The 57,671-nt window shown below is 62.7% G+C and carries 45 protein-coding genes and 2 pseudogenes (1 of these 47 running past the window's edge); 25 read left to right on the top strand and 22 right to left on the bottom strand.

The window, feature by feature from the left end; all coding sequences use genetic code 11:
* The 4 genes from JWQ24_RS20820 to JWQ24_RS20805 form a co-directional block, all read left to right on the top strand.
* A protein-coding gene (locus JWQ24_RS20820; RefSeq protein WP_299812147.1) for a TonB-dependent siderophore receptor crosses the window boundary here: on the top strand, positions 1–1,863 show its 3' portion. It extends 297 nt beyond the left edge of the window; only the last 1,863 of its 2,160 coding nucleotides appear in the window; its start codon lies off the left edge, out of view; it ends in the stop codon at positions 1,861–1,863.
* Between the two features lie 117 nt (positions 1,864–1,980).
* A complete protein-coding gene (locus JWQ24_RS20815) occupies positions 1,981–2,310 on the top strand; it encodes a hypothetical protein (RefSeq protein ID WP_299812145.1) in 330 nt (109 codons plus the stop codon).
* Between the two features lies 1 nt (position 2,311).
* Positions 2,312–3,871, top strand: coding sequence for a PepSY-associated TM helix domain-containing protein (locus tag JWQ24_RS20810; RefSeq protein WP_299812143.1), 1,560 nt, complete (start codon positions 2,312–2,314; stop codon positions 3,869–3,871).
* Position 3,872: 1 nt separating this feature from the next.
* Positions 3,873–4,190, top strand: coding sequence for a DUF3325 family protein (locus JWQ24_RS20805; protein WP_299812141.1), 318 nt, complete (start codon positions 3,873–3,875; stop codon positions 4,188–4,190).
* Positions 4,191–4,215: 25 nt separating this feature from the next.
* On the opposite strand, the gene JWQ24_RS20800 is transcribed toward JWQ24_RS20805, so the two are convergent.
* Entirely contained in the window at positions 4,216–6,537 is a 2,322-nt protein-coding gene (locus JWQ24_RS20800) for an ATP-binding protein (RefSeq protein ID WP_299812139.1), read from the bottom strand.
* 367 nt (positions 6,538–6,904) lie between these two features.
* On the opposite strand from JWQ24_RS20800, the gene JWQ24_RS20795 reads away from it, so the two are divergent.
* The 4 genes from JWQ24_RS20795 to JWQ24_RS20780 all read left to right on the top strand — a co-directional run bounded on the left by JWQ24_RS20795 (position 6,905) and on the right by JWQ24_RS20780 (position 9,040).
* Complete coding sequence (locus JWQ24_RS20795) at positions 6,905–7,108, top strand: hypothetical protein (RefSeq protein ID WP_299812137.1); 204 nt, start codon at positions 6,905–6,907, stop codon at positions 7,106–7,108.
* Between the two features lie 144 nt (positions 7,109–7,252).
* Positions 7,253–7,477 carry a hypothetical protein gene (locus JWQ24_RS20790; RefSeq protein ID WP_299812135.1) on the top strand — a complete coding sequence of 75 codons (225 nt, stop codon included), beginning with the start codon at positions 7,253–7,255 and terminating at the stop codon, positions 7,475–7,477.
* A complete protein-coding gene (locus JWQ24_RS20785) occupies positions 7,462–7,728 on the top strand; it encodes a hypothetical protein (RefSeq protein WP_299812133.1) in 267 nt (88 codons plus the stop codon). Before JWQ24_RS20790 ends, JWQ24_RS20785 begins: the two co-directional genes overlap by 16 nt.
* 58 nt (positions 7,729–7,786) lie before the next feature.
* A complete protein-coding gene (locus JWQ24_RS20780; RefSeq protein WP_299812131.1) occupies positions 7,787–9,040 on the top strand; it encodes an arsenic transporter in 1,254 nt (417 codons plus the stop codon).
* Positions 9,041–9,058: 18 nt separating this feature from the next.
* Here JWQ24_RS20780 and JWQ24_RS20775 read toward each other — a convergent pair whose 3' ends face one another.
* The 12 genes and pseudogenes from JWQ24_RS20775 to JWQ24_RS20720 all read right to left on the bottom strand — a co-directional run bounded on the left by JWQ24_RS20775 (position 9,059) and on the right by JWQ24_RS20720 (position 23,064).
* Positions 9,059–10,033 (bottom strand): zinc-binding dehydrogenase, encoded by a 975-nt coding sequence (locus JWQ24_RS20775; protein ID WP_299812129.1) that lies wholly within the window; start codon positions 10,031–10,033, stop codon positions 9,059–9,061.
* Positions 10,034–10,073: 40 nt separating this feature from the next.
* The gene (locus tag JWQ24_RS20770) at positions 10,074–11,069 is read right to left on the bottom strand and encodes a nitronate monooxygenase family protein (RefSeq protein ID WP_299812127.1); all 996 of its coding nucleotides are present in this window, start codon (positions 11,067–11,069) and stop codon (positions 10,074–10,076) included.
* A 274-nt stretch (positions 11,070–11,343) separates the two neighbouring features.
* Positions 11,344–11,775 carry a CBS domain-containing protein gene (locus tag JWQ24_RS20765; RefSeq protein WP_299812125.1) on the bottom strand — a complete coding sequence of 144 codons (432 nt, stop codon included), beginning with the start codon at positions 11,773–11,775 and terminating at the stop codon, positions 11,344–11,346.
* Between the two features lie 259 nt (positions 11,776–12,034).
* Positions 12,035–13,345 (bottom strand): oxalate/formate MFS antiporter, encoded by a 1,311-nt coding sequence (gene oxlT, locus JWQ24_RS20760; protein WP_299812123.1) that lies wholly within the window; start codon positions 13,343–13,345, stop codon positions 12,035–12,037.
* A 294-nt stretch (positions 13,346–13,639) separates the two neighbouring features.
* Positions 13,640–14,929, bottom strand: a pseudogene (oxlT, locus tag JWQ24_RS20755) (oxalate/formate MFS antiporter).
* 191 nt (positions 14,930–15,120) lie between these two features.
* A complete protein-coding gene (locus JWQ24_RS20750; protein ID WP_299812120.1) occupies positions 15,121–16,632 on the bottom strand; it encodes a tripartite tricarboxylate transporter permease in 1,512 nt (503 codons plus the stop codon).
* Positions 16,633–16,667: 35 nt separating this feature from the next.
* A complete protein-coding gene (locus JWQ24_RS20745; protein WP_299812118.1) occupies positions 16,668–17,165 on the bottom strand; it encodes a tripartite tricarboxylate transporter TctB family protein in 498 nt (165 codons plus the stop codon).
* A gap of 130 nt (positions 17,166–17,295) precedes the next feature.
* Positions 17,296–18,306: a tripartite tricarboxylate transporter substrate binding protein gene (locus JWQ24_RS20740; protein WP_299812116.1), complete on the bottom strand. Its 1,011-nt coding sequence runs from the start codon at positions 18,304–18,306 to the stop codon at positions 17,296–17,298.
* 472 nt (positions 18,307–18,778) lie between these two features.
* A complete protein-coding gene (locus tag JWQ24_RS20735) occupies positions 18,779–18,916 on the bottom strand; it encodes a hypothetical protein (RefSeq protein WP_299812113.1) in 138 nt (45 codons plus the stop codon).
* A gap of 212 nt (positions 18,917–19,128) precedes the next feature.
* Positions 19,129–20,406: a formyl-CoA transferase gene (gene frc / locus JWQ24_RS20730; protein WP_299812111.1), complete on the bottom strand. Its 1,278-nt coding sequence runs from the start codon at positions 20,404–20,406 to the stop codon at positions 19,129–19,131.
* A gap of 80 nt (positions 20,407–20,486) precedes the next feature.
* Positions 20,487–22,229 carry an oxalyl-CoA decarboxylase gene (gene oxc, locus JWQ24_RS20725; protein WP_299812109.1) on the bottom strand — a complete coding sequence of 581 codons (1,743 nt, stop codon included), beginning with the start codon at positions 22,227–22,229 and terminating at the stop codon, positions 20,487–20,489.
* A gap of 79 nt (positions 22,230–22,308) precedes the next feature.
* Positions 22,309–23,064 carry a GntR family transcriptional regulator gene (locus JWQ24_RS20720; RefSeq protein ID WP_299812107.1) on the bottom strand — a complete coding sequence of 252 codons (756 nt, stop codon included), beginning with the start codon at positions 23,062–23,064 and terminating at the stop codon, positions 22,309–22,311.
* Between the two features lie 195 nt (positions 23,065–23,259).
* Here JWQ24_RS20720 and JWQ24_RS20715 point away from each other — a divergent pair, with 195 nt between their 5' ends.
* Positions 23,260–25,422 carry an acetate--CoA ligase family protein gene (locus tag JWQ24_RS20715; RefSeq protein ID WP_299812105.1) on the top strand — a complete coding sequence of 721 codons (2,163 nt, stop codon included), beginning with the start codon at positions 23,260–23,262 and terminating at the stop codon, positions 25,420–25,422.
* A gap of 205 nt (positions 25,423–25,627) precedes the next feature.
* Here JWQ24_RS20715 and pncB read toward each other — a convergent pair whose 3' ends face one another.
* On the bottom strand, positions 25,628–26,926 hold the full coding sequence (gene pncB, locus JWQ24_RS20710; RefSeq protein WP_299812103.1) for a nicotinate phosphoribosyltransferase: 1,299 nt from the start codon (positions 26,924–26,926) through the stop codon (positions 25,628–25,630).
* 289 nt (positions 26,927–27,215) lie between these two features.
* Here pncB and JWQ24_RS20705 point away from each other — a divergent pair, with 289 nt between their 5' ends.
* Entirely contained in the window at positions 27,216–28,067 is an 852-nt protein-coding gene (locus tag JWQ24_RS20705; protein ID WP_299812101.1) for a cyclase family protein, read from the top strand.
* 179 nt (positions 28,068–28,246) lie between these two features.
* Here JWQ24_RS20705 and JWQ24_RS20700 read toward each other — a convergent pair whose 3' ends face one another.
* The 3 genes from JWQ24_RS20700 to JWQ24_RS20690 are packed head-to-tail and all read right to left on the bottom strand — an operon-like array spanning position 28,247 to position 30,793.
* Positions 28,247–29,029: an ATP-binding cassette domain-containing protein gene (locus tag JWQ24_RS20700; RefSeq protein WP_299812099.1), complete on the bottom strand. Its 783-nt coding sequence runs from the start codon at positions 29,027–29,029 to the stop codon at positions 28,247–28,249.
* Complete coding sequence (locus JWQ24_RS20695; protein ID WP_299812097.1) at positions 29,026–29,826, bottom strand: ABC transporter permease subunit; 801 nt, start codon at positions 29,824–29,826, stop codon at positions 29,026–29,028. Before JWQ24_RS20695 ends, JWQ24_RS20700 begins: the two co-directional genes overlap by 4 nt.
* Entirely contained in the window at positions 29,816–30,793 is a 978-nt protein-coding gene (locus JWQ24_RS20690) for an ABC transporter substrate-binding protein (RefSeq protein ID WP_299812095.1), read from the bottom strand. The genes JWQ24_RS20695 and JWQ24_RS20690 overlap by 11 nt, the downstream gene beginning before the upstream one ends.
* Before the next feature lie 164 nt (positions 30,794–30,957).
* On the opposite strand from JWQ24_RS20690, the gene JWQ24_RS20685 reads away from it, so the two are divergent.
* The 8 genes from JWQ24_RS20685 to JWQ24_RS20650 all read left to right on the top strand — a co-directional run bounded on the left by JWQ24_RS20685 (position 30,958) and on the right by JWQ24_RS20650 (position 38,915).
* On the top strand, positions 30,958–31,848 hold the full coding sequence (locus JWQ24_RS20685; RefSeq protein WP_299812093.1) for an alpha/beta hydrolase: 891 nt from the start codon (positions 30,958–30,960) through the stop codon (positions 31,846–31,848).
* 3 nt (positions 31,849–31,851) lie between these two features.
* Entirely contained in the window at positions 31,852–32,640 is a 789-nt protein-coding gene (locus JWQ24_RS20680; protein ID WP_299812090.1) for an enoyl-CoA hydratase-related protein, read from the top strand.
* A gap of 45 nt (positions 32,641–32,685) precedes the next feature.
* On the top strand, positions 32,686–33,495 hold the full coding sequence (locus JWQ24_RS20675) for an SDR family NAD(P)-dependent oxidoreductase (protein WP_299812088.1): 810 nt from the start codon (positions 32,686–32,688) through the stop codon (positions 33,493–33,495).
* 234 nt (positions 33,496–33,729) lie between these two features.
* Entirely contained in the window at positions 33,730–34,938 is a 1,209-nt protein-coding gene (locus JWQ24_RS20670) for an ABC transporter substrate-binding protein (RefSeq protein ID WP_299812259.1), read from the top strand.
* 70 nt (positions 34,939–35,008) lie between these two features.
* Positions 35,009–36,895: an ABC transporter permease gene (locus JWQ24_RS20665; RefSeq protein WP_299812086.1), complete on the top strand. Its 1,887-nt coding sequence runs from the start codon at positions 35,009–35,011 to the stop codon at positions 36,893–36,895.
* Entirely contained in the window at positions 36,892–37,662 is a 771-nt protein-coding gene (locus JWQ24_RS20660; RefSeq protein WP_299812084.1) for an ABC transporter ATP-binding protein, read from the top strand. Before JWQ24_RS20665 ends, JWQ24_RS20660 begins: the two co-directional genes overlap by 4 nt.
* Positions 37,659–38,387, top strand: a complete 729-nt coding sequence (locus tag JWQ24_RS20655) for an ABC transporter ATP-binding protein (RefSeq protein ID WP_299812082.1) — start codon at positions 37,659–37,661, stop codon at positions 38,385–38,387. The genes JWQ24_RS20660 and JWQ24_RS20655 overlap by 4 nt, the downstream gene beginning before the upstream one ends.
* Before the next feature lie 69 nt (positions 38,388–38,456).
* Entirely contained in the window at positions 38,457–38,915 is a 459-nt protein-coding gene (locus JWQ24_RS20650; RefSeq protein WP_299812080.1) for a MarR family transcriptional regulator, read from the top strand.
* A gap of 165 nt (positions 38,916–39,080) precedes the next feature.
* Here the strand turns inward: JWQ24_RS20650 and JWQ24_RS20645 are convergent, their stop codons facing one another.
* From JWQ24_RS20645 to JWQ24_RS20625, 5 genes are all read right to left on the bottom strand, one after another.
* Positions 39,081–41,393 carry a xanthine dehydrogenase family protein molybdopterin-binding subunit gene (locus JWQ24_RS20645; protein ID WP_299812078.1) on the bottom strand — a complete coding sequence of 771 codons (2,313 nt, stop codon included), beginning with the start codon at positions 41,391–41,393 and terminating at the stop codon, positions 39,081–39,083.
* The gene (locus JWQ24_RS20640) at positions 41,390–41,869 is read right to left on the bottom strand and encodes a (2Fe-2S)-binding protein (protein WP_299812075.1); all 480 of its coding nucleotides are present in this window, start codon (positions 41,867–41,869) and stop codon (positions 41,390–41,392) included. The genes JWQ24_RS20645 and JWQ24_RS20640 overlap by 4 nt, the downstream gene beginning before the upstream one ends.
* Complete coding sequence (locus JWQ24_RS20635; RefSeq protein ID WP_299812073.1) at positions 41,866–44,199, bottom strand: xanthine dehydrogenase family protein molybdopterin-binding subunit; 2,334 nt, start codon at positions 44,197–44,199, stop codon at positions 41,866–41,868. The genes JWQ24_RS20640 and JWQ24_RS20635 overlap by 4 nt, the downstream gene beginning before the upstream one ends.
* Positions 44,196–45,053 (bottom strand): FAD binding domain-containing protein, encoded by an 858-nt coding sequence (locus JWQ24_RS20630; RefSeq protein WP_299812071.1) that lies wholly within the window; start codon positions 45,051–45,053, stop codon positions 44,196–44,198. The genes JWQ24_RS20635 and JWQ24_RS20630 overlap by 4 nt, the downstream gene beginning before the upstream one ends.
* A gap of 257 nt (positions 45,054–45,310) precedes the next feature.
* On the bottom strand, positions 45,311–46,483 hold the full coding sequence (locus JWQ24_RS20625; protein ID WP_299812069.1) for an FAD-dependent oxidoreductase: 1,173 nt from the start codon (positions 46,481–46,483) through the stop codon (positions 45,311–45,313).
* A 684-nt stretch (positions 46,484–47,167) separates the two neighbouring features.
* Here JWQ24_RS20625 and JWQ24_RS20620 point away from each other — a divergent pair.
* The 7 genes and pseudogenes from JWQ24_RS20620 to JWQ24_RS28605 form a co-directional block, all read left to right on the top strand.
* Complete coding sequence (locus tag JWQ24_RS20620; RefSeq protein WP_299812067.1) at positions 47,168–47,914, top strand: class I SAM-dependent methyltransferase; 747 nt, start codon at positions 47,168–47,170, stop codon at positions 47,912–47,914.
* Positions 47,915–48,406: 492 nt separating this feature from the next.
* A complete protein-coding gene (locus tag JWQ24_RS20615; RefSeq protein WP_299812065.1) occupies positions 48,407–49,936 on the top strand; it encodes a calcium-binding protein in 1,530 nt (509 codons plus the stop codon).
* A 221-nt stretch (positions 49,937–50,157) separates the two neighbouring features.
* Entirely contained in the window at positions 50,158–51,963 is a 1,806-nt protein-coding gene (locus tag JWQ24_RS20610) for a type I secretion system permease/ATPase (protein WP_299812063.1), read from the top strand.
* A 173-nt stretch (positions 51,964–52,136) separates the two neighbouring features.
* Positions 52,137–53,459: an HlyD family type I secretion periplasmic adaptor subunit gene (locus JWQ24_RS20605; RefSeq protein WP_299812258.1), complete on the top strand. Its 1,323-nt coding sequence runs from the start codon at positions 52,137–52,139 to the stop codon at positions 53,457–53,459.
* A 284-nt stretch (positions 53,460–53,743) separates the two neighbouring features.
* A complete protein-coding gene (locus tag JWQ24_RS20600; RefSeq protein WP_299812062.1) occupies positions 53,744–56,458 on the top strand; it encodes an AMP-binding protein in 2,715 nt (904 codons plus the stop codon).
* Positions 56,455–57,459 (top strand): NAD(+) synthase, encoded by a 1,005-nt coding sequence (gene nadE / locus JWQ24_RS20595; RefSeq protein WP_299812060.1) that lies wholly within the window; start codon positions 56,455–56,457, stop codon positions 57,457–57,459. Before JWQ24_RS20600 ends, nadE begins: the two co-directional genes overlap by 4 nt.
* Positions 57,460–57,464: 5 nt before the next feature.
* Positions 57,465–57,671, top strand: a pseudogene (locus tag JWQ24_RS28605) (asparagine synthetase B); the annotation flags it as partial.

Genomic DNA, 57,671 nt, shown 5'->3' with positions numbered 1-57,671 from the left:
GTATTCGCCAACGATCCCTCGGTGCGCGTTACCGTGCCGCGTGCCTATGGCTTCGACTCCGTCAACATTCGCGGCTTCGGCGTGTCCAGCCAGGCCTATGGACTGAACGGCCTCTACGGAATCGCGTCCGCATATTCGATGTCGTCGCTGGCCGCCATCGAGCGCGTCGAAGTGCTGAAGGGACCGGGCGCGCTGCTGAACGGCATGCCGCCCGCCGGCGGCGGCGTGGGCGGCAGCGTCAATCTGTTGACCAAGCGCGCCGGCGATGTGCCGCTGGCGCAGATTACCAACACCTATGCATCGCAGTCGCAGTTCGGCACGCATGTCGATGTCGGGCAGCGGTTCGGTGAATTCAAGGAGTTCGGCGTCCGCTTCAATGGCACCTACAAGAACGGCGCCACGGAACTCGCTAACCAGAACCAGGAAGTCGGCAGCGCAACTGTCGGGCTGGACTATCGCGGCGAGCGCGTGCGGCTGTCGGCCGATTTCGGCTATGAGCGCAACAAGACGAGCGCGATGACACGCTTCGTCGATCTTGGAACCGCGCTGACGGCGATCCCGGTGCCGCCGGATGGCCGCGCGAGCTATATGCCAAGCTGGGGCTTCTGGGACTCCGAGGCGCGTTTCGGGCTCGTGCAGGGCGAGGTGGACATCAGCGAGAACCTGACCGCCTATGCGCAAGCGGGCATCGTCACGGGGGAGACGAAGTATCTCTATTCCGATATCCGGATGACCAATCTGAACGGCGATTTCTCCGGCGTCGCGCGGCGAAATAACCAGGCGCGTGACCAGACGGCCGCCCAGGCCGGCTTCCGCGCCTCGGTGGATACCGGACCCGTTGCGCACGCCATCAACTTCAATGCCGCGCGGTCAGATGGCGAAGTCGCGATCCTCAACACCACGGGCACTCCCTACACGTCGAACCTCTACAATCCGCGGCCGAGCCCGATTCCCACGGTAGAGGTCGGTACGCCCGGTAAGATCTCCGACTCACATCTCACGAGCTATGGCGTCTCGGATACGATGTCGATCCTGAACAATCGCATCCAGTTCACCGTCGGTGTCCGCCATCAGGTGGTCGAATCGGGGTCGTTCAATTCGGTGACCGGCGCCAAGACCGGCGGTTATGAAACCTCGGCGACGACGCCTGCCTATGCGCTGGTGATCAAGCCGCTGAACAACGTCTCGGTCTATGCCAACTACATCGAGGGTCTGGAAGCGGGATCAATCGTCGGTGAAAGCTTCGCCAATGCCGGCCAGGTATTGCCGCCCTACAGGACGCAGCAGCAGGAGGTGGGCGTCAAGATCGACTGGGGGCGGATCACCACCACGGTCAGCGCCTTCGATATCACGCGTCCGCTGCAACTGGTGGATCGCACGACCAATATCGTGACCCAGTCGGGAGCTAGCCGAAACCGCGGCGTCGAGATCAATGTCTTCGGCGAGGTCACCGAAAGCCTGCGGTTGCTCGGCGGCGTTATGTTCCTCGATGCCCGGCAGGAGAAGACCGATAACGCGACCTATGGTGGTTTCCGCACCTTCAACGTGCCGGATACGCAATTCAACCTCGGTGGTGAATGGGACGTGCCGTTCCTGCGCGGGCTGACGCTGACCGGCCGCGCCATTCACACCAGCGAGTTCTTTGCGGATCAGGCCAACCGGATCACCGGCGCGAGCTGGACCCGCTACGACGCCGGTGCGCGCTACACTTTCGCGTCGCCGTGGAACAACAAGCCGGTGGTGCTGCGGTTCTCGGTCGAAAATCTGCTCGACACCAACTACTGGCAGGCCGCGACCAACGAGAAGTACCTGATCCTCGGCGCGCCACGCACCTATCTGGTATCGACGACGTTCAACTTCTAGGCGCGACGGAGCGGTGCTCATGAATATCTCTCCCGGACGCAATGCGTCACGTCGCCTTCGGTGTGCTGCATTGCTGGGTCGGAACGCAAGCCGATCCCGATGCGGCAGGACCGAGCAATGACAGAGCCGATCGTCGCGCGCAGTGGCACCCGATCCATCACGGCCAACCGGAAGGGGCAGGGGTGGAGCGTCGGCTTGCGGTTGCTGTTGGTGATCGGCGGCGGCTATGTGGCGTCGTCGGCGCTGGTGGCCGGTCTCGCCAGGGCGCTGCCGTCGCTCGGGCTTGCCCGCATTGACGGCGTGGTCCTGGCGTCGATGCTGGGCTTTGTCATCTATCTCGCGGTGCTGATCCTCGGCTTTGCACGACAACGCCTGCTGCGCGTCGCAGTCGATCTGCTGGTGATTGCGGGGCTCGGCCTGATGCTCGCGGCATTGACGGGGGCCTGAGATGGAGCAGGGCTTTCGCGCATCGATGGGCTGGCTGCACACCTGGGCGGGTGTGGTGGTCGGCGCCATGCTGTTTGCGATCTTCTGGATGGGCACGCTGGCGGTGTTCGATCGCGAGATCGATCGCTGGATGGCGCCGATGACGCGGATTGCATTGCCCGACAGTCCGCGCGCGTTCGATGAGCTTCGCGCCACCTATGACACCGCGGTGGCGGTGCGGTCGCCGACCTGGACGGTGTTGCAGGCGACGGAGCGTCAGCCCTACGTCCGCGTCGCCTATCGCGACAAGACCGGCGTCGTGAACCGCTCCTTCGATCCGGCGACCGGTGCGGTGCTGCCGGAGCCCGGCACCTGGGCTGGCAGCCGCTTTCTGTATCCGTATCACTATGGGCTGCACCTGAAGATCTGGAACATCGGTCAATGGATCGTGGGCTTTGCCGGCATGGCCATGCTGCTGCTGTGCGTGTCCGGCGTGGTCATTCACCGCAAGATCTTCGTCGACTTCTTCACTTTGCGCCCGCAGCAGAAATCGCAGCGCGTGGTGCTCGACCTGCATACGGTGTCGGGCGTGCTCGGCCTGCCGTTCAACATCGCGATCACGCTGTCCGGCCTGATCATTTTCTTCGCCGTGTATTTTCCGAGCGGATGGCAGGCCGTCTATGCCGACAAGCAGGCGTTCAATGCCGATGGCGGCAGCAGCTATGCGCGCCCCAAGGCCAACAAACCGGGTAGCCTCGGGTCGCTGGATGCGATGGCCGGCGAGGCCCGCCGGCTGTGGGACGGCGTCGAGCCGCGGGCCATCCTGGTCAGGCATCCCGGCGATGCGGCTGGTTTCGTGACGATGTTTCAATCCATCGAAGAGCGGATCGTCAGGCATTCGGCGTCGATCACCTTCGATGCCGCTACGGGGGCGGTGTTGCATCGGAGCGAAGCACTTCGCCCGGTGGCGGTGGCGCAACGCTTCCTGACCGGCGTACACCGGATCCAGTTCAGGCACTGGACGCTGCGCTTTATGTATTTCGCGCTTGGCCTGCTCGGATGCGCGCTGATCATGACCGGGGTCCTTTTCTGGCTCGAGATGCGGCGCAAGCGGCATGCGGCGGAAGGGCTGCGCGGCGTCCGGCTGGTGCAAGGGCTGGCGATCGGCGCGACCGCGGGCATCGTCATGGCCACCGCGGGCTTCATGGTGATCAACCGGCTGCTGCCGCTCGACGTTACGTTGGCGGGTTACGAACGGCATGAGCTGGAGATCTGGACGTTTCATCTGGTATGGATCGCCGCATTCGCCCATGCGTGGATGCGTTCCCGCACGGCCTGGGTCGAGCAATGTCAGGCGATCGCAGCGCTGGCGCTGGCGGCGATGGTGCTGAACGGACTGACGACAGGGGATCACCCGCTGCGCAGTCTGGCACATGCGCATCTGTGGCCCGTGGCCGGAGTCGACGTGGCGCTGCTGCTTCTGGCCGCCGGTGCGTTGGCTTCGAGCCGCCGGCTGGCTGCGTCGAGGCGACGTTCGGCAGCGGCCGTCGCGGCCCTGAAGGGCGCAGGCAGCCATGCGTGAGATGGTGCTGTTAGCGATGATCTTCGCGGCCGAATATCTCGGCTTCGGTTGCCTGGCGCTGGGACAGTCGCGTCACTGGCAGGCCGTCACCGGCACGCATGCATGCCCGCCGGCGACGCGGGCGCTGCTCAGGACCGGCGGCGGGCTGCTGCTGGCGGCTGGCCTCATGCTGGCGGTGGCGCGGGACGGGCTCGACTACGGCGCGCTGGTGTGGGTGACCAGCGTGACCGTTGCGGCCGTCGCCGTGGTCGCCACGCTGAGCTGGCCACCCCGGTGGCTGGGATCGATGACCCGCATGGCCGTCAGGAAGGGCGGGTAGAGCAGGGTGTCGCCTTCGGGTAGTTCTACGCCGCTTCGAAAGCCTTCGCCGGCTTCCGCGCGCCCTGGCGCGGGAGGGAGACGCAGACGACGGTGCCGGTGCCGAGCTTGGAGCGCAGCTTCATCGAGCCGCCGTGCAGGGTGGTCAGCGACTTGGCGATCGCCAGCCCAAGGCCGGAGCCGTGATAGCTCTTGGTGAGCTGGCTTTCGACCTGCTCGAACGGCCGGCCGAGCCGCTGCAGCGACTGCGGCGCGATGCCGATGCCGCTGTCGGCGATCATCAGCACCACGGAATCCCGGAGCACGCGGCTGCGCACGGTGATGCGGCCGCCGTCGGGCGTGAACTTCACGGCATTCGACAGCAGGTTGACGAGGATCTGCTTGATGGCGCGGCGATCGGCGACCACCGGCGTGTGGGCCTCGATGTCGGCCGACAGCGTCAGGCTCTTGTCTTCGGCGCGGCCCGACACCACGCGCAGCGATTCCGCCAGCGTATTCGCGAGATCGAGCGGCTTGAGATCCAGCTTCATGCGGCCGGCCTCGATCTTCGACATGTCGAGAATGTCGTTGATGACTTCCAGCAGGTAATGCCCGCTGGTGAGAATGTCCGTGCAGTATTCCTGGTACTTGTCGGAGCCCAGCGTGCCGAACATGCCGCTGCCCATGATCTCCGAGAAGCCGATGATGGCGTTGAGCGGCGTGCGCAGCTCGTGGCTCATATTGGCCAGGAATTTCGATTTGGTCTGGTTGGCTTCCTCGGCGCGGTTCTTCTCGTCGGAATATTTCTGCGCGAGGTCGGCCAGTTCAAGCGCCTGTTGCTCCAGCGCCGCCTGCGAATGTTTGAGATCGATGACGGTGGCGCGCAGCCGCAGGTCGTTGTCGATCAGCTTCTGTTCGTGCTCCTTGATGCGGGTGATGTCGGTGCCAACCGAGACGTAGCCGCCGTCCTTGGTGCGGCGCTCCGAGATGTGCAGCCAGTTGCCGTTCTCGATCTGCGCCTCGAAGGTGCGGGCCCCGGGCGCGTGTTCACTGGATTCGGCGAGCCGCGTGCGCACTTCCGGCATGGAGCCCACTTCGAGCACGGTCTCGTACGACGTGCCGGGCGCCACGGCGCTCTCCGGCAGCTTGTGCAGGCGCTGGAAGTGCGAGTTGCACAGCACCAGCCGGTCGGCGGCATCCCACAGCACGAAGGCCTCGGGAATGGTCTCGATGGCGTCGCGCAGCCGCACATCGGCTTCCACGGTGCGTTCGGCGAGGCTCTTTTGCTCGGTGATGTCGACCGCGATGCCGATTAGATGCTGGCCGCCGTCGCCCTGACCCTGGCTGAGTTCGCAGCGCAGTTGCAGCCAGATCCAGTGGCCCTGGCAGTGCTGCATCCGGAAGGTCTGGTCGATATGGCCGATCTGCGAGGAGATCAGCCGGTCGGCGATGGCGAACAGGTTGATGTCGTCGGATTTCACCAGCGCGTTGACCTCGCCGAAGGTCAGGAGATCGCTGCGGCTGTCGAGCCCCAGCATGGTGAACATCGACTGCGACCAGAAGATGCGGCCGCGTGACAGGTCCCAGTCCCACAACCCGCAACGGCCGCGGTTGAGGGCAGTGTCGATGCGGCCGCGCACGGCATCGTTGATGGCGTCGCCTTCGCGCGCGCGGGTCGACTGCCAGTGGAAGGCGAAGCCAAGGATCAACACCACGAAGCCGGTCGTCGCCGACAGCGTGATCGACAGCGCTGACTCGGAGCGCCAGATCGCCTCGTTGTTTTCCTGAATGATGACCACGCTGCCCGGCAGCGTCTTGACGATGCGCTGTGTCGCCATGGCGTGGCCGCCGCCGGGCAGCGTGATATCGATGACGTCGGCGCGTGGGTTGGCATTGAGCGTCTGCGTGGCGCTGAGCACGTTGAGAACGTGATAGGTGTCGCCGATCGGCGCGTCGATCGGGACGCGGGCGAGAATGCTCTGGTCGGCGCCGAGCACGATGACGTGGCGGTTGGCCACGATGCCCCAAGATGGAATGAGGCTCGGCAGCAGCGCCTGCAGCCGTTCGATCGCCGCAGGACGATCCAGCCGGATGCTGCCGCTGCGTTCGAGACGCTCGGTGAGCAGATCAGCAAGCGCCGCGAGATCGCGCTTCATCGCGCTCTGCTTCTGCCGGCTCTGGTCAACGACCTGCACGAAGGCGCCGAAGAAGATGGTGATAAGAAAGGCGATGATCAGGGTAGGGACGGCGCGGCGCAGTGCGGGCTCCGCGATCAGCAACCGGTGATAAGCCGGTTTCGCGATCGATTGCGCCAATCCCTTGATTGAATCGGATTGAACGCACGCGTTCGTCGCGTGTGAACGCGCCATGCCTTAGCCCCCTCGGAGTGTCCGTATGCACATGCTCGAAAAGACTGCCCCGCCGCCTCGAATCATAAAATGATATGAATCCACTTTGCCCGGGGTGTCGAGAGTCAACGAAACGTTAACGTGAAATAAATTCTATCCCAAGGAAAGTTAGCTGTTGCGGTGCGTGCGATGAGTCCGAAACAGGAACGTTTTGAGTCGATGCGCACGATCGAACGGCGCTCTTGCTGCTGTCATTGCGAGGCGCCCTCGCGACGAAGCAATCCAGCTCTTTCGCGCGAGAGACTTTCCGGATTGCTTCGCTCAGCGAAATTCGCCTTCGGCGATTTTCGCTGGCTCGCAATGACGGCCGCAGGCGTTAGCGCAAAACATGCGCCTACAGTGTCACCACGATCTTGCCGAGGTGCTGGCGCCGGGCAACACGTTCGAGGTCCGTGCCAAAATCTTCGGTGCTGGCGTGACCCGCGTGCGGTTGATCGCAGACGGGAGCGACGTCGAAATGGTTGTCGCGGCGCCCGATGTATGGAGCGGTGCACTGTACCGCGTCGCCAATGGACTGCAGAGCCGTGGTTGAAGCGCAAACCGCAGAGGGGTGAACGGCACCTGCCTGGTTCTCAGCCTGGTCCGAACAAGAACGGTCGCAAATGGTGAACGCAACAGGTGGCAAGCCGATCGGACGGCCGCGCGGTATCGTCGCGCTCGCGATGCGGCGAGCTTCGTGGCCATGACCATCGTTGTGGCGCAGGCGGTGATGATTCTCGCGTCAATTGCCGCGATGCGGATGTCCGAGAAGGAGGGGCTTTGGCTGGTGTTGCTGATTTCCTTTCTGGCATTGCGCGCTGCGCGGGCTGGTGGCGGCCTACGTCATCACGGGGTGGGGCGTATTTCCCGTTCAAGCCCTCGACGGCATCGATGCCGGCCTGCAAAGTGGCGCGAATCCTGAACGGTACCGGCAGGGTCAATGTCGGGCAGGGGGCGGTGATGACGGTACAGGGCATCGGTGGCTCGCTCAGCCCGGCCATTGGCGGCTGGATTGCACAGAAGCTTGGCTATCCCGCCGCCTCTATGATCCTGGGGAGTTTTGCGCTTGGATCGATCCTGATCTGGCTTTCGTTTGCGCAGTTGCTGAAGCCGGCCCTGTCTGCAAGTTCGTCCCAGCCCGAAGCGCCAGCCGTTCCGGTGACCGCGGCCTGATCGCGCAGGCGCGTCGTTTTTCAACCTTGTTGTTTCTCGAATTAGAGCGGTGTTGCAGGTGGATCATAACGTTCTGATTTGGGGCATCGTCGGGCTTGCCACGGCGGGGGTCATTGTCCGGCCGTTCGCGCTGCCCGAAGCGATCTGGGCCGTCGCCGGCGCGGCGCTGATCGTGCTGCTGCAACTGCTGTCGCCGCACGATGCGCTATCGGGAATCGCCAAGGGCACCGATGTCTATCTGTTCCTGATAGGCATGATGCTGTTGTCAGAGGTCGCGCGTCTCGAAGGGTTGTTCGACTGGCTCGCAGCGCTCGCCGCCAACCGTGCCAAGGGATCGCCGACGCGATTGTTCCTGCTGATCTATCTGGTCGGGACCGTGGTGACGATCTTTCTGTCCAATGATGCGACCGCCGTGGTGTTGACGCCCGCCGTTGCTGCGGCTGTAAAGGCCGTCAAGGCTGAGAAGCCGTTGCCGTACCTTTTGATCTGCGCGTTCATCGCCAACGCGGCCTCGTTCGTGCTTCCGATCTCGAACCCGGCGAACCTGGTGATCTACGGCGCCCACATGCCGCCGCTGCTGCAGTGGCTGCCGCGCTACTTGCTGCCGTCGATCCTGTCCATCCTCGTCACCTATCTGGTGCTGCGCTGGACGCAGCGCGATGCGCTGCGGCAGACGATCGAAAGTGAAATGACGGTGCCGAAGCTTTCGCTCGGCGGCAAGGTGGCGGGCCTTGGGATCGTCGCCACGGCGGTCGTTCTGCTGGCGGCCTCGGCGAAGGACCTGCAGCTCGGACTGCCGACCGCGATCGCCGGCGCGGCGACCGCGACGATCGTCCTGATCGTCGGACGCCGGTCGCCGTGGCATGCCGTGAAGGATATTTCCTGGGGCGTGCTGCCGCTGGTGGCCGGGCTGTTCGTTCTGGTCGAAGCGCTCGACAAGTCCGGGCTGATCGCCAGTATCGCAGCGCTGCTGCGAAGTTCGGCGCAGGGCTCGATTGCCGGCGCGGCCTGGGGTGCCGGCGTGGCGATCGCGGTGGGGTCGAACCTGGTGAACAACCTTCCCGCCGGCCTGATCGCCGGAAGCGCGGTTCAGAGCGCCGACATTCCCGACCAGATCACGCGGGCCATTCTGATCGGCGTCGATCTCGGTCCGAACCTGTCGGTGACCGGATCGCTGGCGACGATCCTGTGGCTCAACGCGCTGCGGCGCGAAGGCCTGTCGGTGAGCGCGGGAGCGTTCCTGAAGATCGGCGTGCTGGTGATGCCGCCAGCGCTGCTGGCGGCGATCGGCGCATCGTTGCTGTTCGGCTGAGTCCGGTCGCTTGTCCGGCTACAGCGTCACCACGATCTTGCCGAGGTGCTGGTTGGCGTCCATGTGGGCGAAGGCGGCGCCGATCTCGGCGAAGGGATAGATCTTGTCGATCGGCAATTGGAGCTTGCCGGATTCCACCGCGGGCCAGATGTCGGCGCGCACCGCGCTGAAGATGTCGCGGATTTCCTGCACCGAGCGGGTGCGGAAGGTGACGCCGATATACTGGATGCGGCGAGCGGCGTGCAAATCGAAATTGAAATCGCCATGCGTGCCGCCGAGCCGACCGACATTGACGATGCGGCCCATCACCTTGGTCGCCTTCAGGTTCTGGTTGGCGACCGGGCCGGAGATCTGGTCGATGATCAGGTCAACGCCTTCGCCATTGGTCGCCTTCAATACCTGATCGACCCAGCCGGGATCCCTTGAATCCACCGCGAGGTCGGCGCCGAATTCATGCAGCCGGTCGCGGCGCGCGGGGTCGGTCGACGAGCCGATCACCAGCTTCGCGCCCTTGAGCTTGGCGATCTGCATCGCCATCAGGCCGACACCTGAGCTGGCGCCCTGGATCAGCACCGACTGGCCGGCCTGCAACCCGCCATTGGTCACCAGCGCATTGTGCATGGTGCTGAGCGCGACGGGCAGAGTGGTCGCCTGCTCAAAGCTCATGTTGGCGTTGGACGGGATGTGAAACAGCCGGCCGTGATCGGCCAGCGTGTACTCGGCAAACGCCGCGCCGCCCGAGCCCATCACGCGGTCGCCGACCGCAACGCCCCGGGCGTCCGGTCCGAGTTCTGCGACCTCGCCCGCCCATTCCATGCCGAGCACGGTGCCGACGCCGCCGGCGCTGCCGTGGACATGGCCTTTGGTCATGCCGAGGTCGGCGCGGTTGAGGCCGTTCGCGCGCACGCGGATCAAAACCTGGGTACCGGTGGGGGAGGGCTTTGCGATATCGGCGATCACTGCGCCATCGGCGCCGTAGACATAGGCTTTCATCAGTCTCGGTCTTTCATCGTCATTCTGGTTTCGGCTGGGATTATTCGGCGGCCTGCCGCTGGCCGCCCGACAGCATGGCTTCCAGCCGCGCGCGGATGATGCTCTCGGCATCGCGCATGATGCGCGATACCAGTTCGCCGCAGGTGGGGATGTCATGGATCAGGCCCTGCACCTGGCCGGCCGACCAGATGCCGTCCTCGGCGTCGCCGGTGGCGTAGACGAGCTTGCCGCGGGCGCCGGCGACTAGTTCGCGGACCTGCTCGAAGGTCGCGCCTTCCTTCTCCAGCGCCACCACCTGCTGGCTCACCGCGTTCTTCGCTACGCGCGAGGTGTTGCGCATGGTGCGGAAGATCAGTTCAGTCTCGCGCTCGTCATTGGCGACGATGCGCTCCTTCACGTTCTGATGGATCGGGCTCTCCTTGGTGCACATGAAGCGTGTGCCCATGTTGATGCCTTCGGCGCCGAGTGCCAGCGCCGCCACCAGGCCGCGGCCGTCGCCGAAGCCGCCCGAGGCAATCATCGGGATTCTGATCTTATCGGCGGCGGCCGGAATCAGGATCAGGCCCGGCGTGTCGTCCTCGCCGGGATGGCCGGCGCATTCGAAGCCGTCGATCGAGATCGCATCGACCCCCATCCGCTCCGCCGACAGCGCATGGCGCACGCTGGTGCATTTGTGGATGACGATGACGTTGTGCTTCTTGAATTCGGTGACGTGTTCCTGCGGCTTGTTGCCGGCAGTCTCGACGATCCTGATGCCGCTCTCGATGATGGCGGCGCGGTATTCCGCATAAGGCGGCGGCTTGATCGAGGGCAGGATGGTCAGGTTGACGCCGAACGGCTTGTCGGTGAGGTCGCGGCAGCGCGCGATCTCCTTGGTCAGGTCTTCGGGCGTGGGCTGTGTCAGGGCGGTGATCATGCCGAGCGCCCCGGCATTGGCGACGGCTGCGACCAGCTCGGCGCGTCCGACCCACTGCATCCCGCCTTGCACGATCGGGTGTTCGACGCCGACGAGTTCGGTAAAGCGCGTCTTGATCATGGTGTCTCCCGGACATTTCCCCGGCGCACGGACGGCGCCCGATTATTGTTTTATCTTGGGAGGGAGGATGCCGCCCCGATCGGGGAATGTCCATCGGGCGCGCGCCGGCACGCCATGCGCAAATGGCGGTTGCGCGGGGGATGTCATTCCGGGATGCGCGTCGGTCGGCGAGGCCGGCGGACGTGCAGACGGGGAACCTCGAGATGTTCATCTACTATTTCGGGATTCCGGGGCGCGCGAGCCATGCTCGCGCGCCCCGGAAGGACAATTTGGATCAGGCGACCGCGGACTCTTTCGCCTCGATATCGTCATGCTCGAGCGCGGTGCTGATGTCCCGGATGCTGACGACGCCGATCAGGGTGTACTCGTCGATCACCGGCACGTGCCGGATGTGGTTCTTGTTCATGAGATGGCGAACGTGTTCGAGCGTGTCGCTGGAGTGGCAGGAGATCAGCTGCTGCACCGAGATCAGGTTGGATACTTTGAGGGCGAGGCCGGCCGCGCCATGTTCGGCGACCGCACGCACCACGTCGCGCTCCGAGAACATGCCGACCGCGGTATTGCCTTCTGTCCGGCAGACATCCTTGACGACGAGGGCACTGATATTGCCGGCACGCAGTAACTGGGCGGCGATCGCGACCGTTTCATTCATGCGGACCGTGGCGATGCGGGTGCTCTTGTTGCGCAGAACGTCTCCGACTTTCATGGCAGCCTCCCTGGCGTCAGTGGTGTAAAGTCCCTGGGTTCAGGACTGTTATTGTCCTAATACTGGTATACGTTATGCCAACTGTCAACGTCGTCGTTGGCACTAAATCGGCAATTAAGTGTCAGTATTTCTGACTTTATCGCGCAACGGCGGTTACTGCCTTGGTGCGAATATCGCCTTCACGGCGTCTCTGGCATGCCAGATCAGGGCAAGAAAAAGGGGCGCATTGCAATGCGCCCCTTGGCCGAAAAACGGATCGTTACGCCGTCTTTGCACTTGCCGCGGCGGTATCTGCCGACTGAGCCTCGTTGCCGAAAATGAAGCTGCGTCGCATCGGCTTGATCACGAACAGCGCCAGCAACGCCGCGGTGGCATTCAACACGACGGCGATCACGAACACCGCCTGCCAGCCGTAGTGTGCGGCTATGAGGCTCGCCACCGGCACGAGCAACGCTGCCGTGCCCTTGGCGGTGTACAGCATGCCGTTGTTGGTGGCCGCATACTTGGCGCCGAAGGTGTCGCCTGATGTCGCCGGGAACAGACTGTAGATTTCGCCGAATACGCCGAAATAAACCGCGGTCGCCAGCACGAAGACGACGGGATTGTTGCCGTAGGCAGACAGTATCAGCAGCATCACGGCTGCGGTTCCGAAGGCGATGAACATGGTGTATTCGCGACCGATCGTGTCGGACACCCAGCCGAAGATCGGTCGGCCGAAGCCGTCGAAAATCCGGTCGAGCGAGATCGCGAAGGTGAGTGCGGCCATCTGGAAGCCGAGCAGGCTGACCGGGACATTGTCGATCTTGAAGTCCTTGGCGATCGGCGCGATCTGAGCCGCAGTCATCAGACCGCCTGCGGCGACCATCACGAACACCAGATACATCACCCAGAAGATCGGAGTACGCAGCACTTGCGGCGGGGTGAAGTCGATCCTGGTCTGCGGAAGGTGGAGTTGCTTCTTCTTCGCCGGCATCGCATGCAGCGGCTTGCGCATGAAGAATGCGAGGATGAAGACGATGACCCCCTGGCCGATGCCGAAGGTGAAGAAGGCGTGCTGGTAGCCGCTGGCGGCGATCATGTTGGCGATCGGCACGACGGTGATCGCAGCGCCCGCGCCAAAGCCGGCGGCGGTGGCGCCGGCGGCGAGACCGCGCCGGTCCGGAAACCACTTGAGCGCATTGCCGTCACAGGTGCCGTAGACGGAACCGGCGCCGATGCCGCCGATGATCGCGCCAGCGTAGAGCATGGCCAGCGAGTCGGCATAGGAGTTCAGGATCCATGCCAGGGTGATCATCACGCCGCCAAACATGATGACGGCGCGCGGACCATACTTGTCAACGAACCAGGCCTCGACCGGCACCAGCCAGGTTTCGACGACGACGAACAGGGTGAAGGCCAGCTGGATCGCGGCACGGCCCCAATGATACTTGGCGTCGATCGGATCGACGAACAGCGTCCAGCCGTATTGCAGGTTGGCGATCATCGCCATGCAGACGATGCCCATGACAAGCTGGATCCAGCGGAAGTTGCCTGAAATGGTGGGTGTAGTCGCGTCGGTTTGTGAAATCATAAGACCTCCCGTTGCGCGCTTCTTTTCGCGGCGTATTGCCGCAAGGTTGTGACTTATTGTCGCAAGCGTCGCCGGCGGAGACTGGTATATTATATTCCACTACGCAAGCCCGTCTTGGACTTAGTTATGATGCGGCGCAGCATGGCGCGCGCGACCGTAGTGCCGGGGCGCAGCGCGCTTACCCCGATCCCTCCCGGATGTTGCCTGTCAGGAGCGCACCTTTCGGCGACGTATCCGCAAAAAGAAACGCCCGACCTTTCGGCCGGGCGTTCATGGAGGTGCGTGAGTTGCAGTCTAGGCGGCCAGCGCCTTGCTGACCACCGATTTGCGCCACGGCTTGAGCACGAACAGCGCCAGCAGCGAGGCCAGGATGTTGGCGCCGGCGGCGATCAGGAACACGTTGTCCCATGTCCCCGACGACTGCTGCATGTAGTTCGCGACCGGCACCAGCAGCGCTGCCGTGCCCTTCGCGGTGTAGAGCAGGCCGGCATTGGTGGTGGCGAACTTCGAGCCGAACGTGTCGGTGCAGGTCGAGGGGAACAGTGAGTAGATCTCGCCCCATGCAAAGAACACGAAGCCGGAGAGCAGCACGAACCACAGCGGATCGTGGCCCCACATGTACAGCAAATAGATGCCGACGCCTTCCATGCCGAAGGCGATGAACATGGTGTTCTCACGGCCGATCTGGTCGGAGATCCAGCCGAAGAACGGCCGGGTCAGACCGTTGAGGACGCGGTCGATGGTGGCGGCGAAAGTCACGGCCGTCATCGTCATGGCCATCAAGGTGACCGGCACGTTGTCGATCTTCCAGTCGGCGGCGATCGGCTTCAGATTCGCCGTCACCATCAGGCCGCCGGCACCGACGATCACGAACATGAAGTACATCAGCCAGAAGATCGGATGGCGGATCACTTCGGTCGGGGCGTAGTTGCGGCGGGTCTGGATCACATTGGCGTTCACAGTGACGGCCGGCACCTGGCCGGGCTTGGGCGAAAACAGGAAGAAGGCGAGGATCACGATGATCAGGCCCTGGCCGAGACCGAAGTACAGGAAGGTAGTCTGGAAGCCCGAGCCTGCGATCATCGCCTGGATCGGCGCCACGGTCAGCGCGGAGCCGGCGCCGAAGCCGGCGGCGGTGATGCCGGCCGCTAGGCCGCGCTTGTCGGGAAACCACTTCAGCGCGTTGCCGACGCAGGTGCCGTAGACGCCGCCGGCGCCGATGCCCGCCACGATCATGCCGAGGTAAAAGCCGTTTAGCGTCTCAGCCTGCGCGTTGATCGCCCAGCCGATGCCGCACAGGATTCCGCCGACCAGCACGACCAGCTTCGGGCCGTATTTATCGACAAACCAGCCTTCGATCGGCACCAGCCAGGTCTCGAACAGCACGAACAGCGTGAACGCTCATTGGATCGAGGCGCGGTCCCAGCCGAATTTTTTCTGAATATCGGGGACGAAGAACGTCCAGCCATATTGGTAGTTGGCAATCATCACCATCGCGCCGACGCCGATGGCCAATTGGGTCCAGCGATACGCGTCACTTACCCGCGCGGCCGCCGGAGTCGCTCCGTGAACTGCATCCGTCATAGTTTTCTCCCGAGGCGCCATTCTGTTTTTTGCAGCGCTACTTCGGGTAGTTTGGTATATGATATGCCAGTAGACAAGCGAAATTTTGCCAGTTTGTCGCAGTAATGTTGCGCTCGCTGTACTGCAGCATTGCGCAAAAGAAAAGCCGGCGGATCAACCGCCGGCTTTGTACCTGGAGGAGTGTAGCAGTGCTACCCGGCGGCCTGAGGCGTCGTCGTCCGCAGCCGCGAAATACCGTTCTGGATCACCGACCAGAACAGAGCGATCAGGCCGAGGATCATGATCGAGCTGACCAGCGTGTTGGAGAAGAATATGCCGAGCGAGCCCTGCGATCCCAGCAGCGATTGCCGGAACGCTTCCTCCGCCTTGTCGCCCAGCACGATCGCCAGCACCAGGGGCGCGAGGGGATAGTTGCACTTCTTCAGCGCGTAGCCGATCAGGCCGAATACCAGCATCATCACCACGTCGAAGGTCGAGTTGTGGACCGAGTAGGCGCCGATCGCGCACAGCACCAGGATCAGCGGCGCGATGATGCTGAACGGCACCCGCAGGATCGCGGCGAACAGCGGCACGCAGGTCAGCACCACGATCAGGCCGACGAGGTTGCCGAGATACATCGAGGCGATCAGGCCCCAGACGAACTCCTTCTGCTCGACGAACAGCATAGGGCCGGGCTGCAGACCCCAGATCAGCAACCCGCCGAGCAGCACCGCTGCGGTCGGCGAGCCCGGCACGCCGAGCGACAGCATCGGCAGCAAGGCCGCGGTGCCGGCGGCGTGTGCGGCGGTCTCCGGCGCGATCACGCCCTCGATCTCGCCCTTGCCGAAATTGTGGCCTTGTTTCGAGACACGCTTGGCGATGCCGTAGCTCATGAACGAGGCGGGCGTGGCGCCGGCCGGCGTGATGCCCATCCAGCAGCCGATCACGCAGGAGCGCAGCGACGTCATCCAGTAGCGCGGCAGCGACTTCCAGGTCTTGAGCACGATGCGCAGGTCGATCTTGGCCTTGCCGCCGGGGAAGCTGAGACCTTCCTCCATCGTCAGGAAGATTTCGCCGAGGCCGAACAGGCCGATGACGGCGATCAGGAAGTCGAAGCCGTTGAGCAGTTCGTGCGAGCCGAAGGTCAGACGCAACTGGCCGGTGATGGAGTCGAGGCCGACGGCGGCCAGCGCGAAGCCGATCATCATCGCCGCAATGGTCTTGAACGGTGGCTCCTTGCTTAGCCCGACGAAACTGCAGAAGGCGAGGAAGTAGACCGCGAATTTCTCCGCAGGCCCGAATTGTAGCGCGAAGCTCGCCACCAGCGGCGCCACCAGCGTGATCATGATCACGGCGAACAGCGCGCCGACGAAGGAGGAGGTGAAGGCAGCGGTGAGTGCTTCGGCGGCCTTGCCCTGCTGGGCCATCGGATAACCGTCGAAGGTCGTCGCCACCGACCAGGGTTCGCCCGGTATGTTGAACAGGATCGAGGTGATCGCACCTCCGAACAACGCGCCCCAGTAGATACAGGACAGCATGATGATCGCCGAGGTCGGCGGCATGCTGAAGGTCAGCGGCAGCAGGATGGCCACGCCGTTGGCGCCGCCGAGCCCCGGCAACACGCCGATCACCACGCCGAGCACAATGCCCAGGATCATCACGGCGATATTGAACGGTTGCAGGGCGACGGCGAAGCCCTGGAACAGATTGGCGATTTCTTCCATATCGAATTTCCCCCGAAAACTTATGCAGACGCTTGTTACAGACCGAGCCAGTCCTCGATCGGTCCCTTGGGCAACGGCACCAGGAACCAGCGTTCAAAGATGAAATAGGTGACGATCGGCATGCCGAGCGCGATGCCGGCGATCAGCGGCCATTCGTACTTGCCGAGCCAGCGCATGAACCAGCCGATGAAGATCATCGAGGCCAAATACAGGCCGATGAACGGCATCGACGCGACATAGATGGCGGTCGGGATCACGACGCTGAAGACCTGACGCAATTGACCCCATTCGGCGAACAGGCTGCTGTCCTCGTCGCGCCTCGTGTTCCAGAGATTGATGGCGCTGGACACGATGATGAAGAGCCCGACATAGAACGGGAAGAAGCCGGCGCGCGGGCCTTCCGCGCCCCAGTTGATGCCGGCCTTGACGCTGCCGTACACGACGATGGCGCCGAACAGGCCGATCACCAGAGTGACGCCGGATTCGACGGCCTTGTGAGTCGGGCCTGCATTGCGTGAATGTTGCGCTGTCATGGAAACTCCAGGTCTTGAATCTGAGGCTTGAATCGAAAGTCTTGAAATCGTGTGGCTGCCCGGGCCTGGCCATTGCCAGGCGCCGGGGATGTTCGCGGAACGATCAGTACGTCTCGATCAGTGGTGCTGATCAGTTACCTTGTGCGAGGAAGCCGGCTTCCTTCATCAGCGTCTCGTGACGCTTCTCTTCCTTCTCGACCCAGCCGGAATAGTCGCCGCCGGTCATGAAGGTGGTGTTGAAGGCGCCGTTCTTCATCAGGTCCTGCCACTCCGGCGTGGCACGGATCTTCTTGAACAGTTCGACGTAATATTCGACCTGGTCCTTGGTCGCCTTGGGCGACATGAAGATGCCGCGCAGCATGACATATTCGATGTCGAGCCCCTGCGACTTGCAGGTCGGAATGTCCTTCCACGCCTTGCCGTCGGCGACCTGCTCGTCATAGTTCATCGGCTTGCTGTCGAACACGCAAAGCGGACGCACCTTGCCGCCGCGCCACTGTGCGACGGCCTCGATCGGATTGTTCACGGTGGCATCGACGTGGTTGCCGACCAGCTGCACCGCGACTTCGCCGCCGCCCTTGTACGGGATATAGGTGAGCTTGCTGCCGATGGCCTTTTCGAAGGCGACGGTGATGATCTGGTCTTCCTGCTTCGAGCCGGTGCCGCCCATCTTGATCGAGCCGGCCGGTGCGGCCTTCACGGCTGCGATGAATTCCTTGGTGTCCTTGTACGGCTTGTCGGCATTGACCCAGAGCACGAACTCGTCGAGCGCCAGCATCGCGACGGGCGTGAGGTCTTTCCAGTTGAACGGAATGCCGGTGGCGAGCGGCGTCGTGAACAGGTTCGACAGCGTGATGATGATCTTGTGCGGATTGTTGTTGGCGGTCTTGAGGTCGAGGAAGCCTTCGCCGCCGGCGCCGCCCGACTTGTTGATCACGACGAGTGGCTGCTTCATCAGATTGTGCTTGGTGACGATGCCCTGAATGGTGCGCGCCATCTGGTCTGCGCCGCCGCCTGTGCCGGCCGGGATGACGAATTCCACCGGGCGTACCGGCTCCCAGGCCGCAACGGCCGGGCCGGCAATCGTCGCCAGGCATGACGCGACGGCGCCAATCGCGAGACAAGAGGCAGAACGTTTCATGTTTCTCTCCCATTCGTTTTGATCGCGTCGATCGTGCGTCGACTTTCAATCGTGGTGTACTAGCGAAGGAATTCCTTTGGTAAGCGAGGCGGCGAGCGCAGAGGCGCGTCGTCGCAGTCCAGCTTGGAGTGGAGTATTCTGCCGAACAAGTTAGCTGTTCGGCCAATCGGCGAAAATGTGAGGTCGGGTGCTTGCATCATGGCAATTGCGGCAGCAGCCCTGTGCGGGTCTGTCGGCCATCATCCTCCCAGGTATGCTTTCATTTAAACGCGAAGCATTACCTAGCGCTCACTTTGGTATGCGATATGCCAAGCCGCAAGCGGTTAGAGTAGTTAAACGCGGGACGGGCTGAAATGCCGCAGGCGGAAACAATCCCTATGCGCGCAAAAAAAATGGCCCCGGAAAAATCCGGGGCCAGTCTGGGAGGAAACAGTCTGATGACGCGGTCACGCGTCGTCAGATAATCCGTTGATCAAAGACCGAAATAGGGCAGGTCGGCATTGCGTACCGAGATCCGGGCGCTGCTCATCAGCAGGCGGTCGATCTGCGCCATCAGGCGGCTGAACAGAGTGGTGGAAGGCGTGAGGCCGAGCGAAGCAGTGTTGGACATGATCGATCCCTCAGTTTGGCGCCGGGGCGCCGTGTTCGTCTGAGGGCTAATCTACGTATACCAGATGCCACCAACAATGCGTTTGTTTGCATGGCAGCATGAAATTTTTTGCAGTGCAAAATCAATCGATTTGATTTTCTTATCAAAGTTCCACGCAAAAGGCCGCCGGGGATACCGGCGGCCTGTGATGTCAAAGCCAATATGGCGTTCGCTTACTCCGCGGCCACCTTACGCGGCGGATCGAGAGCGCCGGAGTCGTGGATTTCGGCAACTTGGTGGTCGCTGAAGCCGAGCACCTGGCGCAGGATCTCGTCGGTGTGCTCGCCGAGCAGCGGCGAGCGGGTCACTTCGGTCGGGCTATCGGACATCTTGATCGGGTTGCCGACCGAGAGGTACTTGCCGCGCTCGGGATGGTCGACCTCGACCACGGTGCCGGTCGCGCGCAGCGACTGGTCCTCGGCGAGTTCCTTCATCGACAGGATCGGGCCGCACGGGATGTCATCTTCATTCAGGATGTCCATCGCCTCGAACTTGGTCTTGGTCATCGTCCACTGTTCGATGCGCGCGAAGATCTCGTTGAGCTTGGGCAGCCGCACCGCGGGCTTCGAGTAGGCCGGGTCGGTCTTCCAGGTGGGTTCGCCGATCACGTCGCAGATCTTCTCCCACACCGGCGCCTGGGTGATGAAGTAGATGTAGGCGTTGGGGTCGGTCTCCCAGCCCTTGCACTTCAGGATGCGGCCGGGCTGGCCACCGCCGGAATCGTTGCCGGCGCGCGGCACGGCGTCGCCGAACGGAATGCCTTCGCCGAACTGGCTGTATTCCTTGAGCGGGCCATGCGCGAGGCGCTGCTGGTCGCGCAGTTTTACGCGCGAGAGATTCAGCACGCCGTCCTGCATGGCGGCGGTGACCTTCTGGCCGCGGCCGGTGACGGTGCGCTGATAGAGCGCGGTGACGATGCCGAGCGCCAGATGCAGGCCGGTGCCGCTGTCGCCGATCTGCGCGCCGGTGACCAGCGGCAGGCCGTCGCGGAAGCCGGTGGTCGAGGCTGCACCACCGGTGCACTGCGCGACGTTCTCGTAGACCTTGCAGTCCTCATAGGGACCGGGGCCAAAGCCCTTGATCGAAGCGACGATCAGTTTCGGGTTGATCTCCTGGATCTTCTCGAACGAGAAGCCCATACGGTCGAGCACGCCGGGGCCGAAGTTCTCGACCAGCACGTCGCAGGACTTCATCAGCGCGATCAGCACTTCCTTGCCCTTGGGGTTCTTGGTGTCGAGCGTGATCGAGCGCTTGTTGTGGTTCAGCATGGTGAAATACAGGCTGTCGACGTTGGGGATATCCTGCAACTGGCCGCGGGTGATGTCACCGACGCCCGGTCGCTCGACCTTGATCACGTCGGCGCCAAACCACGCCAGCAGCTGCGTGCAGGTAGGTCCGGACTGGACGTGGGTGAAATCGAGAATGCGAACGCCCTTCAGCGCCTGTGTCATGGTCTTGCTCCGTAGTCTATGGTTGCCGCGCGGGCAGAAAGAACAGGGACGGGGCCTTGCGACCCCGTCGTTGAAACAGATTATTTCTTCTTTTTCAGCACGCTCTGCGGATTGAGGTTGCCGATGCGGCCGCTCTCGCTGCCGGCGGCCGGGTCGATCACCGCATTGATCAGCGTCGGCTTGCCCGAATCCATGGCGTTGTTGACGGCGCGCTTGAGTTCGTCCGGCGAAGTCACGTTGACGCCGACGCCGCCGAAGGCCTCCATCATCTTGTCGTAGCGCGCGCCCTTGACGAACACGGTCGGGGCCACGTCCTCGCCGCCGGTCGGATTGACGTCGGTGCCGCGGTAGATGCCGTCATTGTTGAAGACGACGATGCAGACCGGCAGATTGTAGCGGCAGATGGTTTCGACCTCCATGCCGGAGAAGCCGAACGCGCTGTCGCCTTCCACCGCGAGCACCGGTTTGCCGGTCTCGATGGCGGCGGCGATGCAGTAGCCCATGCCGATGCCCATGATGCCCCAGGTGCCGACATCGATGCGCTTGCGCGGCTTGTACATGTCGATAATGCCGCGGGCGAGATCGAGCGTGTTGGCGCCTTCATTCACCAGCATGGCATCGGGACGTTCTGCGATGATGGTGCGCAGCACGCCGAGCGCGCCGTGGTAATCCATCGGCGAGTTGTTGTTCATCAGGCGCGGCGCCATTTTCGAAATGTTGTCGTCGCGCTTCTTGGTGATGGCGCCGGTCCAGTCGGTGGACGGCTTCGTCCAGCCCTTGCCGATGCCATCGAGGAGGGCCGCGACGCAGGAGCCGATATCGCCGACCACGGGCGCGACGATCTCGACGTTGGAGTCCATTTCCTTCGGCTCGATGTCGATCTGGATGAACTTCTTGGGCGTATCGCCCCAGCTCTTGCCCTTGCCGTGCGACAGCAGCCAGTTCAGGCGGGCGCCGATCAGCATCACCACGTCGGCGTCCTTCAGCACCGTCGAGCGCGCCGCACCCGCGCATTGCGGATGGGTGTCGGGCAGCAGGCCCTTGGCCATGCTCATCGGCAGGAACGGAATGCCGGAGGTCTCGACCAGCGCCTTGATGGCGTCGTCGGCCTGCGCGTAGGCCGCGCCCTTGCCGAGAATGATCAATGGGCGCTTGGCGCCCTTCAGCACGTCGAGCGCGCGCTTGATCGAATCCGGTCCGGGGATCTGCGCCGGCGCGGCGTCGATCACCTTGACCAGCGACTTCTGGCCGAGGCCGGCGTCCATCACCTGGCCGAACAGTTTGGCGGGCAGATCGAGGTAGACGCCGCCCGGACGGCCGGACACTGCGGCGCGGATCGCGCGGGCCACCGCAATGCCGATGTCGGCGGCGTGCAGCACGCGGAACGCGGCCTTGCACAGCGGCTTGGCGATCGCGAGCTGGTCCATCTCCTCATAGTCGCCCTGCTGCAGATCGACGATCTCGCGCTCCGACGAACCGGAGATCAGGATCATCGGGAAGCAGTTGGTGGTGGCATGCGCCAGCGCGGTGAGGCCGTTGAGGAAGCCGGGTGCCGACACCGTCAGGCAGACGCCGGGCTTCTTGGTGAGGTAGCCGGCGATCGAGGCGGCATAGCCGGCGGCCTGTTCATGGCGGAACGAGAGCACGCGGATACCCTCGGCCTGCGCCATGCGGCCGAAGTCGGTGATCGGGATGCCCGGCACGCCGTAGATCGTGTTGAGGCCGTTCAGCTTGAGCGCGTCGATGATCAGATGAAAGCCATCCGTCAGGTCCTGCTCAACTTCCGGGGCGGCGACTGCAATGCTCTGAACCGTAGCGGACATTCCGCGTTCTCCCTGTACTTTTTTTGATGCGACGTGTTGTTGTCAGCGTGTGCGTGGATACGAAATCGGTGGGCTTCTTTCAGGAAGCCTTGATGTCGGAAGGCTTGGTGAACAGCTCCTGGCCGTGGGCCTCGACATAGGCCGCCAGCCCCAGCGTGTGATCGCGCGCGCGCTTTTCCGCCAGTTCGGTGTTGCGCTCCTCGAGCGCCTCGATGATCGCCAGATGCTCGGGCAGGGAGGTCGCGGTGCGGTCGGTGCGACCGATCGTGAGCTGCCGGTACCCGCGCACATGCAGAAGAATGTCGTTGGTCATGTCGACCAGCACCGGCGATTCGCTGAGCGAGATCAGCGCCTGGTGGAAAGCGATGTTGGCTTTGGAATATTCCTCGACGTGATCCTGCGGTAGCCGGTCCTTGCCGAAATCCTTGAAGAAGTCGCGCAGCGCCGAGATGTCCTTCTTGCGCGCGGTCGTCGTGATCAGCCGCGCGGCCATGCTTTCCAGCGCCGCCCATGCGCGGATCATGTCGACGATCTCGACCTTGGTCCGTCTGACTACCACGATGCCCCGGCGCGGCATCGTCTTGACGAAACCATCCTGTTCCAGCATCGCGATCGCTTCGCGGATCGGCGTGCGGCTGACGCCGAGGCGTTCCGACAAAGCGCGCTCGTCGAGCATCACCGGATCGGCGGTGGTGTAGATATCCATTTTGAGAATGGCTTCTTTCAAGGCATCGTAGGCCTTGTTCTTGAAACTCGTCTCGGGCGCGATCCGGACGATCGCGATATCTGCCTCAGCCATTGTTGTCCGCGCCTTGGTTGGTTTTCGAGCGGGCATGAATCATCTCCATCGGGAGACGTTCCTATAACAGAATAAATAGTGCCAGATTTTTGGCATACCAAATACCACGGTGTCAAGCTTCCGGCGATTTCGGCAATTGTGCAGTGCGCACCGCCTTGACAAGCCTGTTTCTGGCATACCAAATGCCATCAATCACGTCTCGACTGAAACAGACGTCAAGGAGAGGAAGCCATGTCCCCAACGAATCTCGCCAAGCAGGTTGCCGCGCCGTCCGCGAAAGAAACCGTTCGCAAAGTTCTCGACGCCGTCAAAGCCGACGGCCGCACCAGCTTGACCGCGCCGGAAGGCAAGCTGGTCTGCGACGCCTACGGCATTCCGGTGCCCGGTGAAGGCGTGGCGAAATCCGCTGCCGAAGCCGCCAAGATGGCCGAAGGCATGGGCTTTCCGGTGGTGATGAAGATCGTCTCGCCGGATATCCTGCACAAGACCGAAGCCGGCGGCGTCATTGTCGGCGTCAAGTCCGCTGACGAAGCGCTGAAGGCCTACGACACCATTCTGGCCAACGCCAAGAACTATAAGGCCGATGCCAAGATCGAGGGCATCCAGGTCCAGCAGATGCTGATGGGCGGCACCGAGGTGATCATCGGTTCGATCACCGACGGTTCGTTCGGCAAGCTGGTGGCCTTCGGCCTCGGCGGCGTGCTGGTCGAAGTGCTGAAGGATGTGACCTTCCGTCTCGCCCCCGCCACCAATGACGACGCGCTGTCGATGCTCGACGGCATTCAGGCAGCCGAAATGCTGCATGGCGTGCGCGGCGGCGACCCGGCCAACCGCGAGGCGCTGGCCGATATCATCGTCAAGGTTTCCGAACTGGTCAGCGACTTCCCGGAAATGGTCGAGCTCGATCTCAACCCGGTATTCGCGACCAAGAAGGATGCGATCGCCGCCGACGTGCGCATCGTCGTCGACTTCGACTACAAGCCGCGCCCGGCGCCGCGCTCCAACGCCGAAATCGTCACCGCGATGAACCGCATCATGATGCCGCAGGCGGTCGCCGTGATCGGCGCCTCCGCCGAGGACGGCAAGATCGGCAATTCGGTGATGAAGAACCTGATCAACGGCGGCTACAAGGGCGAGATCTATCCGATCCACCCCAAGGCCACCGAGATCATGGGCCGCAAGGCCTACAAGAGCGTCAAGGACGTTCCGGGCGTGATTGACACCGCGGTGTTCGCGATTCCCGCCAAGTTCGTTGCCGGTGCACTGATCGAATGCGGCGAGAAGAAAATTCCCGGCGCCGTGCTGATCCCGTCGGGATTTGCCGAAGCCAACGAGCCGGCGCTGCAGGAAGAGATCGTCGAGATCGGCAAGAAGTACGACGTCCGCCTGATGGGGCCGAACATCTATGGCTTCTATTACACGCCGGCCAATCTCTGCGCGACGTTCTGCACCGCCTATGACGTGAAAGGTTCGGCGGCTCTGTCGTCGCAGTCCGGCGGCATCGGCATGGCGATCATCGGCTTCTCGCGCTCGGCCAAGATGGGCGTCTCGGCCATCGTCGGCCTCGGCAACAAGTCGGACATCGACGAGGACGATCTGCTCGCCTTCTTCGAGCAGGACCCTAACACCAACATCATCGCGCAGCATTGCGAGGATCTGAAGGACGGCCGCGCCTTCGCCGTAGCCGCCAAGCGCGTCTCCAAGATCAAGCCGGTGGTCGTGCTCAAGGCCGGCCGCACCTCGGCCGGCGCCAAGGCGGCGTCGTCGCACACCGGCGCGCTCGCCGGCAACGACAAGATCTATGAGGACGTGCTGAAGCAGTCCGGCGTGATCCGCGCCCGTTCGCTGCGCCAGTTGCTGGAGTTTGCCCGCGGCATTCCAGTGCTGCCGACGCCGAAGGGCGAGAACGTGCTGATCATCACCGGCGCCGGTGGTTCGGGCGTTCTGCTGTCGGATGCGGTGGTCGACAACGGCATGTCGCTGATGACCATGCCGCCGGATCTCGATGCGGCCTTCCGCAAGTTCATCCCGCCGTTCGGCGCGGCCGGCAACCCCGTCGACATCACCGGCGGCGAGCCGCCGATCACCTATGTCAACACCGTGAAGCTCGGCCTCACCGACGACCGCGTGCATTCGCTGATCCTCGGCTACTGGCACACCATCGTCACCCCGCCGATGGTGTTCGCGCGCAACATGGTCGAGATCAAGAACGAGATGAAGGCCAAGGGCATCGAGAAGCCGATGGTGGCCTCGCTCGCCGGCGACGTCGAGGTCGAGGAGGCCGCCGAATATCTCTACCAGAACGGCATCCCGTCTTATGCCTATTCGACCGAGCTTCCGGTGGAAGTGCTCGGCGCCAAGTACAAGTGGGCACGCGGCGCGGGCCTGCTGTAAGCAGCCTTACACCCCACACGAGAGCGCCGCCCAGGAAATCGGGCGGCGTTTTTTGTTCAGAGCTGACCCATCAAGTTGTCATTCCGGGGCGCGACCGGCATAGCCGCGAGCGAACCCGGAATCCGGATGTGTTCAAAATATCTCGGGATTCCGGGATGTGCTCCAATCGGCTTCGCCGCTTGAAGCACATCCCGGAACGACGGCTTTACACAATCACCGGAAGCTCCGCCGCGCCTTCGCGGCCGAAGATGCGCAGATAGCGTTCGATCTCCGCCGGGCTGCCGGTGGTCTTGGCCGGGTTGTCCGACAGTTTCACGGCGGCGCGACCGTTGGCGGAGGTGACCTTGCAGACCAGACTGATCGGATCGAGTGTGTCCAGCCCGCGCGGATGGGCGCCGCGGAAATCGTTGGTGGCCATCGTGCCCCAGCCGAAACTCTCGCGAATCCGGCCGCGGAATTTCTGGTGCAGGTCGATCATCAAATCGACTTCCAGCCCGTCCGAGAACATCGCGCGCTTCTTGCGCGGGTCCTCGCCGCGCGCCGCATACCAGGCAATGATCTCCTCGCCGGCGGCGACCGGTTCCTTTGAGTCCATGCGCATGCCGGTCCAGCCCGCGGCCCACTCCGGCGCATCGCGCAGGAACTGCGTCATGCCGAACGTGTCGGGCAGGATGATCAGCAATTCGCCGTCATAGACTTCCTGCCATTTCGCCAGCACGTCATATTGCGCGCGCTTCAACTCCTCGTCGGTATTGGCCAGGCACGCCGCCACCATCGGCAGTTCGTGCGAGTTGGTGCCGATCGCCTCGAAGGAATGCTTGAAGGCGAGCAGGGCGTTCGACGTGCCGACAAAGGTGCGGCCGAGTTCGTTGGCCATCACGTCGGTGACCCATTCCTGCCACAGGAAGCTGTGCCGCCGCCGCGTGCCGAACTCGGCCAGCCGCAGCTCGGGATGCGCCTGCAGCCGCTGCACCTTGCCCCAGATTTTGGTCTTGGCCTGGGCGTAGAGGATGTCGAGCTCGAACTTGCCGAGCGTGGACATCGCGCAGCGCGTGCGGAGCTCGCTGACGATGGCCAGCGCGTAGATCTCCCACATCGTGACGTCGGCCCACGGGCCCTCGAAGGTCAGCACATACTGGCCGTCGATGGTTTCGAGGTGATAGCCGGGCAACCGGAAGCTGCGCAGATACTCGATATATTCCGGGCGAAAAATATCGCGGCGGCCGTAGAAGCGGTTACCCGCCAGCCAGATCAACTCGTTCTCGCGAAATCGCAGCGTGCGTGCATGGTCGAGTTGCGCGCGCAGCACGGCTTCCGGAATGATCTGGGCGAGGCGCACCGTCTTGGTGCGGTTGATCAGGCCGAAGGTGACGGGAACCTTGGCGTACAGCATCCAGATGAACTGGTGCATCAGGAACTTGTAGAAGTCCGTATCCAGTAACGACCGGATGATCGGGTCGAGTCGGTAATTGTGGTTGTGGACCCGGGTGGCGAAATCCATCATGGCGACGCCAATCCTAGATAGCTGCCGGCAATCGGCAAAGTCGAAGCGGCGTTTTGGCACCGGTGGCGCCGCATCGGCAGATCCACAAAATGGAGGTATCCGCCGGGTTTGTCGATGTCAACGCAGTGGCTGCAATGCGCTGCTGCCACCCGTGATTGCGATCGCCTTCATCGCACGGAAAACTCGGCAACTGGCCCTGATCCTGCATCTGGCAGTGAGTTGACATTTGTATGTGTACCTACAATTCTCATGCGCAAGAGAGCGCCCGTAACCGATCAAGGAACAGCCCATGAAAGTCGTCGATCTCTCCCACGTCATGAATATTCATACGCCCGGCTGGGTCGGTTACGCCGGCAACAAGATGTATTATGCGCAGAACCTGCAGACGCAGATGATCGTCGCGCAGCGGATCGAAACCGCCTTGCACGCCGGCACGCATTTTGACGGCGCGATGCATGCCACCGACGGCCGCAAGGGCGACATGGCGTCGTTGCCGCTGGATTACCTGTTCAACAAGGGCGTGGTGGTCGATATTTCGGATCAGGTCGATGACTGGTCGGTGATCACGCCGGAAATGATCGAGAAGTCAGGCGCCGACATCCGCGAGGGCGACATTCTCATTCTGCACACCGGCTGGCACAAGCACTATGAGGGCCAGCCGCAGCAGGATCTGGTGAAGTACTTCTGCTACCATCCCGGTCCGAACCTCGATACCTTGCACTGGATGCTGGAGAAGAAGATCAAGTGGTTCGGCATGGACACCGGCTCGTGCGACCATTCGATGAACACCTCGATCCGCAACATGCGTCCGGACATCGCGGCTGAATTCACGCGCCGGCACGGCAAGACCCCGGCAGAGTTCTTCGGCAGCTTCGAGTACAAGCACAAGCTGTCCGGCCGTCACGTCACCGCCGACATGTTCCCGTTCCACAACTACGCGTTCCAGGAAGGCTTGCTGCATGCCGAGAATATCGGCGGCGACATCGAGCTGATGCTGAACCAGCGCTGCCTGATCGGTGCGTTCCCGTGGCGCTATGACGGTCTGGAATCCTGCCCGTGCCGCATCCTGTGCTTCACCGACACCGGCGACGTCGGCGTCGAAGCGATGGGCAATGCGGCGAAGGCGATCATGGAGCGGTAGGCGAGCGTTCGCACTTTCTTCCTTCTCCCCTTGTGGGAGAAGGTGGCGCCGCCGAAGGCCGCGACGGATGAGGGGGGGGCAACGAAGTTCAGAGCTTGCGGCTACCCCTCACCCGGCCGCGCTACGCGCGCCCACCCTCTCCCACAAGGGGAGAGGGGAAGAAAGATCTGCGCTCGGTGTTACGTCCGCGCCAGCCGCGCATCCGGTGCATTCGCCTGCAACGTGTTCTGGATCGCCGCGCGCAGCACCGGATAATCCGCCGGCGCCCAGTCGGCGACGCGCACGTCGGCCAGCAACGCGGCCGACTTGCCGAACACGATGATGCGATCGCCGACACTCATCGCTTCCTCGAGCTGATGGGTGATCAGGATCGCGGTCGAGTTGAACTCCCGCGCCAGCGCCACAAAGGTCTTTCGCAATTCGCCGGCGGTGACTTCATCGAGCGCGCTGAAGGATTCATCGGCCAGCAGGATCTCCGGCTGCACGGCGAAGGCGCGGGCTATGGCGACGCGCTGGCGCATGCCACCGGATAGTTCGCGCGGATAGGCGTTGGCGAATTTCTCCAGGCCCAGCCGCTTCAGCCAGTCCATCGCGCGGGTGTGCTGCACGTCCTCGGCGATGCCGATCAGTTCCAGCGGAAGCTTGACGTTGTCGAGTGCGGAGCGCCACGGAAACAGCCGGTCCTGCTGGAAGATGGTAGCGATCTTGCCGCGGAAGGCGTTGAAGTCGTCATACGGCGTCTTGCCGCCGATGCTGATGCGACCGCTGGTCGGATGTTCGAGCCCGATCAAGAGATCGAACAGAGTCGATTTTCCACAGCCGGTCTGGCCGACGATGGCGACCATCTCGCCGGGCTCGATGCGCAATGTCAGTTCGTTGATCGCCACCACCGATTGCCCGGAAGTGGTCTGGCGGAACACTTTTCGCAACTGTGCGATTTCGATCGCGGCGGAAGCACTCATGCCCGCCACCGCAATACGCGGGTCTCAAGCCGGACCAGCAAGGCTTCCAGAATGAACAGCAACACCACGAGCACCAAGGTCCAGGCGAATACATCTGCCACCGAGAACAATTCCTGCGCCACCGAGAGTTGGTGGCCGATGCCGGTGACGGCGCCGACCAGTTCGGCGATCGTCACCACGCGGATCGCCAGACTGAGCGTGATCTTCCAGCTGGTAATCAGGCCCGGCGTGATCGCCGGCAGCATCAGCTTGTGGAAGAACTGCAGCGGCGTCGGCCGAAACGACCGGATCATCTGCCGCAGATCTTTCGACACTTCGCGCATGTTGTCGAGCGCGTCCACCGTGAAGACCGGCGCGCAGACCACCACCAGCACGAAGGCGATGCGGAATTCGACGCCCTTGAACCACAGCACCGCGAACAGGATCCACGACACCACGGGCACCGCCATCAGCACCCGCACCATCGGTCGCAGATATTTCTCCAGGCTTTCGGAGAGATACATCACGATGGCGAAGGCGAGGCCGATCACGAACGACAGCACCAGCGCGCCGATGACGCGCGCCAGCGTGACGGCGACATCCACCGGCGTGATCTTGGTCAGGCTCATGGCGATGCGGCCGAGACCGGGGATCGCGAAGGCCGGAATGCCAAGGGTCGGCGCAAGATAGGACATCACCTGCCACAGGCACAGGAAGATCGCGATCGAGACGATCGCCTCGCGTGGCAGGCTACTGATCAGAGCCGCGCGGCGCGGCTCTCCGAGCGGCGTGGCTGTGCGGACGTCATCAGGGGGCATAGATGATCGCTTCGTCAGGCAGCTTGGGATGGAAGCCCGCCGCGACCGCGCGCTCGAACGTGTCCCAGATACCCTTGCGTTCCGCACCCCATGAAGGCTTGGCGTCGAAGTCCCAGCGCCTGGCGAGCACCGCGTCCTTCAGGATGCCCGGCGGTAGCTTGGCGGTTTCGGTCGCGATGCGGTCGCAGGTATCGGGGTCGCTGATGAGGAACTTGCTGACGTCCTGCAAGGCGGCGAGGAGCATCGCCGGCGCGGTCGCGGTCTTCTTGATGGCGTCTTCGCGCATCGCATAGACCAGCTCCCAGCCGGGAAAGCCGGTGAGCTTCTTCCATTCGTCGTTGGCGTTGAAGATGATCTTCAACGACGGGTCTTCCTTCATCATCATGGTGGCGATCGGCTCGATGATCATCGCGGCCTCGACGCGGCCGGCGGCGAGCTGGGCGCGGGCCACCGCGAAATTCGCGTTCACCAGCGTCAAGTCCTTGGCCATGTCGATCTTGGCGGACTTGGCGATGATCGAGAGGATCTGGAACTGGCCGCTGCCCATATCAGCGGCAAGCTGCTTGCCCTTCAGGTCGGCAAGGCCCTTGATCGCCGGGTCCTTGGTAATGATCACGAGGTCAGCCAACGTCGCGCCGGTGGCGATGATCTGCAACGGCACGCCTTCCAGCCGCAGCTTCTGGAAGTAGGTCGGGCCGCCGATCAGCGTATCGACTTCACCGGTAGCGAGGCCGGCATAGTAAGCCGCGAAGCCCGGATAGACCGTGACGTCGGCTTCAAATCCGTTCCTGGCGTCGAAGCCGCGGGCTTTCATGATGTTGATAATGATCGGCGCGAACACCGGCAGGGTGAGGCTGCCGACCTTGATCTTCGGCTTGGCCTGCGCCAGCGAAGGGGTCGCTAGGGCTGTGCCGGCGAGCGCGAGCGCACTGCCCAATGTAAATGCACGGCGTGATACAATAGTCATCGACACTCTCTCCTGAAGCAGCGGTGCGTTGCAGCGTAACCGGTTTTTCAAGTCCTGGCGGGCCTGCCGAGATTTGTTTGTAAGCAAGCGATATGCCAAAACATAACTCACTAAATCCTCTTGCAGTCGTGGAATAAGCCTACTAGCATTTCGTATGCGTGCAAATGAAATTTGCTGCTACGCAGGAGGCGATGATGCCGCATGTGACGACGCCCGACGGGACCAGGCTCTATTATGAAGAGGCGGGCAAGGGGAGACCCGTTGTTTTCGTCCATGAGTATGCGGGAGATTACCGCACCTGGGAGCCGCAGCTGCGCTACTTCACGCGCTCCCATCGCTGCATCACGCTGAGCCAGCGCGGTTATCCGCCGTCGGACGTGCCGACCGATCCGGCGCGCTACGGCCAGGACGTTGCGCGCGATGATATCATTGCCATTCTTGACGAGCTGAAGATCGAAAAGGCCCACATCGTCGGCCATTCGATGGGCGCTTCCACCGCTTTGCATGTCGGCATCAACTATCCCGAGCGCTGCCTGTCGGTGACGGCGGCGAGCTGCGGCTACGGATCGAGCCCCGATCCCGTCTTCGTCGAGCAGGGCCGTGCCGCATCGCGCGCAACCGCCGAGATGTTCGAGACGGTGGACTTCCCGACCGCCGCTGCCCGCTATGCCGACGGCGCGACGCGGCAGACGCAGAAGAATAAGGATCCGCGCGGCTTTGCCGAATTCGCCAAGATGCTGGCGGACCACTCGCCGGTCGGTCACGCGCTGACGATGCGCGAATTGCAGGCCAAGCGGCCGATGCTGTGGGAGATGGAGAAGGCGCTGAACGCGTTCTCGGTGCCGCTGCTGATCATCGTCGGCGACGAGGACGACTGGTGCCTCGATCCCAGCATATTCCTCAAGCGGGCGGTGCCGACCGCCGGCCTGCTGGTCATCCCGCGCTCCGGCCATACCATTACTTCGGAAGAGCCGGCGGCTTTCAATGCGGCGCTGGCCGAGCTGTTCGCGGCGGTCGCGACCGGCAGCTGGATGTCGCACCGGAAGCCGGCCTGAACCATGAAAACGCCCGGCGATATCCAAATCGATATTGCGGACGGCATTGCGACGTTGCGCCTCGCCAATCCTTCCAGGCGCAACGCGGTGTCATCGGCGATGTGGCAGAAGATTGCAGCCTTCGCGGCCGAGGTGCCGGCGCGCCAGGACGTTCGCGTCGTCATCATTCGTGGCGACGGCGAGCAGATGTTTTCCGCGGGCGCCGATATTTCGGACTTCGCCACCGCGCGATCGGGTGAGGGGCAGGCCCGCGCCTATGACGATCTGGTCGAAAACACCTGCAAGGCGATCGAGGCGATTCCGCAGCCGACCATCGGCATGATCTTCGGCGGCTGCATAGGGGCGGGCTCGTCGGTGGCGGCAAGCTGCGACCTGCGCGTCGCGGCCGACGATGCGTTCTTTGCGGTGCCTGCCGCGAAGCTTGGCCTCGGCTACGATCCTCGCGGCATCACGCGCTTCATCCGCGTGTTCGGCGCGGGCGCAACTAGGCAGGTGCTGTTCACCGCCGATCGGCTGCTGGCGACGCGCGCGCATATGCTGGGCGCCGTGCACGTGGTCGCGCCTGCGAGCGAGGTCGAGGCGAGGGCGATCGCGCTGGCGAAGCAGATCGCCGGCAATGCGCCGCTGACGATCAAGGCCGCGAAGGCCGCCATTCGCGCTCTCGTGACCGACAATTCAGATCTGCTGGCCCTGGCCGAACAATTCTATGCAGCGGCCGACGCCAGCGCCGATTACGCCGAAGGCCGCAAGGCCTTTGCCGAAAAACGACCCCCGGTGTTCACCGGGGGCTGAGCCACCGATCACCGTCATTCATCCCTGCAACAGAAGGAGCTTTACATGGATCTGCAACTCAAGGGCAAATGCGCTCTCGTCACCGGCGGCAGCGAAGGCATCGGCAAGGCGATCGCCATGACGCTGGCCAAGGAGGGCGTCAACGTCGCCATCTGCGCGCGCCGTCTCGAGCCGCTCGAGAAGACCGCCGAAGAAATCCGCAACGCCACCGGCGTGACGGTGGTCGCGATCACCGCCGACCTGACCAAGGACGAAGATGCCAAGAACTTCGTCGAGAAGGCCGCCAAGCAGCTCGGCAGCCTCGACCTGATGATCAACAATGCCGGATCCGCGCCGGGCGGCGTCATCGAGACGCTGACCGAGAAGGACTGGGAGCAGGCGATGCAGCTCAAGTTCATGGGCTATGTGCGCTGCCTGCGTCATGCGCTACCCATCATGGTCAAGCAGGGCGGCGGGCGCGTCGTCAACCTGATCGGCAATGACGGCGTCAAGCCGTCGTACTGGGAGATCGCGCCGGGCGCGGCGAATGCCGCCGGCCAGAATATGACGATGTCGCTCGCCGGTCAGTACGGCCGTCACAACATCTCGTTCTGCGCGGTCAATCCTGGTCCGGTGCGCACCGAACGCTGGGCCGGTCTGGTCACCGCGATGTCGCGCGACATGGGCATTTCCTATGAGGAAGCCGACAAGCTGGCGCCGGCCTCTATCGCGCTCGGGCGCATCGCCGAAGTGGAAGAAGTCGCCACCCTGGTCGTGATGCTGGCATCGCCGCTGGTGCAGATGGCCAATGGTACGATGATCGAGATCGACGGCGGCCAGGACAAGGCGCTGATGGATCGTTTCCGCGATCGCTAGGCAAATGGCGCGTGCGATGGCATTGCTGTCGTGCGCGCTTGACGCTGCAACAGGCACGTTGCAACAAGACGCGGCTTGACAACCAAAGGGGTGCAAAAGATTATTTGCACACATCCTAATTAGAGAGCGCGTCGCGACAGCGCGACGCGTGCAAGACAGAACAGCTGCACGATGTATTCTGCCGCGACATGCGGCTTTCGGGACATTCCTCGATCACAACGGAGTTCGATCATGATGACGGCTCGGCACTTAGGTTCATTCGCACTCGCCGGCGCACTGGCGGTCTCGTTCGGCCAGGCAGCCTTGGCGCAGGGCACGATCAAGATCGGTGAGCTCAATAGCTACAAGACCCAGACCGCCTTTCTCGACCCCTACAAGAAGGGCTGGGAGCTGGCGATCGAGGAAATCAACGCCGGCGGCGGCGTGCTCGGCAAGAAGCTCGAAGTCATCTCACGCGACGACGGCTCGACGCCGGGCGATGCGGTCCGTGTCGCTGACGAACTGGTGACGCGCGAAGGCGTCAACATCATCGCAGGCACCTTCCTGTCGCACATCGGCCTCGCCGTCACCGAATTCGCCGGCAAGAAGAAAGTGTTCTTCCTCGCCTCCGAGCCGCTGACCGACAAGATCACCTGGGCGAACGGCAACAAGTACACCTTCCGGCTGCGCGCCACGACCTACATGCAGGTGGCGATGCTGCTGCCGGATGCTTTGGCCGCCAAGAAAAAACGCTGGGCGCTGGTCTATCCGAATTTCGAATATGGCCAGGCGGCGGCGGCGACCTTCAAGGAAATGATGAAGGCCAAGCAGCCCGACATCGAATTCGTCACCGAGCAGGCGCCACCGCTCGGCAAGGTCGATGCCGGCGCCGTGGCGCAGGCGATCGACGATGCCAAGCCGGACGCGATCTTCAACGTTCTGTTCGGCGCCGACTTCTCCAAGCTGGTGCGCGAAGGCACCACCCGCGGCACCTTCAAGGACCGCACCGTGGTCAGCCTGCTGTCGGGCGAGCCGGAATATCTCGATCCTGTCAAGGAAGAAGCCCCGGTCGGCTGGATCGTCACCGGCTATCCCTGGGACAAGATCAAGACCCCGGACTACACCACCTTCCTCGCCGCATATCAGAAGAAGTACAACGACTATCCGCGTCTCGGTTCGATCGTCGGCTACACCACCATGAAGTCGCTGGCGGCCGGCATCGCCAAGGCGGGCTCGACCGATACCGACAAGCTGATCGCCGCCTTCGAAGGTCTCAAGCTCGACAGTCCGTTCGGTCCGTTCATGTACCGCGCCAGCGATCATCAGGCGACGATGGGCGCTTACGTCGGCAAGATCGCGCTGGAAAACGGCAAGGGCACGATGGCTGATTTCAAGTATGTCGATGGCGCCAGCGTGCTGCCCAGCGACGCCGAAGTGAAGAAGCTGCGTCCCGCCTCCGAGTAATGGAAAGCATGGCCATGATCGCCGCTCGTCCTCTCCCCGCCGCTCATCAGCGGGGGGAGGTCATCCTCCGATGACCTTCAATTCCTTTCTGTTCCAGGCCATCAACGGATTGTCATCGGCATCCGGGCTGTTTTTCGTGGCAGCCGGGCTGTCGCTGATCTTCGGCGTCACCCGGATCGTCAACATCGCCCACGGGTCCCTCTACATGATCGGGACCTACATCGCTTATTCGATCGCCACCAAGCTTGGCGGCGCGCTAGGTTTCTGGGGCGGCATCGTCGCCACCGCTCTGCTGGTCGGCGTGATCGGCGCGGCCATCGAGATCGTGCTGCTGCGCCGGATCTATCGCGCGCCCGAACTGTTTCAATTGCTCGCCACCTTCGCGCTGGTGCTGGTCATCAACGACGCGACGCTGTGGCTGTGGGGGCCGGAAGACCTGCTCGGTCCACGCGCGCCGGGCCTCACCGGCTCGGTCGAAGTGCTCGGCCGCAGACTGCCGACCTATGACATTTTCCTGATCTTTATCGGCCCCTTCGTGCTGTGGATGCTTCACCTCGCGCTGGCCAAGACCCGCTTCGGCCGGTTGATGCGCGCGGCGACCCAGGACCGCGAAATGGTCGGCGCGCTCGGCGTCAACCAGGCGATGCTGTTCACCGGCGTGTTTGCGCTCGGCGCCTTGCTCGCCGGTCTCGGCGGCGCGCTGCAGATCGCGCGCGAGCCGGCGACGCTGGCGACGGACCTGATCGTGATCGGCGACGCCTTCGTCGTCGTCGTGGTCGGCGGCATGGGCTCGATCTCCGGCGCCTATCTCGCCGCGGTGATTATCGCCGAAGTAAAGGCGCTGTGCATCGGTCTAGGCGTCGTCAGCTTCGGCGGCTTCTCGGTGAACTTCTCCAAGCTGACGCTGGTTGCGGAATTCCTGGTGATGGCCGCGGTGCTGATCGCGCGCCCCTATGGTCTGCTCGGCCGCGAGCAGGTGGTGGTGCGCAGCGTTTCCGAGCCGGAGGAGCCGATGCGTCCCGCCACGGCTTCAACCAAGATCGCCGGCCTCGTGCTGCTGGTCGTGCTGGTCTGCCTGCCGCTGATCGCGAAGAACTCGCCGTATACGCTGGTGCTCGGCATCGACGTGCTGATCGCGGTGCTGTTCGCCACCAGCCTGCATTTCATCATGGGGCCGGGCGGCATGCATTCGTTCGGTCACGCCGCGTACTTCGGCCTTGGCGCCTATGGCGCAGCGCTGCTGGTGAAGTTCTTCGCAGCCCCGATGGGCCTCGCGCTCGCCGCCGCACCCGCGCTGGCGCTGCTTGGCGCACTGTTGTTTGGCTGGTTCGCCGTGCGGCTGTCCGGCGTGTATCTGGCGATGCTGACATTGGCCTTTGCGCAGATCGTCTGGGCCGCGGTGTTCCAGTGGGAGACGCTGACCGGCGGCTCCAACGGCGTGCTTGGCGTCTGGCCGTCGGCGCCATTCGACAGCCGCGGGCCGTTCTACTTCCTGACGCTGGCGCTGGCCGCCGTCGGCGTGCTGTTGCTGCGCAAGTTCCTGTTCGCACCGTTCGGATATGCGATGCGGGCAGGGCGGGATTCCCCGCTGCGCGCCGAAGCGATCGGCCTCGACGTCAAGCGCGTGCACTGGCTGGCCTTCGCGATTGCCGGCGCGGTGTGCGGCATCGCCGGCGGACTGTTCGCGTTTGCCAAGGGCTCGATCTCGCCGGAGACGATCGGGGTCAGCCGCTCGATCGACGGCCTGGTGATGGTGCTGCTTGGCGGCATCCAGACACTGACCGGCCCGATCGTCGGCGCATCGGTCTATGCGGTGCTGCAGGATTACATGATGCGATCGACGGAATACTGGCGGGCGCTGCTCGGCGGCATCATTCTGTTGCTGGTGCTGGCGTTTCCGAGCGGCATCGTCGGCGGCTTCCTCAAGCTGGTCTCGCGTCGGAAGGCTTCGTCATGAGCGATCTGGCCATTCGAAAGCTCTCCAAGGCGTTCGGCGGCGTCCGCGCCGTCAACGAAGTGTCGTTCGACATCAAGCGCGGGGAGTTTTTGGCGCTGATCGGCCCCAACGGCGCCGGCAAGTCGACGTGCTTCAACATGATCAACGGCCAGCTCGCGCCCGACTCCGGCGAGATCTCGTTCGAGGGCACCGAGCTCGTCGGCAAGAAGCCGCGCGAGATCTGGCGGCTCGGCATCGGCCGCACCTTCCAGGTCGCCGCCACCTTCAATTCGATGACGGTGGTTGAGAACGTGCAGATGGCGCTGATCTCGCACGCCCACCAGACCTACAGATTGTGGAAGCCGGCATCATCCCTGCACCGTGCGCGCGCACTGGAACTGCTGGCGCAGGTCGGCATGCAGGACGCTGCCGACCGGCCGAGCCGCGAACTCGCTTACGGCGACGTCAAGCGCGTCGAGCTGGCGATCGCGCTGGCTAACGACCCGCGACTGCTCCTGATGGACGAGCCCACTGCTGGCATGGCGCCGAAGGAACGCAATGATTTGATCGCGCTGGTGAAGCGGCTGGTGATCGAACGTGGCATCTCGGTGCTGTTCACCGAGCATTCGATGGATGTGGTGTTCGCCTTCGCCGACCGCATCATCGTGCTGGCACGCGGCCGGCTGATTGCCGACGGCGATGCCAGGTCGATCCGCGATAATCCGCAGGTTCGCGAAGTGTATTTCGGCACTGGAAAAACCTTTGCCAAATCGGAGGCTTCCTCATGAGCGCGCCGATGCTGACGGTCGACAATCTCGGCGCTTCCTATGGTGCCGCACAGATCCTCTACGGGCTGAGCCTCGAAGTCGGGCGCGGCGAAGTGGTGGCGCTGATGGGCCGCAACGGCGCCGGCAAGACCACCACTATGAAGGCGATCATGGGTCTGATGGCGCAGTCGTGCGGTGCCATCCATTTCAACGGTACCGACATCTCCGGCAAGCCGCCGTTCGAGATCGCGCGGCTTGGGCTCGGCTTCACGCCGGAAGACCGCCGCATCTTCTCGGACCTCACGGTGATGGAAAACCTCGACATCGGCCGCCAGCCGCCGCGCCAGTTTGCCGACGGTGTGCCCGCGCCGGTCTGGACCGAAGCCAAGTTGCTTAAACTTTTTCCCAATCTTGGCGAGATGCCGCATCGGCCGGGCGGCCGGATGAGCGGTGGCGAGCAGCAGATGCTCACCGTGGCGCGCACGTTGATGGGTAATCCGTTATTGATCCTGCTCGACGAGCCCTCGGAAGGCGTAGCCCCCCTGATTGTCGAGCTGATGGCCAATACGATTCTCGAATTGAAGAACGCTGGCGTCTCGATCCTGCTGTCGGAGCAGAATGTCCATTTCGCCGAACTGGTTTCGGACCGCGCCTATGTACTGGAGAAGGGACAGATCCAGTGGAGCGGGCGCATGGCGGAACTCGCGGATAATATCGAGATCCAGCGCGCATATCTGACCGTGTGAGCGTGTGGAACAGCTTTTATTGCAACCGAAGATCGTTCATAGTTTGCAGGTGATGTCAGGGGCAATTCGATGCAGAAGCCGGGTAAGCTGAAGGTCCCGGCGGGCACCGAACCGCCGTCGGACTATGTCATCGATACTCAGGTCGGTTTCCTGATGCGGGTGGCGATGCAGCGCCACACCTCGATCTTCATGACCAACATGATCGAGGATCTCACGCAAACCCAGTTTGCCGTGATGGCGAAGTTGCATGAGGTCGGGCCCAGCTCGCAAAACCATCTCGGACGTCTGGTCTATCTTGACGCCGCCACTATCAAGGGCGTGGTCGACCGCTTGGGCCTGCGCGGCTTCATCATCACCGGCTCTGATCCCACCGACCGCCGCCGTCGCGCGGTGTCGCTCACCGATAAGGGCGCCAAGGCAATCGAGGCCGCGACCCGCGTTGCCGCCGAGATCAGCGTCAAGACGTTGCGGCCATTGACGGCGGAAGAGCAGCGGACTCTGACCAGGCTGTTGAAGAAGATTACGTGAGCTGAAAGTAGGTGGCCGAGTGCGCCTGCACTCAGTTGTCATCAACCGCGAAGGCGGTTGATCCAGTAGACGTTGTCAGTGCCGTTCCCTTACCGACACCTGCGTGTACTGGGTCGCCCGGTCAAGCCGGGCGATGACAGTGGAGTTTGCTGAAGCTGCTAACCATCACTCGCGTTCCCGCAACAACTCCCGGATCCTCTGCGGCGAAACCGGCAGCTGCGTGATGGCGCCGGGCTGGCTCAGCGCGTCGTCGATCGCGGCGGCGAGCGCGGCGCCGACTGCGTTGGTGCCGCCTTCGCCGGCGCCCTTCAGGCCCATCGGGTTGAGCGGGCTAGGCGCGTCCTCGGAGACGATGACGTCAACATGAGGCACTTCGCGCGCCGTCGGCATCAGATAGTCCGCAAACGTCACGGCCAACGGCTCGCCGCGGTCGTCATAGGTGAACTCTTCATATAGTGCGCCGCCGATGCCTTGCGCGACGCCGCCGACGATCTGGCCTTCGACGAGCATCGGGTTGATTGCCTTGCCGACGTCATAAGCCACCAGATAGCGCTCGATATCGATCGCGCCGGTGTCGCGCGCCAGCGAGACCACGGCGACATGGACGCCATAGGGATAGGTCATGTGGGCCGACTCGAAGGTGGCCTCGGCCGACAGGCCGGGCTCCCGGTCGCCGAGCAGTTTTGAGCCGGGCGCCAGCGCCGCAGCGATCTGGCCGAGCCCTACCGAGGGGCCGACCATGCTGCCGGTCTGCACGATCTCGCCATCGACGATATCGAGTTCGCCGGTCGGCAACTGCATCAGCTCTGAAGCTGTGCTCAGAACCTTGTCGCGCAGTTTGAGCGCGGCCAGCCGCGTTGCCTCGCCGGTCATCACGCTGACGCGCGAGGCGAAAGCACCGAGGCCGCGCCCGATGCGGTTGGTCTGGCCGTGGATCACATTCACGCAAGCGTAGGTGACGCCGAGCGTGTCAGCGCAAATCTGCGCGATTACCGTCTCGACGCCCTGACCGACGGAGGCCGCGCCCGTGACGACCTCGACGTAGCCCTTGGTATCGATCGTGATCCGCACGTCGTCGAACGGGCCGAGCCCGCTTTTTTCCACGAACATGGCAACGCCCGCGCCGACCAGCTCGCCGGCCTGCCGGCGTCGCCCGATCTGCGCCTGCAATTCGTCCCAGCTGACGCCGTTCAGCGCCTTGTCGAGTAGTCCTTCATAATCGCCGGAGTCGAGTACGATATGGGTGCCGAGCGTTTCCAGCGCGCGCGTCACCGGCATCTCGCTCTTGTCGATCAGATTGCGGCGACGGACTTCAACTGCATCGATGCCGATCTCGGCCGCGATGGCATCGATCAGGCGTTCGCGCACAAACGTGCTCTCATAGCGGCCGGGCGCCCGGTAGGTGCCGCCCGGCGTCTTGTTGGTGAGGCGGATGTGGCCGGTGGCGCGGTAGGCCGGCACGCGGTACGGGCCGGGCAGCATCGCCGCGGCGAGGTCCGGCACCGTCGCGGCATGCGTGCGCATGTAGCCGCCCTGATCGTGGAAGAATTCGTCGTCGATCGCGAGGATGCGGCCGTCGGCATCGACCGCGGCCCGGATGTGATGGGTCTGCTGCCGCGAATGGTTGGCGGCGATCAGGTGCTCGCGGCGGTCCTCGATCCATTTGACGGGCCGGCCGAGCCGCATTGCGGCAAGACACACCAGCACGTCCTCCGGATACAATTCGCCGCGCACGCCGAAGCCGCCGCCGACATGACCCTCGAACAGGTTCATGCTCAGCGACGGCCGGCCGAACATCTTGGCCAGTTGGTCGCGATTCCAGTGCGGCACTTTTGCCGCGCCGTACATTTCCAGCATGTCGGTCGCGGTATTGTAACGTCCGATCGCGCCGCGGGTCTCCAGGGGCACGCCGGAGTGCCGGCCGATCGACAGCGACAGGCTGATCGTGGCATGCGCCGCGGCAAACGCCGCCTCGACATCGCCATAGCCCTTGCGGATGATCGCCGGCTCGGTCGGCAGCCCCTCCCGGAATTCACCGGTCGGACCGTCGGCGTCGAGGATGACGGGTAGTTCCTCGATCTCGACGACGACAAGTTCAGCGGCGTCTTCGGCGAGGTAGGGATCGTCGGCAAACACCACGGCGACGGGATCGCCGACATAGCGCACGCGGTCGCTCGCCAGGATGGTCTGGCGATAGGCGGCGAGCGCTTCGAGCTTGGTCAGGCGGAAGTCGATCGGCGGGATGTCGGCGACATCCGCAAAACTCCAGGCCGCATGCACGCCGGGGATCGCCAGCGCCGGCGCCAGATCGACCGACAGGATCTTGCCGTGCGCATAGGTCGAGCGGACCACGCGCATGTAAAGCTGGTTCGGGAAGTTGACGTCGGCGGCGAACAGGCCCTGGCCGCGCAGCAGCGGGCCGTCTTCCTTGCGGGTGACGGACTGACCGACCAGCTTCTGTTTCGCCTGGGCGTTCACGATTGCCGCATCTCGATGGCGGCGGCGCGCACCGCCTTGATGATGTTCTGATAGCCGGTGCAGCGGCAGAGATTCGACGACAGCACGTCGACCAGATCATGATCGGAAATGTCCGGCTCCTTCTCCAGCACGCCGACGGCGAGCATCAGGAAGCCCGGGGTGCAGAAGCCGCATTGCAGGCCGTGGTTCTCCATGAAGGCCTTCTGCATCGGGTGCATCTCGTCGCCTTTGGCGAGACCTTCGATGGTGCGGATTTCCTTGCCGGCCGCCTGCTGCGCGAACATCAGGCAGGAGCGCACGGGATCGCCGTTGACCAGCACGGTGCAGGCGCCGCAGACGCCGTGCTCGCAGCCGATATGGGTGCCGGTCTGGCCGCATTCCTCGCGAATCGCATCCGCCAGCGTGCGGCGTGACTCCACCGAGATGGCGTGGTCGCGGCCGTTGATGTTGAGTGTGATGTTGGTCTTGTCGGTCATTTCAGTTTTCCGCTGCTGCGCAGGGCCGCCCGAATCCGCTGCGGCGTGGCCGGCATTTCGTCGATGGAAACTCCGAACGAGGAGAGCGCGTCGTTGATCGCCGAGATCACCGCCGCCGGCGCGCCGATCGCGCCGCCTTCGCCTAGGCCCTTGGCCTTGGTGATGGAATTGCCGGTCAGCGTCTCGATGTGGTGCAGCTCGATCTCGGGGATTTCCCGCGCCGTCGGCGGCAGGAAGTCGGCCAGCGTGCTGCTCATGATATTGCCGGTCTCGTCATAGATGATTTCTTCCAGCAGCGCGTTGCCGATGCCCTGGGCAACGCCGCCATGCACCTGGCCGTCGGCGATCATCGGATTGATGATTAATCCTGCGTCTTCGGCGACCAGAAATTTCTCGACCTCGACGCGGCCGGTGTCGATGTCGACCTCGACGATCGCGACATGGCAGGCGTTGGAGAAGGTGCCGGAGGGATCGTAGGTGCCGGTCTCGGTCATGCCGGGCTCGATCGTGCCGTTGAAAATCTGCAATTGGTGATAGGCGGCGCGCGACAGCGCGGCGATGGTGATCGAGCGGTCGGTGCCGATCACATGCGCCGAACCGGATTGCAGCGTGATGTCCTCAGGCGCTGCTTCCAGCATGTGGCTGGCCATCTTGACCAGCTTGGCGCGGATTTTTTGCGCGGCGATCAGGCTGGCGCCGCCGGACAGGACCAGCGAGCGGCTGGCGAAGGTGCCCCAGCCATAGGGCGAGCGGTCGGTATCGCCATGCACGACGTTGATGAACTGCGGATCGATGCCGATCTCGTCGGCGATGATCTGCGCCAGCGAGGTGCGAAGTCCCTGGCCGTGTGGGGACGAGCCGATCCGCGCCTCGACGAAGCCGGAGGGATCGATCGTGAGGTGCACGGTCTCGAAGCCCGGCGAGATCGCCATACCGCGCGCAGCAAAAGCGGGCGTGCCGTAGCCGGTACGTTCGGAGAAGGTCGCAAAGCCGATGCCGAGATAGCGCCCTTTGTCGCGAGCCATCTTCTGGCGCTCGCGAAAATCTGGCAGGCCGATTGCGGCGATCGCCATCTCCATCGTCGCCTTGTAGCTGCCGTCGTCGAATACGAGCCCGGTCGCGGAAGTGTAGGGGAAAGTATCGATCAGGTTGCGGCGGCGCAGTTCGGTCGGCTCGATGCCGAAGGCGCGGGCCGCCTTGTCCATCAGCCGTTCCAGCGCAAACGTGATCACCGGGCGCGACACGCCGCGATACGGCGCTATCGGGCAGGTGTGGGTCAGCACGCCGCGCGACCGGCAGTCATAGCTGCGGACGTCATAGGGGCCGGGAAGTTCGGCCAGCGCCATCAGGGGTTCGACGCCGCAACTGGTGGGGAAGCAGGAGTAGGCGCCGACATTGGCGACGATATCCCCGGACAACGCGAGCAGCTTGCCATCGGCATCGAAGGCGCCTTCGAGTTCGACATGCTGGTCGCGGCTGTGGAAGCTGGCGATCAGGTTTTCACGGCGATCCTCGGTCCATGCCACCGAGCTGCGCAGCTTTCGCGACAGCCACACCAGCAGCACATATTCCGGCGCCAGTGACATTTTCTGGCCGAACCCGCCGCCAACATCGGGGGCGACCACGCGCAAATCGGATTCCGGCATGCCGATGAGGTCGCAGATGGCGGTGCGCACCAGATGCGGCATCTGCGTCGTGCAGGTCAGCGTGACCCGGCCGGTCGAGGCGTCGTAAGCCGCGTGGCCGGCGCGAGCCTCCATAGGCGCCGCATTCTGCCGCCTTGAGCGTCCATCGACGCGGATGATGGTGTGGGCGGACTTCCAGACATCGCTAAAATTCGGCGTGGTGATGCGGCCTTCGACGATCACATTGCCGGTCGCTTCGGCATGGACCCGCGGCGCGCCGTCGGCCAGCGCGTCCATGCCGTCGATCAGCGCCGTCGTCCCTGATATCTCGACTTCGACCTGTTCGGCGATATCTTCCGCGAGGTCTTTGCTGGGGGCATAGACCGCGGCGATTGGCTCGCCGGTGAAGCGCACGACGCCATCGGCCAGCACGGGCTGCGCCACCGGGACATAGTTGAACTTGCTGAGCATCGGCCGGATCGGCTTCAGCGCCTTGAGATCAGCCGCGGTGATGATACCCGCGCCATCCGGCGCCGTGATGTTCTGGATCGTGCCGGCCGCGACACTGCTGCGCACGAAGCGCACCCAGTGCACCGCAGGAAGGTCCGCGGTGAAGCGGCCTTGTCCGGTGACGAGGGAGGGGTCTTCGACGCGGCGCATCGAACGCCCGACCCAGGTGCCGGAGCCCTTGGTGTGAACCGTCATGCTGCGGCGCGCTCCAGCGCGCGGCGCGTCACGGCGCGCACCAGATCGCAGCGATACTCGGCCGTGGTCTGGATATCTTCCAGCGGCTCGATCGCGTCGGCGGCGGCCTCGCCGGCCGCGACGAACAGTTCGGGCGACGGCGTCTTTCCGTTCAGCACTGCCTCGGCTTCCGGTATGCGTCGCGCGCGATCCTCGGCGCCGCCGATTCCGACATGGGCGTCGACCATCAAGCCGTTCTCGATACGATAGGTCACCAAGGCTGCGGCCATCGCGAAATCGCCGGCGCGGCGGCTGAATTCATAGAAGCCGAAGCGGGTGTCGGCCGGCAGCAGCGGCAGCCGCGCTTCGGCCAGAAACTCGTCCTCGGCCAGCGAAGTCGACATGATGCCTTCGAGGAAGTCTTCCACCGCCACGATTCGCTCGCCGCGCACGCTCTTGACCACCAGCTTCGCGCCCAGCGTCGCTGCGACCAGGCACCATTCGGACGACGGATCGGCGTGGGCGAGGCTGCCGCAGAACGTGCCGCGCATCCGGATCGGGTAGTGCGCGATATGGCCACAGACAAACGACAGCAACTGGCCGAGCACGCTGGGGATCACCGGCTTGTGGAACGCGCCGTGCCGGACCCGCGCACCGATCGACAGATAGTCGCCATCAACCGCGAGCCTGTCGAGGCCTTCGACCTCGTTGATATCGATCAGATGCGTCGGCCGCGCCATCCGGAACGCCATGATAGGCACCAGGCTCTGGCCGCCTGCCAGGATACGGCCATCCTGCGGCGCAAATTCCGCCAGCGCGCTGACGACTTCCTCGACCGTGCGCGGGGTATGTCGGGTGAAAGGAGCCGGCTTCATCGGAAACCCCATGCAGGAAGGCTGTAGATCGCTTGTATGCTAACAATCGTCCCCTGGAAGTCAATCTGATCCATTGGCGCAAATCGGGGCGTTTGCTGCCTTCATTGGCAGCGCATTTCGCGCGGTTAGCAAGGCGCTGCCGGGGCTGGAATTTGATAGTGGGGCGAACCACATCGAGCGTCGTTTCCTGGATAGATCGAGGGGCAGTTTCAGCTACAGTATCCCGGTCGGCCCAATGCATTGCGCACTGCACAACATTATCCAGTCTTTCCGCTTCCGTCGCGGTCGAGCGCGAAGTCTTCCAGCAACACGGAGTGCTCGCCGGCGATCGCCCCGCAGATTAGCTGCGCCGCCATGTAGCTGAAGGTGATGCCGTTGCCGCCATAGCCGTAGGCGGCATGGACGCCTTTGTGGTGCGGCACCGGACCGATCAAGGGCAGGCCGTCGCTGGTGGTATCGAAGGTGCCGGCCCAACGATACTCGATGTCGAGTTCGGCGCGCGGCCACAGCGCTTTCAGTTTGGCCGACAGAGCGCGCGCCTTGACGGGGATTAGCGCATCGCGGGTATCGGGTTCGATGATCTCGTCGCTGTCTTCGCCGCCGATGATGATGCGGCCGGCCTGGGTGGTCCGCGCATAAAGATAATCCTTGTTGTCCTCCCAGATCAACGCGCCGTCGCGCCATAATTTGTCCGGCTGCGGGCGGGTGGCGATCGCCCAGCTAGACGACGGCTTCTGTACGGTGGCGCGAACGATGTCGGGCATCACATAGCCGGTGGCCAGCACCACATGGCGCGCCTCGACCATGCGGCCATCGCGCAATTGCACACGAACGGACTGCGCGGCTGAATCGAAGGCGACGGCTTCGCCCTCGAACAGGCGCGCGCCGCGGCTGATCGCAACCCTCAGCAATCCGCTCGCCAGTTGCAGCGGATCGGCATCGGCCGATCCCGGCGAGAGCATCGCACCGGCGCGGGCGATCTCGTATTTCGACAGCAGTATCCGGTGGTCGAGAAATTGGCCGGGCAGCCCGGCGCGCAGCCGCAACGCGTGTTCGTCGGTCAGTCCCTTGGCGCTGTCGCCGGCGGCCAGATATAGCGAATCCTTGTCGCGCATCTCGCAGGGCAGGCCGAGTTTGTGCACCAGCGACTTGAGTCCGCGCACCGCCTGATGACTGGCGCGATAGGTGCGCGCGGCGCGCTCATATCCGTAGAGACCTGTCAGTTCGACCAGCGAGCGATCGATCTCCCACAGCAGCATTGAGGTGCTGGCAGCGGTGCTGCCTTTGCCGGGCGGTTCGCGGTCGATGACGACGACATCGAGGCCCTGCCGCGTCAGTTCTTCCGCGACCAGCGATCCAGTGATGCCGCAACCGACGATCAACACGTCACAGCGGATGTCTTCGGTCAGCGGCCGGCGGACAGTCCGCACCAGCCCTGCAAACCACGGCGAGCATCCGCCGCGCAAATCCGCTTGTTCGGTGGTGTCGGAATCGAATTGGGAGATGGGAGCACCAGAGCCAGTTGAAATCGCATGTTAATTTTCACAGCGGCATTCCGTTCCAGTTGGCGAGCCGGCCATTGGTCGCTGGGCATATCGCGCTTAAATCGGCCATAAGCCGCCCATTCCCCTGGCTCCCGACACTTCGCGCCAGCTGTCTTTCTGGAACTAGGCCATTGAAGTATCAGGATACGCACAATCGACATTGTGACCACCTGCAGCGCGCAACGCCCCCGCTGTCGGGGTGTGGACGTAGCCTGTTTCTACAAGGCCATGGCGGTCGACTTGGCATGACGTCGCCGAGCCCTCAATTCACGGAATGCTTGGTTCTCGTAACCAGACGAACATGATCATTTGTACATTCGACGTGCGCCTTTGAAAAAGCGGACGCTCGACCAGACCGGACGTTGTCTGGTGTCTGGGTAGGTTTCCTTGCTTGGGCTTGCGGACCAACTTGCAATAGAAATCCAGGCCCGCAACTGAGAGTCGGCGCCGCAATGATCCGGCGGGCTCCCTGTGTAACGGTTCGCTGCAATTCCGGCATCATGCAAATGCACGAAGACATCATTCGGGATGGTGGTAGCGTCCGGCGCTTGGACCCTCGGGGATTTCTTCGTGCTCAACGCAGACACAGATTCCAGCGATACCTATCGCATGAGCCACCAGGCTGCGGGTGCTCGCCCCGCATACGACAGAACCTATGAATTGGGCTACCACGCGGCGCTCTGGCGGAAAATCGAACGGCCCTTGCTCAAAAGCATTTTGCGTCCCTTAGGTGGGCGCGAGCGAACAAGCCTGGATTTTGCCTGTGGAACCGGGCGCATTACGCGGGTTGCAGCGATGTTCTTCGGCTCGGTCGTCGGTGTCGACGTGTCGGAAACTATGCTTTCTGGTGCCTCGGTCCCCGAAAACGTAACGCTCCTTTGTCTCGACATCACAAAAATCCCTCTCGAGCGGACATTCGACGTCGTCACCGCGTTTCGGTTTTTCCTGAATGCTGAAGACGCTCTCAGACGGGAGGCGTTGCAGGCGATCTATCAGCATCTCCGCGAGGGAGGTGTTTTGGTGTGCAACATCCACCTGAATACAACGTCGCCCATGGGATTGTTCAGTCGTTTCCTGAACTGGGCCTATCCGAAAATTCCTCGAAACACCCTGACTCTGAAACAGTTTTCGAAGATGCTGACCGAGGAGGGATTTGAGATCGTGGATACGAAGTCTTACGGCTATCTCCCGCGACCAGGCCGTTTCTTTCCACGCCTCTGCCAGGTTCTGATTGAGCCATTCGAAAAAGCGTGCCGCAAGCTTAAGATCCCCGGATGGTTTGCGGAGAGCTTTGTCATCGTGTCGCGAAAACGATAAGCGTCACGGGCATCCAGGTATTGCGTCCGTTGTGATTCTAGCGGCCGTACTCTTCGCCTCGAAGAATCTCTGCTCTCATCGGTAGAGCGTACATCCTCGCAGCGGTACCTCTTTCCGGAACGGAGAGCGCTCCTGTATGTCGGTAGTGCCGTGTGATTTACATTGAAGCGTTCACGTCGAATTTGGTTACTCACCTGCGAGGCGATGACAAAGTCGTATCACCGTACCGATCTGCGACAACGAGGACGATCATCATTCAAAACAAGCTGCGAACTCATTGAAATCATTCTGTGAGGTAATCGCGTGTTGGCAACGATCCCAAGATTTCAGCACAACAAACTCTTTGTTTTGACCAATAACGCACCCAACTCCCGCCTTAAACTTTAACCAAACGTGCATCACGGCGCCTCGATCAAAACGTGGCGTTGGTTGTTCACTAACATTCACAATGGCGTTGGGGACTTCGTCAATACAAGAGAACAGGGGAATAGTTTGGCAACATTACACTACGCATCCGGAAATAACATCGACACCAACGGTAACTTCACTCCAGCTCAAGCAGGCTTTAACCTCGCCGACGTTTCGTCGGTGGACCAGTTGAACGCATTGCCAGCGGGTGTGAAGGGTCTTGTCTGGCTCGATCAGGGCGATGGCGTCACCCAGAGTTTCATCGATGCCGTGAAACCCTACATCGGAAATCCGAACGCCTTCGGCTTCTTCCTCAAAGACGAGCCCGATCCTACGGGACAGTGGAATACGCTCGTGACGGCAGCAAACCTGAAGGCTGAATCGGATTATATCCACGCCAACGTTCCCGGCGCGAAGACGTTCATCACCATGATGAATATGGGGTCTTCAGACAATCCGAGTTTCGCGAACACCTACACTCCGGAAAACACCCATATCGATTTCTTCGGAATCGATCCGTATCCGGTACGGTCAGGCACCTCAACGGTCGACTACAGCATGATCGACAAGGCCGTAGCTGCGGCCGAGGCCGCAGGGATTCCGCAGTCTAACATCGTTCCCGTCTTGCAGACATTCGGAGGCGGTAACTGGGTCGACGACTCGGGAGGCCACTACGTAATGCCGACTGCCGGCCAGGAGCAGCAAATGCTTGATCATTGGGCGGCGCTGGTTCCGAATGCGGCCTTCGACTACGCATATGCCTGGGGTGCGCAAAACGGAGATCTGTCACTCGAAGGTTCGAAAGAGCTCCAGGACGTCTTCCTGAAACACAATACGGGTGGAACCACGCCACCGGTTGATGCCAGCACGGGCGGTGGCACAACGACCGGCCCTACATCGCCGGATGGGAGCACGCCACCGGTTGATGGTAGCGCGAGCGGTAGCACAGGGAACGGCTCGACATCTCCGAGTGATCCGACGACGGCGCCGACAACGGATGCCACTGGGTCTGGGCATCACCACCATGGGCACAGCACAGGGAGCGGCTCGACATCGTCAAGCGGAAGCACGCCGTCGGTTGATGGGAGCGCGAGCGGTAGCACAGGGAACGGCTCGACATCGCCGAGTGATCCGACGACGACGCCGACAACGGATGCCACTGGGTCTGGGCATCACCACCATGGGCACAGCGCAGGGAACGGCTCGACATCGTCAAGCGGAAGCACGCCGCTGGTTGACAGCACGATCGGGAGCACGACGCCGACCGACAACTCGAGCGGAGGCACAACGACCGGCTCGACATCGTCGAGTGGCGGCACGAGCGGTGGCATAGCGACAGGCTCTACCTCGCCGAGTGACCCGACGACTCCCCCGACCACAGATGCCACTGGGTCTGGGCACCACCATGGGCATGGGCTCGATTTCTCGCAACTTGTGAATGGCGGCACGCCTTCCTGGAGTGGGAATCACCATGCATCCACCACGACCGCAGCTGTCGGCACCGTGACGGATACGACTTCGAACAGTGTCGCCGACTCGGCTCAGTTGCCGCCGCCCGACCTGTCCGATCACCATGGTGTGCAGCACACGGATCATCACGCGTGGCACTGGTGAGTTAGGGGAAACCCTTTCTGTATTGAGGCCAGGCATACGCGCGGCACGCCGCGCGTATGCCAACAGGCTGCGGACCCCTCGCGACGACGAGTCGCCGCGAGGGGAGTACCGTCTCGCATGCTGCGGGATGTTGTAATGCGAGCGCGTAGTCGCGCTCCTTTTTGTCACATGAATTTTTTACCCGCTTACGCCGCCCGACCAGGGGTGGCCCGGATGTGCTCATGTACGCTTCAGTGAAACTACCCACGCTGGCAGACGCGTTCCGCCAGATACGTCCGGGCCTGCTTGCCGCCGGTGGGATATCTATATTCATAAATCTTCTGGTGTTCGTATCGCCGCTCTATACCATGCAAATCTACGATCGCGTGTTGACGAGCCGAAACGCGACGACTCTGTTGTTGCTTTCGTTGATCGCGCTCGCGCTTTTTATCAGCTACGCGGCACTCGAGCACTTTCGCAGCCGCGTTCTTGTGCAAACCGGAATTCGCTTTGACCAACTCCTCTCGGGAGAGGCTTTCGAAACGGCACTTGCGCAGGCGCTGCGCACCAGCAGCTCACATCATGTTCAGCTCCTGCGCGATGTCGACACATTGCGCGATGTCCTTTCAGGCGGCGTGATAACGTCGTTGATGGACGTACCGTGGACCCCGATCTTTCTCGGGATATGTTTCCTTCTTCATCCGTTAATCGGCATGGTCGCCCTTATAGGCGCGTTAGCTATCCTTGCCGTTGCCTTTCTCAACGAGCGCGTCACCAAGGCACCGCTGATCGCAGCCTCTTTCAAGAGCCTTCATGCTTTGGACCGGCTGACCTCTTCGCTTCGCAACGCGGAAGCGATTCGTGGGCTCGGAATGGGATCTGCTGTGCGCTCCGCCTGGAGCGCCACGCATGGCCAAGCGCTCGTTGAAAGCACCAAGGCCGGAGAGCGCGGCGGTACGTTGCTCGCAGTCTCCAAGTTTCTGCGGATGGCAGTTCAAGTGGCCATCATGGGCGTGGGCGCCTATCTGGCGATTCATCAGGAGATTTCGGGGGGCGTTCTGTTCGCCGCCTCCTTGATTATGGGGCGTGCGCTTGCACCGGTGGAGGCGACCGTCTCGCAGTGGAGGGCGCTCGTTTCGGCGCGCACCTCTTTCTCCCGCCTCAACGAGGCCTTTCGAACGCGAGCGACAGAAAGGCAGCCAATGCGGTTGCCGCCCCTGACCGGCGAAATCTCTGTCGAAGCTTTGACCGTCATCGTACCAGGATCGCAACTACCGGCCATTGCAGAAGTCACTTTCAGGCTCGCACCTGGCGAAGTCGTTGCGATCGTCGGTCAGTCCGGCTCCGGCAAATCGTCTCTGGCGCGTGCCCTGGTTGGGGCGTGGCCGGCTGCACAGGGATGCGTGCGCATTGACGGCAATGACATACGACACTTTGACTCCAATTTTCTCGGGCAAAGACTCGGCTACCTGCCGCAGGATGTTGAATTGTTCGCCGGTAGCGTCCGTGACAACATCGCCCGCTTCCGCGAGGAGGTCTCAGATGAAGAGGTCGTTGAGGCGGCGCAATTGGCCTCGGCACATGCCATGATCCAGCGGCTCCCGCAGGGCTATGACACCATCATAGGGGAAAACGGAGCTGGTCTTTCCGGCGGCCAGCGACAACGCATTGGATTGGCCCGTGCGCTTTTTGGCAGGCCTGTCTTCGTCGTACTCGATGAGCCAAATGCCAACCTGGATGGCGATGGCGACCGCGCTCTGGCTGATGCCATCCAAATGCTCCGGAAACGGCAGGTGACGATCGTGATCATCAATCACAGACCCAATCTGCTTTCATTGGTCGACAAGATTGTTTTTATGCATGAGGGACGCATCGGGCGCGCTGGTACGCGCGATGAGCTTCTTCCCTTGCTCGTTAGTGAAACCGTCGCGCCCGCACCCGCGCGCCGCGAAGGGCGGGTCGCGGCGGAACGTCACCATGCTGACGACGGCCAACGCCACGCACGTTTTCCGAACCCTGCGCGATCCATCCATGCGACGAGGCAATAATGAACGAAATTAGGCTGCGGGCAACAGAGACAGCTCTTCAAATTGAATTAACGCGCCTCAGCAAGCGCTTGAGAAATCGCGGCAAGATGCTTGGCGCGCATCGGTTCGTACGACAGTTCGTTGAGTTCAAGACACGGTCGTTGGCTTGGCTTTCAAGGACATGTCTTTCGATCGTGTCGAGCGAAAACGGAGGGAGCGGGAATGGCCCCCCGTCGGGCGATTGGCGCACACCTGCGAGACGAGGCTTTGGCGTCGTGTTCCTGACCTTTGGTGTGTTTGGTGGATGGGCTTGCATGGCGTCTGTTGATGGCGCGGTCATAGCTCCGGGCTCGATCGTCGTCGAGAGCGACCGAAAGACGGTTCAGCATCTGGAAGGCGGCATCGTCCAAGACCTGATGGTGACGGGCGCCGCCCATGTCAAACAGGGGCAGGTGCTGTTGCGCCTCGATTCAAGCCAGGAACGGGCACGGGAGGAGATGGCTCGATCGGCCGTGTATTCGGCAATTGCGGAGGAGGCACGCCTGCAGGCGGAAGCTGAGGGGAGCGACAAGGTTACATTTCCTTCCGAACTCATTCAGAAGAGCTCCGACCCCTCTGCGCAACGCGCCATGGGCGACCAGAAGCGACGGTTCGAGGAACGCCGCGCTGCACGTAAGATTGAGATCTCGATCCTTGAGGAACGGATCGGACAGTCGCAGCGGCAGATTGAGGGAAACGCTGCTCAGAGCAAGGGCGCACGCGCGCAGCTCGACAGTATCACGCAGGAATACACGAAGCTCAAACCGCTGGTCGAGCAAGGGATTGTTGCGTTTGCGCGGGTGGCCACGCTGGAGCGCTCCAAAGCCGAAACCGAGGGGCGGATGGGCGCATACGACGCCGACATTGCACGCTTCGGACGGACCATCGACGAAGCGCGACTACAGATCGACCAGGTCGGACAGAAAGTTCTGGAGGAGGCCACCGCCAAGCTTACCGACACCCGCGCCCAACTCGCCGATGCGCGAGAGAAGTGGCGCGTGACCGTCGAGGTTCTCGGTCGAATGGAAGTGCGCGCATCTCGCTCCGGACGCATCGTAAATTTGAAGGTTCACACGATCGGTGCCGTGGTCCGACCGGGCGACGTCTTGATGGAGATCGTGCCGGACAACGATGTCCTCGTGGTTGCCGCGAAAGTATCCTCTCTTGACATAAATCACGTCCAGATTGGCTTGCCTACGGAAGTGCGGCTTCCCTCGTTCAAGGCCCGCTCGACTCCGATCGCCGTCGGCGAGGTTCTTTCGATTGCGGCTGATGCGGTTCGCGACGAGGCTACCCATCAGCCTTATTACGAAGTCAAAGTTTCAGTGCAGGTGACGAAATTTCCTGAGAAAGTCCGAGAAAAGCTCAAGCCGGGTATGGTGGCCGACGTCCTGATCGCGACCGGCGAACGCACCGTTCTTGCCTATCTGACGCAGCCGATGACGGATGCGATACGGCGCGGCATGCGGGAAGATTGAGGAGGCCAACCGGCGCGGCGACTTGCCGAGGCCTCGCCGGCGGCTCCTTCAACTCAGCACGACAGTCGTTGCAGCGATGCCAGGCATTGCAGATGTTGGAGCCGAAAGGCAGCTGCGCATGCGACGAAGCGACGCATGTGTCGGGTTCGGTCTCCGTTCGCCCGGTATCGCGGGCCTTCTGCGAGAGATTCTGACCATCATCGAGGCTTGGGATCATTCGAATGCAGGATGTCGAAATTTCCGTGGGAGGCGATAAACGGTCTTGAGTTCGGCAAAGGTGCTCCATGGCTGGGACCTATCTGCAATCAGAATTGGTGGACCGGCAGACCGACACCTTGAACTGGTCAAAAGTCGCCGACTACATTTTGGATAGGGATGGTCCTCTCCTTCGCCCGTATCGACCGATGGGTTTCGATTTCGCGAGCGTTTGTATTTTCGACCATCTGAGAGACATTGCTGAGCAATATCCCGATAAGCTCGCGGTCAGTGATGGCATCAATCGACTGACTTACTCCGAGCTTTTCTCTGCGGTTGAAAGCTTGTCCCGGCGGATCGCCACCGACGTTGTCGACGGACAGGCGGTCGGGATACTTCTTGCCAGCTCGGTCTGGTACCCGGTGGCGTTGCTGGCAAGCATGGCGGCCGGCCGGCCTTCGGTTCCGTTCGACACGAGAGATCCGGGTTGGCACATTGGAGAGATCGCGGTTGCCGCGCGGCTCTCGGCCGTCATCGGCGCGGGCAAGGTCCGCCACGCCGGATTGTCGCAGAAGGTCCAATGGATCGATGTGGCTGCCGACCTCGTGACGACGGACTCGCGGACGCCCCCGTCACATCTGCCCGATGTCGTCTCCGTCGATGCGCCCGCCATCGTGCTCTATACCTCGGGCAGCACCGGACGCCCAAAAGGCATCGTCAACAGTCAGCGCAGCCTGTTGCGGCGGGTCCAGCAATATGTCGATGCCTGCCATATCAATTCGGAAGACGTCGTCCTTCTCTTGACCGGGCCGGCCACCATCGCCGGCTGCCGCGATATTTTCGCCGCCCTTCTGACCGGCGCTACGCTGCATCTCCTCGAGGTCGAGGCAGTCGGGCTGCGCGTCGTTCGCCGTCGGATGCAGACCGAAGGCGTGACGATCGCCTATGTGGTGCCGACGTTGCTTCGCGCGCTCATGGCCGACGACGACCCAGCCGACGCCTTCAGGTCGCTCAGGGTTGTCCGGATCGGAGGCGAGAAGGTGGCGTGGACCGACATCGCCCTGTTACGCAAGAACGTTTCCAACGCCTGCCTGATTCAGATCGGCTATTCCTCAACGGAGTCGACCGGTTCTCAATGGTTCGTGCCGCGAAACCTGTCAGATCATGGCGCCTCGGTCCCGGTCGGTTGGTTGCTTCCGGGGATCGCGTTCGCGATCGTCAACGAGGAGGGATGTCTCCTTGAGCCGGGCGACAGCGGTGAACTCCTGATCAAAAGTCCGGATGTCTCGCTCGGCCATTGGGAGAACGGTGCTGTCGTCCCCTCCGACTCCGATCCGGACGTTCGAATTTTTGCGACGGGTGATCTCGTTCAGCTCGACGATCTCGGCCTGCTGCGGATCATCGGTCGGAAAGGGCGCCAGTTGAAGATTAACGGGCGACGCGTCGAACCCGCTGAACTCGAACATGTCTTGCGTTGCGTGCCCGCCGTGGAAGACGCGGTGGCAATCGCAACGGCGGCGAACGAACTGGTCGCGTTCGCCGTTCCCCGGCGCCCGACTGGCATGGACCTTGCGGCTGAACTCGGCCAAATCGTCAAGCAGAAACTGCCGCCGCCACTGCGGCCGCTGCGGCTTCACACGATTGCCGATATCCCGCGTCTCCCGGGCGGAAAGGTCGACGTGGCGAAGCTCAGGGAGCTGGATCTGTCGGCTCGAAAGACCGCACCAAATCCGCAGCCGGCCAATGCCGGACACGAGTTGACGACTCATCAACTCGTGCAGGATGCATGGACGAAGATTCTCAACACCCGCGAGACCGCGGGAAGCTGGGACGAAGCTGGAGGCGATTCACTAAAGCTGCTGCATTGCGTCATAGAGATCGAGAGCGCCACCGGGCAGGAGCTCTCGGCCGAAGCCTTCACCGTCGACATGACAGTCGCCGAGATGGTCAAGGCGATTGTGTCAGGTCAGACAACCGGTCAAGTCGTGCGCCCGCAAGCGGATGCATCTCCCATCCTTTTCCTGTTGCCCGGATCCGTTGGCTACGGTCCGAGCATGGCGTCCTTTGCAGCGGCCATGGGCAAGGTCGCTCGGGTCACCCCGATCAAATACCCCGACCTCCGAAACATCCTCGACGGAAAGAACACGGTTACCGCCATGGCCGCCGTCGCCGTCGAGCAGATTCATCGGACCCAACCCGTAGGCCATGTCCGCCTTCTCGGCCATTCGCTTGGTGGGGTGGTGGCGTTTGAAGTTGCGGCGCGGCTGCTGGAAGCGGGACGGTCCGTCAAGTTCCTGGGGATTCTCGATACGTCCATCGTGAACGAGCGCCGCGATTATTGGGAGACGCTCACCCGCACATTGCTGCGGATGCGGACAAATCGCGTCAACGCTTACCGGTTGGCTTGCCGGGTCCTTGCAAAAGGTACCGTCGCAATCGGCTGTGAGGCGCGGCTTGCCTGGTTCCTTGATCGCTATAGTCGACGGAAGTTCGATGCCACCTGCTTCCGAATTAAGCTCGAACTGCAGGAGGTATTGCGGTCCCGGGCTTTCTTCCAATGGTTGGCAGAGCCGAAACCAGTCTTGCCGATCGCGGGCACCGTGTTCCGCTGCGACCGAGAGGGAGTGCCGCAATCGCTCGGCTGGGATCGCAACTTCGCAAGCCTGGACGTGGTCCGAATTGCAGGCGGCCATCTCGATCTCGTCGTCGAGCCCCACCTCGCCACGAACCGCGTCTTGATCGAGAAGGCGGTCGCGCAAACCTACGCGTCAGTCGAATACTGCAAACCGGAGGCGCGGTCATGAACGTCGCTGCGCGTATCCCGACCAAGCCGGAATTCAGCAAGGACGCATTGGTGCTCGATGCCGCCGCGGAGGTCGAGCGGATCGTCGAAGCATTACGCAAGCAGGTCCTCGGCGCGTTAGGGCGTCGCGGCGCGGTCATCGGTCTTTCCGGCGGTATCGACAGCTCCGTCGTCGCGGCGTTGTGCGTGCGTGCATTCGGCAACGACAAGGTCCTGGGCGTCTTCATGCCCGAGCACCATTCTTCGGACGATTCGTTGAGACTGGGCCGCAGTTGCGCGGCTCAGCTTGGCATCAGCACCGTGCTGGAAGATATATCGTTCGCCCTCGAGGGGCTCGGCGCCTATCGCCGGCAGATCGAGGCGATCCGGACCGTCGTTCCTGAATATGACGACGGCTGGAAATGCAAGCTGGTGCTACCGTCCGTTCTCGCCAGCAACGGACTGAATATCACCCGTCTCACGGTTCAGAGCCGCGACGGCACCCGCACCGTGCGTCTTTCCTCGGACGCCTATCTGCAGATCGTTGCCGCGACCAATTATAAGCAGCGCGTCCGCAAAATGACGGAGTACTACCACGCCGACCGCCTCAGATACGCGGTCGTGGGCACACCGAATCGTCTCGAGCACGACCAGGGCTTTTTCGTCAAGCAAGGCGATGGGATCGCGGACGTGATGCCGATCGCGCACCTCTACAAGACGCAGGTCTACCAGCTGGCGGAATACCTCGAGGTCGAGGAGGAGATCCGGCACAGGCCGCCGACCACGGATACGTTCTCGATGCCGCAGAGCCAGGAGGAGTTCTACTTCGCGCTGCCTTATCACCTGATGGATCTGTGCCTCTACGCCGTGAACCACGGGATTCCCCCAGACGAGGTCGCAGGGATTGTCGGACTCACGGCAGCGCAGGTTGAGATGGTCTTCAGGGATATCGACGCCAAGCGTCGTGCCACGCGCTACCTCCACGCACGACCCATGCTCGTCGCTCAAGTGTTCGAGGACTGACCGGCATGTGCGGTGTCGCAGGAATCGTGTCGTTAAGCTCCGCCGCAGCGCCACCTTCACGCGAGGCGTTGATGCGCATGGTCGGCGCGCTAGCCCATCGCGGTCCCGACGAGCGGGGCCTGTACCGGGACGAACGCGCGGGACTGGCACATGCCCGCTTGTCCATCATCGACATTTCGAGCGGCCAGCAGCCTCTCGCGGATACGAGTGGC

This window comes from Tardiphaga sp. (assembly GCF_028290495.1).
GTDB lineage: Bacteria > Pseudomonadota > Alphaproteobacteria > Rhizobiales > Xanthobacteraceae > Tardiphaga.
The sequence above is the reverse complement of the archived record's forward strand: the minus strand, read 5'-3'. Positions and strand labels throughout refer to the sequence as shown.

Coding starts and splice junctions, on each gene's coding strand:
- JWQ24_RS20665 (WP_299812086.1), top strand. CDS start 35,009: ATGACCTTCAATTCCTTTCTGTTCCAGGCCATCAACGGATTGTCATCG.
- JWQ24_RS20815 (WP_299812145.1), top strand. CDS start 1,981: ATGACAGAGCCGATCGTCGCGCGCAGTGGCACCCGATCCATCACGGCC.
- JWQ24_RS20670 (WP_299812259.1), top strand. CDS start 33,730: ATGACGGCTCGGCACTTAGGTTCATTCGCACTCGCCGGCGCACTGGCG.
- JWQ24_RS20715 (WP_299812105.1), top strand. CDS start 23,260: ATGTCCCCAACGAATCTCGCCAAGCAGGTTGCCGCGCCGTCCGCGAAA.
- oxc (WP_299812109.1), bottom strand. CDS start 22,229: ATGTCCGCTACGGTTCAGAGCATTGCAGTCGCCGCCCCGGAAGTTGAG.
- JWQ24_RS20740 (WP_299812116.1), bottom strand. CDS start 18,306: ATGAAACGTTCTGCCTCTTGTCTCGCGATTGGCGCCGTCGCGTCATGC.
- JWQ24_RS20680 (WP_299812090.1), top strand. CDS start 31,852: ATGAAAACGCCCGGCGATATCCAAATCGATATTGCGGACGGCATTGCG.
- nadE (WP_299812060.1), top strand. CDS start 56,455: ATGAACGTCGCTGCGCGTATCCCGACCAAGCCGGAATTCAGCAAGGAC.
- JWQ24_RS20600 (WP_299812062.1), top strand. CDS start 53,744: ATGGCTGGGACCTATCTGCAATCAGAATTGGTGGACCGGCAGACCGAC.
- JWQ24_RS20640 (WP_299812075.1), bottom strand. CDS start 41,869: ATGACCGACAAGACCAACATCACACTCAACATCAACGGCCGCGACCAC.
- JWQ24_RS20770 (WP_299812127.1), bottom strand. CDS start 11,069: ATGATCAAGACGCGCTTTACCGAACTCGTCGGCGTCGAACACCCGATC.
- JWQ24_RS20765 (WP_299812125.1), bottom strand. CDS start 11,775: ATGAAAGTCGGAGACGTTCTGCGCAACAAGAGCACCCGCATCGCCACG.
- JWQ24_RS20735 (WP_299812113.1), bottom strand. CDS start 18,916: ATGTCCAACACTGCTTCGCTCGGCCTCACGCCTTCCACCACTCTGTTC.
- JWQ24_RS20745 (WP_299812118.1), bottom strand. CDS start 17,165: ATGACAGCGCAACATTCACGCAATGCAGGCCCGACTCACAAGGCCGTC.
- JWQ24_RS20705 (WP_299812101.1), top strand. CDS start 27,216: ATGAAAGTCGTCGATCTCTCCCACGTCATGAATATTCATACGCCCGGC.
- JWQ24_RS20700 (WP_299812099.1), bottom strand. CDS start 29,029: ATGAGTGCTTCCGCCGCGATCGAAATCGCACAGTTGCGAAAAGTGTTC.
- JWQ24_RS20690 (WP_299812095.1), bottom strand. CDS start 30,793: ATGACTATTGTATCACGCCGTGCATTTACATTGGGCAGTGCGCTCGCG.
- JWQ24_RS20805 (WP_299812141.1), top strand. CDS start 3,873: ATGGTGCTGTTAGCGATGATCTTCGCGGCCGAATATCTCGGCTTCGGT.
- JWQ24_RS20695 (WP_299812097.1), bottom strand. CDS start 29,826: ATGCCCCCTGATGACGTCCGCACAGCCACGCCGCTCGGAGAGCCGCGC.
- JWQ24_RS20810 (WP_299812143.1), top strand. CDS start 2,312: ATGGAGCAGGGCTTTCGCGCATCGATGGGCTGGCTGCACACCTGGGCG.
- oxlT (WP_299812123.1), bottom strand. CDS start 13,345: ATGATTTCACAAACCGACGCGACTACACCCACCATTTCAGGCAACTTC.
- JWQ24_RS20775 (WP_299812129.1), bottom strand. CDS start 10,033: ATGAAAGCCTATGTCTACGGCGCCGATGGCGCAGTGATCGCCGATATC.
- JWQ24_RS20800 (WP_299812139.1), bottom strand. CDS start 6,537: ATGGCGCGTTCACACGCGACGAACGCGTGCGTTCAATCCGATTCAATC.
- JWQ24_RS20610 (WP_299812063.1), top strand. CDS start 50,158: ATGTACGCTTCAGTGAAACTACCCACGCTGGCAGACGCGTTCCGCCAG.
- frc (WP_299812111.1), bottom strand. CDS start 20,406: ATGACACAGGCGCTGAAGGGCGTTCGCATTCTCGATTTCACCCACGTC.
- JWQ24_RS20655 (WP_299812082.1), top strand. CDS start 37,659: ATGAGCGCGCCGATGCTGACGGTCGACAATCTCGGCGCTTCCTATGGT.
- JWQ24_RS20720 (WP_299812107.1), bottom strand. CDS start 23,064: ATGCCCGCTCGAAAACCAACCAAGGCGCGGACAACAATGGCTGAGGCA.
- JWQ24_RS20750 (WP_299812120.1), bottom strand. CDS start 16,632: ATGGAAGAAATCGCCAATCTGTTCCAGGGCTTCGCCGTCGCCCTGCAA.
- JWQ24_RS20650 (WP_299812080.1), top strand. CDS start 38,457: ATGCAGAAGCCGGGTAAGCTGAAGGTCCCGGCGGGCACCGAACCGCCG.
- JWQ24_RS20630 (WP_299812071.1), bottom strand. CDS start 45,053: ATGAAGCCGGCTCCTTTCACCCGACATACCCCGCGCACGGTCGAGGAA.
- JWQ24_RS20635 (WP_299812073.1), bottom strand. CDS start 44,199: ATGACGGTTCACACCAAGGGCTCCGGCACCTGGGTCGGGCGTTCGATG.
- JWQ24_RS20675 (WP_299812088.1), top strand. CDS start 32,686: ATGGATCTGCAACTCAAGGGCAAATGCGCTCTCGTCACCGGCGGCAGC.
- JWQ24_RS20795 (WP_299812137.1), top strand. CDS start 6,905: ATGCGCCTACAGTGTCACCACGATCTTGCCGAGGTGCTGGCGCCGGGC.
- pncB (WP_299812103.1), bottom strand. CDS start 26,926: ATGATGGATTTCGCCACCCGGGTCCACAACCACAATTACCGACTCGAC.
- JWQ24_RS20685 (WP_299812093.1), top strand. CDS start 30,958: ATGAAATTTGCTGCTACGCAGGAGGCGATGATGCCGCATGTGACGACG.
- JWQ24_RS20660 (WP_299812084.1), top strand. CDS start 36,892: ATGAGCGATCTGGCCATTCGAAAGCTCTCCAAGGCGTTCGGCGGCGTC.